We start from the raw sequence: 57,671 nt of genomic DNA on the forward strand, positions 1-57,671 counted from the left end.
GGATTCATGGCATCACTTCCTATTTTAACAGCCGTTTTTGCATTTAAATTGTTAGCCGTGTAATCTGTAGTTTCGTCTAATGTTACTGCTGGTAATCCGGTAATTTTACTGGCCGGAATAGCAGCTGGCAAACGATCTACAGAAAGTGTCCCTGTGGTAACACCTGAAATATCAAAATCTAACCCGGTTACCGTAGCACCGGTAAAATCAACCGTGGTTCCTGAAGCAAAATCCGCTCCAGTACTGGAAAGCGTTATATTCGGATTCATGGCATCACTTCCTATTTTAACAGCCGTTTTTGCATTTAAATTGTTAGCCGTGTAATCTGTAGTTTCGTCCAATGTTACCACTGGTAATCCGGTAATTTTACTGGCCGGAATAGCAGCTGGCAAACGATCTACTGAAAGTGTCCCTGTGGTAACACCTGAAATATCAAAATCTAACCCGGTTACCGTAGCACCGGTAAAATCAACCGTGGTTCCTGAAGCAAAATCCGCTCCAGTACTGGAAAGCGTTATATTCGGATTCATGGCATCACTTCCTATTTTAACAGCCGTTTTTGCATTTAAATTGTTAGCCGTGTAATCTGTAGTTTCGTCTAATGTTACTGCTGGTAATCCCGTTACGTTAGCACCTGTAAAGTCAACTGTTGTGCCAGATGCAAAGTTTGCGCCGGCTTTAAAGGAAGCCAAACCAGCACTACTAAAATCTACATTTTTATTAGCAAAATAAGCTGAGCCATCAGTATCCAAAACAGATAGTTTACTATTGTTTAAAGTTATTTTACCATCTGTTATTTTAATTTCAGCTTTAGTACCGTTATTTAAAAGGACAATTTTTGAATTTGCAAAAGTACCAGAACCATATTGGTTAATACTCCAACTATAATTAGTCCCTCTAACTTCATTGTTAAATAATATTTTTTTATTAAAAATTGAAGTCCCTGGTCCTGTGAGGATTATATCGGGATTGTTTGGATCATTCCCTATGATTTTTAGAGAATCATTTACTTTTACTTTGTCGTAGGTAACCTGTTGAGCGTTAAGATTAACGCCCACAAATAGAGCAAATACTAGCCCCAGAAACAGGTTTTTTTTAAACTGTGTTGTTCTTAGCCGTGCGCCATGACACAGCATTAAATTAATTTTTTTCATGATTTGTTGTTTAGGTTATTTTTAGTTAGATTTTCGAGCTCCGGTTTTAACTCTTTTTTTGGTTTAAACAGGGTCTCATTTAATTAATTAAAAATGACGAGCAGAATAAAAAGGAATCCATATAATAAAAAGATTGTGAAACTATTTGGGTTTGTTTTTTTACGATCTCTTTAAGTAAGTAGGTCTTATTTTTTCGTTATATCATTTTATATCGATTACAACAAGGAATACTCAAATCCCTTTAATAATTCACTATTTTAAGTTTTGGAGGTTTTGAAAACACTTACTATGATTGCAAAAATCATAGTGTGTAAACATGGAGGTTAATAATTCAAAAGATTTGTTTTTTTCCGGCTTACTTCTTTAACAATTAAAACTTTTACATTTTGAAAGAAACAAGTCAGTTTGATTAAAAATAATTTCAATCATTAGATTATTCTTTTGAATGGAGTAAAACTATATCAGATTGCTTTATAAAAAAATTAAGATGTACTTTAAATTAGATATTTATTTTTTAATAAACTGATAATCAATATTTTAATTTGAAGAAAAATTGTTAATTTTTAAAAATGATGTAGTAATGATGTGGTAAAAAAAAGGTAATTTACTAACAAAATGGGTTAAAATAGCATAAGAAAGTTGTGTAATTTCACCTCGGTTTCGAGGTTTAACTTTTTTCTTAATCGATATCGATGTATCTCTACACCACGCGTTGTAATATTCATAAGTTGCGCTATTTCCTTAGAACATAATCCTGTTTTAATAAAGGCACATAGTTTTAAATCTTTTTTGGTAAGACATGGGTATGAAGCCAGTAGCTTGGAAAAGAATTCTTCATGCAACTCATTAAAGTTTCGTTCAAATATTAGCCAGTCCATTTCAGCAGCTTTTTTATTATTCGAAAAATCGATAAGCTTATTAGTTCTACTTTTATTTGGTGACACCTTTAGCAAACGTTTCAACTCGTTGCGCAATAGAATTATGGTTTCATTTTTTTTAATAAGTGTCGTAGCTGTTTGGTTTAATTCTTTTTTTCTGTATTCTATTTCCTTTTTTAAATTGTTCTTTTCCATGTGCTCAAGTTTGTTCATATTTTCTATTATTAAACTCTTTTTCTCCCTCAGTCGTTGCCTCCTCATTTTTAGTTTTAACATTCTATGATATACCTTAATGACAAAAACAATAAAAAATAAATAAAAAACAAGCATCAAGTTTGACAGATACCACGGCGGCAATACTCTTATTTTCAGTTTTTTATGATTACCCCTCGATGTTTTGGCAAAAGGATACAGAGTTAACTCGTAAGTTCCAGCATTTAAGTTATTAAGTTTTAAATTTCCATTTTCCAATTGACCCTTACGTTTCAGCTTGTTTTCGATGCTGTAAAAGATTTGTTCATTATATCCGAAAGGCAAATAAGCTTCAATAGATAAATGCCTAGATTCTTCAAAATGTAATTCAAGATTCATTTCCCCGGATATTGCGTAAGAACGTTTTGTTGTTTTGACTTTTACGATCTCAGGTTTTGGTGATTCGTCCTTTTTTGTTTTTGATTGGCGACGATTATAAAATGCAAAACCATCCTTAATCATAATTAAAAAGGTAGAATCCGAGACAGCCCTTACTTTTTTAAAATCAATTAAAGCTGTATTTTCAATACCAGGATCGGTTAAAGTATAGTCGTTAATTAAATTATGCTTCTTTCTATGAAAAATATTATCATGCCTTTCATCTAAAAACCATAGACCGTCGTTATCATTACCAACAATCATCTGTTTACCAAAATCCTTAAATGGCTGAAAAGCGCCTATGCTATCTTTATCATTATAATAAGTAAGCCATTCCCCCGAATTATATATTAGAATATTTTTATCCAAAGCATGTATGTAACTACGATACTCTGTCAGGTTTTTAATCCAGCTAAATGAAATTATTTTATTCACTTTATTTAGATGCTTATCGAAAAATATGCGATAAACTCCTTTATAAGGATTTGTAGCCCAGCAAACCGAATCTGATTCAAAAATGATATTATTAATTATGAGCGGGACATTTTTAATAGGTTTAGAGTTCCAAATGCCATCTTTAAACTGAAGCTTATTAATACCATAATAAGTCCCTTGGACATATAAATTATTTTTACCCGGTACTCTAACCGTTTTAAAAACGCCGTTATTCGATGTTTTTATTAAGACTCTTTCGCCTTCTATTATAAAGCAGCCATTGTTATGGCCAACGATTACTTGATTATTCATAACTTTTAAATCCCAGGCCTGTCCCTCTGTACCTTCAATTAAGGTTAACTCTTTTTTAGTACCAAGCACATAAACCCCTGTATTACTAGCTAAATAGTATTTAGACTTAAAATATAATATGTCATAAACAGTTCCCAACTTTCCTGTAATATCTCTGTAAAAACTTAAGGGCGAATCAATATTTATTTTGGTAATTCCGGTATCTAAAGCAGCCCAAAGATTTCCATGATTGAAATTAAGATCGTGAACAACGTTATTTTCTAAACCATAGGTTTTTATTATTTTTTTGAATGAATTATCCTTTAGATTATAGAGCACCACACCTTCTTTTAAGGTGCCAAAAGCCAAGCAGTTTTGATCTATAAATACTACCTTGTTCAATACCGCTGTCTTTAAGAGAGTATTTAAATCATCGCCAAGATTTCGTAGTGCTCCATCGGAATATATATAACCTCCAAATTGAGGTGAATAAAAAAACAAATTATTCTTTTTTGTGGCAACCAATTCGGCTTTGGTTGTTACTTTGGAAGTGTTGGATAACTCAAAATTAATAAGGTTTCCATCTTTTAGTTCTTGTAATCCTTCAAGTCTGTTTCCGAATATCAGCTTGTTTTTATATGTCGCTATTGAAGTTACACCAAAACTATTTTTTATATATTCAATAGGCTTACCCTCAGTGTATTTATAGACCCCCCTCGCAAAAGACATAAAATAAATTGCGCTGTTAAAACTTGTTATTTCCCAGAATTGCTCGTTTTGGAATTTTTGGATTTTTTCCTTAGGCCCGGATAAAGACGTATAATATAGTGCTCCAGTTGTATTTTTTTTCCAAACCCCAAACTCCTCATAAGAACCAGTAAATATCATGTTATTATAGCATAGAACAGACCGGACAATAGTTTTATCGGGTAGCTCATAAAGTTGCCAGGATTGCCCATTATATACTAATAATCCTTTATTATTTGCAATATAAACCACTCCCTTATTATCAATATCTATACCCCAATTTTGCCTATTCGCATTGTAGTCTTGCGGCGTAAAATTCTCCATCTTGGGCAAAATAGGTTGTGCTATTGCCGCCTTATTTAAGATTAAAAAAGCAACTGTAAAAACGATATTTAGAATGAAAAACTTCGCCGTTTGGGTTTCGCTATTTTGAATCACTTTTTAATTGGTTTTAGTTTCTCAAAGGTTTTTAAACCTTTAATCTTTCTTAATAACTATTTAAACCAAATGGATAGCTTCCTTTAATTCTACACTATAATAAAATGTTCATATATCATTTTAGCCTCGGAAAAGGGGTCTTTCCAAGGAGATTAGGTGAAACTTCCTAATATAAACCTCAACGGTCTTTAATGCACTTTTTGATTATGTTGATATAACTAAGAATTTAAAGCCACGGAAGATCCAACGCTAAGCCCCCTTTTTATGTCCTGTTGTGTGGTCCATAAAAATTGAGGGGTCTATAAACTGAAGCGCAACCAAATAAACACCATCCGTAAAACTTTCTGCGGTAAGAAGTATGCGTCTACCTTATATTATTAAAGCATAAAATACTTTAAATGACGTGTACATCAGTAAATGAGATTGCTTCCGAATAAAAAAGAACCTTACAATTAAAGTAGATCCTTGATGAGGGAAATTCTTAAGCTTTTTTCCATAATCAAATAGTAGGTCAATGAAATGTTTTTAGAACAATTTACAATTAATTAATTTTTAGTAGAACCAGGGCTATTAATACATTTTCGGAATAATTCATCCAAAAAAGATTAAAATGGTTTTTTAAATATAATAAAAATAAATTAAACCAAAATGCGCCAGAATTGAGCAACAAGAAAGGTTACAACAAAACCTAATATCACAGGCATTATGGAGGCGACTAGGGTCCACTTCACACTTTTGGTTTCCTTGTAAATTGTATAGATTGTTGTACTACAGGGATTATGGAGTAAGCTAAACAACATCAAATTGATTGCTGTTAATAAAGTCCAGCCTCCCGCGCGTAACAGATCGCCGGTCGCATTCATAGAATCCAGTTCAAACATTACTCCTGCACCATTTCCTACAGAGATTCCGGTAACTAAAACAGTAAGCATCATTATTGTTGGAATGACAATTTCATTAGCAGGAATGGCTACAATATAGGCTAATAAAATAACCCCATTCAAACCCAACAAATAACCAAACGGATTAAAAGAATCTATAAGAATAGCTGCAATGCTTTCACCTCCCAAATGGATGTTTGAGATCAACCAGATTACAGCACCTGCAGGGGCGGCAAATACTATGGCTCTCCAAAGCACGATTATAGTTCTATCGATCAAAGACGTATAAAGTGTCTTCCAAAATCGTGGCGGGCGATAGGGGGGTAATTCCAAATGAAATGTTGAAACTTCACCTTTTAAAACCGTTCGAGACAGAGTCCAGGATGTTCCAAACATAAAGGCCAAGCCTAAAACAGCAATACCAATCACCGCTAATAAAGAAACCAAACTTGACATCCCTTCAGGCGCCACAGCACCAATAAAAATAGTAGCAATCAGGATTTGGGTAGGCCATCGCCCATTACACAGGGAAAAGTTATTGGTGATAATAGCAATTAATCGTTCTCTGGGGCTATCAATAATTCGCGTTGCCACGACTCCGGCCGCATTACAACCAAAACCCATACTCATAGTTAAGGCTTGTTTGCCATGGGCTCCTGAACGTTTAAACAGACTATCTAAATTGAAAGCAACGCGAGGTAAGTATCCAAAATCTTCCAGTAAGGTGAACAAGGGAAAAAATATTGCCATAGGTGGAAGCATAACAGCAATAACCCAGGCCACTGCCAGATACACCCCATCAATTAAAAAACCATCTAGCCACCAGGGCATGTTAATACTCGCTGCTCCACTTTTAAGTATAGGGTGCAGCTTATCTAAAAGTAATTCCGCCAAAAGCGACGATGGATAATTAGCCCCAATGATAGTGATCCACAGCACTACGCCAAGGATCAGAAACATGATTGGGAATCCGAAGATTTTACTGGTTACAATTTTATCGATCTCGGCATCAAGCCGAAATCGTTTTTTAGATTGCTGATTGCTTACTGTGCCTTTTACAATATCGGCTGCATCTGCATAAATACTTTCGGTGAGCGTATCGTGAAAATCGTCACCAATTTGCCAGCGCAGTTCGTTGGACAGTTCAATTATATGATCTACGTTTTTATCACTCATTTTTTAGTTTTAAACAAATTCGCCTTTTTTCAAAGCATTAATAATTTGGGTGTCTCCTTCCAGTAATCGAAAGGCAATCCAACGACTGTTAGGAATATTCGGAAAGGATTCCTTTACCTTTTCAGCAAGTTTATTCACGGCCGACTCCACATTAGCTGGTACGTTTTTAATTCGGTGTGGCTTGCATTCGATCGTTCCATTGGCGATACCACTAATCGTTTGAATTAACTCAGAAATTCCCTTATTGTACCTCGCACTTGTTGGCACCACAGGGATCCCAAGATCACGGGCCAACGTACGTATATCAATTGAGATGTCATTACGCTCAGCTTCATCCATAAGATTAAGGCATAGTACCGCTTTATCTGTAATCTCGAGTATTTGTAGTACCAAATTAAGGTTACGCTCCAATCGGTTGGCATCCGCAACAATTACCGTAACATTTGGTTTTCCAAAAAGGATAAAATCACGTGCTGCCTGCTCATCTTCAGAGGTCGATAACAAGGAATAAGTTCCCGGGAGATCAACCAATTTATATTTCATGTTATTATATTGAAAACCACCTTCAGCCCGAGTCACTGTTTTACCGGGCCAGTTACCTGTATGTTGTCGCAGGCCGGTTAAGGCATTAAAAACGGTGCTTTTTCCGGTATTCGGATTACCGGCCAGTGCCACGACAAAATCGACATGGTCTGTTTGAACACCCATGCGTTTTAAGCCATTAGCATTAAAATGCTCACAGGTATCGCAAGCACTTTTTATTTTTGGGTCCATAATTAATACTTTTTAATTAAAATTTTTGCAGCCTGATCTTTCCGTAAAGCAATTGATGTCCCTTTAATCAGATAGGCATTCGGCTCACTAAGTGGATTCAAAAGATCTATCTTGATATCAGCACCCTTTACAAAGCCAAGATCAAGTAATCGACGACGCGCTTCTCCTCTGCTTTCCTTCGAAATACCAATAATTTTAGCCGTTTCATTTTCTTTTAAACTTGACAATCTAACAAGATTATCTTCAACTTCAAGAACCTTTTCTAAAGGTGCTACTGTAAGGTTAGCTGCTACTATGGGCGCCAACTTAAAAATCTCACCCTCTGATTCAAAAGAAATTCGCGTAGCGTTATTTTCGATCACTTTTAAAATAGAGCCGATATGAATATTTTCCGCTAGGATTTGTTTATAAATCACATCAGGTTCATCTTCAATATGCGTGATCCTACCTATGGTATTCACAGATAAAAGTGGTAATTCCTCACCCTTTATTTCAGCCATTCTTCCAGTTTGTGTGGGAATAGGGTCGCCATGTGGATCGAATTTTGGATGTCCCAAATGCGCTGCTAAAATATTAGTTTCATCATAACTTAACTGATGCTCCATGGCCTCAGCGCGATCATGCCATTCGGATTTACTGAAACCCGTTTTATCGGCTAAATATCTTTCCCACAAACGGTGCACTCTTACAATTCTTAAAGCATATTCCCTACCTTTTTCTGAGAGTTTCAAAATATCCTTTTCAAAAAAGATCAGATCACTTACTGTCATTTTTTTTATAACCTCTACCACGCGATGATGGTTATAATTTATCATTTGAACCAGAGTTTTCATATCCACTTTGTTTCCTGAATTCTCAAAATGATACAATTGTTTAAGGATGTCTTCAATAATAATCTTTTCGTTATTTTTAAAATTCTTTTTCAAGACCCAAAACCAACCATGGACCGGACGGAATAGCACAAACAACACCACCACGATGGCGAAAAACAATAAAAGCGCTGTAAGAGGATTGTAGTTTTCCATCACATTTGTTTTAAGTATAAATTTTGAGCGACTTCTTTTGAGATCACCATTTTTTGCGAATTGGTCTCGATTGTAAGTGAATTGTCAAATGGTTCATAATCCAATACCGTTATTTTATCGCCTAAAGCCAGATCATTCTTGTTTAAATATTTTAAAAAGGCATCCGCAGAATCTTTTACAAAGCATAAAACGCCTGTCTTTCCGGTTTCAATATCAAAAATGTTAACACTCTTCATAGGCGCATAATTTCCATCCTTGTCTGGAATCGGATCCCCGTGAGGATCATGCGTTGGAAAGCCTAAAAAGGCATCCAGTTCATTCACCAGCTTTAAAGATTTTACATGTTCTAATTGCTCAGCTACATCATGAACCTCATCCCATGAAAAGTGCAATTTATCCACAAGAAAAACTTCCCAAAGACGATGTTTTCGGATTACTAAAGCTGCAGCTAAACGGCCTTTTTCTGTTAAACTAACCCCCTGATATCTCACATGATTTACAAGCTCTTTTTCTGCCAGTTTTTTAACCATATCCGTAACCGAAGACGCTTTCGAATCTACTTTATTCGCAATGGCGTTGGTGCTCACAGAAATAGTACCCTGTTTCCCTAACTGGTAAATGGCCTTTAAATAATTTTCCTCCGATAAGGTCGTCATAATACTTCTTTGTCGTACAAATGTACAAAGGTTTACAACTGTATAAAAATATTTTTAGGATAATCTAAAATTAATTTTTTGTTTATAGAATAAAGATAATGTTCAAAATAAAGTTGTACTTTAACACCTGATTAATACCACCTTAAAAAAACTCCATTAATTGCATTAAGAACAAGCATGCGTGAAAATAAACGCTGTTAATTTTAGTAATTTGGTATTGACTTTTAAGCCGTTATAAAAATAAAACCGTTTTGGCCCAACATAACCTACTTGGCAAAAAAGGCGAAGATCTCGCTGTAGACTTCCTTATTAATAAAGGCTATATTATTCTGGATCGCAATTATCGCTACGAAAGAGCGGAAGTAGATATTATAGCAAAAAAAGATCAAACACTGGCTGTGATCGAGGTAAAAACCCGTTCAACAACTGATTTTGGCAATCCACAAGATTTTGTAAAACCCAAGCAAATTGAACGTTTGGTGAATGCGGTAGACGCCTATATTACCTCTAACCTTTTAGATTTTGAGGTCCGTTTTGATATTATTGCTATCATAAGGTCCGGTGATCAATATGATATTGAGCATCTTGAGAACGCTTTTTATCATTTTTAAAAAACCCTTTTTGAAATCTATTCTGAGGGCATTCCTTGTAAATCAAAAAATTCTTCTAAATCTTCAAGTGTATTAGGCTTACTAATGATGTGCTTTCCCTTATCAAGTATAAAATAGGTTGGTGTTGCTCTAACGCCATAAATATTTCCAATTTCATTATCCCAATGGCCCGCACCGTATACATGAATAAAATCAGGGAATCGTTGTTTTACCTTTTCCCAATTCCCGGGCCCATCTTCCAGTCCGATAGCTATCACCTTTACATCAGGTCTGTTTTTGATATATCTGGCAAAATTAGGCAGCTCATTTAAACAGTGAGCACAAGTACTACTCCAAAAGACCACGACGTACTGTTTAGCCAAATTTAGGTCACTTAAATTCTTAGTTACTTTTTTGCCATTTTGAGTCATCTCAATAGAAAAATCAGGAGCTTTTTCACCAATACCAGTATTGATCAACACCATGAGATCACGGATTAATTGCTGATCATTAAGCTCTACAGCAATATCCATCAGGTAGGTTTCAGCAATGTAATTGGCTACCTTATCCTGACCTAAGTCCTTAAATTGCTCCCACAAATCCACCAATAAAATACGTTTAGCCTTAATAGGTAAATCGGTTTTCATGGCCGCATAAAATCTATCAATATTCTTTTTGTAATTAGCGACTTCATCAATGCCATCAGGACGCATACCGAAAACGTAATTCAACATACGCTCTTGCAGAAAACTAGAGCTCTGTAAAATAGGATTTTTGAAGTTTACGTGATCAAAATAATGGGTTTTCAAATTACTCACGTAGGTTGAAATATTCTCGTACTTTTTAGGGATATAAGGTTTATTGGCTTTTATAAAATGCGATACGATCATACCATTCGCTTTTTTTTCATAGGCCTCTTGCATCTCGCGCTGATTTTTAAAAATAGCTCTGATTGCCATAGTATCTTTTCGTTGTTCACGGTAATAATTACTAATACTTTGTGTTACGGAATACAGGCTATTCGTGTATGCGCTAAGAAGTTTATTTTCTTCAGATTTAATAAATTTTAACCCCGTTTCGGAATTGAAGGTAAGTTCGATATCTTCTTTGCCGTTGTAGATCACATCAAAATTGTAATCTTCTTGCGGTACGGCATAAACAATTCGGTAAATTCCTGCTGTGGCAGTCGAATCCAAAGCAAATTGGAAAACACCATTTTTATCTACTTTAGTATTATTGAGGTAATTCGATAAGGTTGGTGTCACTTTGTAAAGTAACACGACCTTATAATCCTGAGGCGGGGAAAAGGTGCCTTTAATGGTATGCTGGGCAAATAACATACCGGGTAATAAAAGGAGGTTGATAATAAATTTATGTAACATAAGTATGAGGGTTTTATACATTAGGTCATTATGGGGTTTAAGACCTTAAGCACTTGTTTTACAGAGTTTATAGATTCAAAAGTAAGCAATAATCGCAAACCTTTACGTGTTTGTTTCTCTTTCATTTTACAAACCGACGGATTTGTTTGCACGTATTGCAATACTCTGGTGAAATTACTACTTTGATAAAACCTACTTTGTTGATCATGAATAAAATACCCCACCAATTTCCGGTGCTTCATTACGACTTTTTCAAAGCCTATTTTTGTGGCCAGCCACTTGATTTTAACACTATCAAGTAAATCTTCCACCTGAGTTGGTAACGGGCCAAAACGGTCTATGAGTTCCTTTTCAAAGGCTTCCAGCTCCTGTTCGGTTTTCACATTATTCAGCTGCGTATATAAATTCAAACGCTCTGCAATGTTGTTCACATAATCATCTGGGAACAACAATTCGAAGTCGCTATCAATAGTAACGTCTTTTACATACACTTTATTAGTTTCATCCTCATTATAAAGATCTTTGAATTCATTTTCTTTAAGCTCTTCAATAGCCTCATTAAGAATCTTTTGATAGGTATCGAACCCAATTTCGTTAATGAATCCACTTTGCTCTCCACCCAGCAAATCACCGGCTCCACGAATTTCTAAATCTTTCATGGCGATGTTAAAACCACTGCCTAAAGCGGTAAATTGTTCCAATGCGGTGATGCGTTTTCGGGCATCGTCCGTCATGGCTGAATATTCCGGAGTAATAAAATAGCAAAAGGCTTTTTTATTGCTTCGCCCTACACGACCGCGCATTTGATGCAGATCGCTCAAGCCAAAATTATTAGCATTATTTATAAAAATGGTGTTGGCGTTGGGTACATCCAAACCACTTTCTACAATGGTTGTACTCACTAATACGTCAAACTCTCCATTGATAAAGGCCAACATAAGTTGCTCCAGCTTTTTCCCCTCCATTTGACCATGACCAATACCAATTTTGGCATCGGGCACCAAACGCTGTAACATCCCGGCAACTTCTTTGATATTTTCAATCCGGTTATGGATGAAGAAAATTTGACCGCCACGCTGGATCTCATAACTAATGGCATCACGAATGGTAGCTTCGTTAAACCGGATCACATGACTTTCAATAGGATATCGGTTCGGTGGTGGCGTGGTGATAACCGAAAGATCCCGAGCCGCCATTAAACTGAATTGCAGGGTACGCGGAATAGGGGTTGCGGTTAAGGTCAACACATCCACATTTTCTTTTATGGTCTTTAATTTTTCTTTCACGGCCACACCAAACTTTTGTTCTTCATCAACAATAAGTAGGCCTAAGTCTTTAAATTTTACATTTTTATTCACCAATTGATGCGTCCCGATAATTATATCTACAGAACCCTGCTCTAAACCTTCCAGGGTTTCTCGTTTTTCTTTAGCCGTTCGAAAGCGATTCACATACTCTACCGTTACGGGAAACTCTTTAAGACGCTCTTTGAAGGTTCGGGAATGTTGGTACGCTAAAATGGTCGTTGGTACTAAAACAGCTACTTGTTTTCCATTGTCTACAGCTTTAAACGCAGCGCGAATAGCTACCTCAGTCTTTCCAAACCCAACATCACCACACACCAGGCGATCCATAGGACGTTCACTTTCCATATCGGCTTTAATATCGGCTGTGGCCGTACTTTGGTCCGGCGTATCTTCATAAATAAAGGAGGCTTCCAACTCGTGTTGCATATAGCTGTCGGGGTTATACTGGTAGCCTTTTTTAGTTTTTCGTTTGGCGTACAATTTAATCAGGTTGAAGGCCACATTTTTTACCCGCGCTTTAGTTTTTTGTTTCAGCGTTTTCCATGCGTTGCTACCTAGTTTGTAAATTTTAGGTGGCTTGCCATCTTTGCCATTGAACTTGGTGATCTTATGCAGCGAGTGAATACTGAGATACAACACATCCCGTTCGCCATAAATGAGTTTTATAGCTTCTTGCTTCTTGCCTTCAACATCAATTTTTTTAAGTCCGCCAAATCGACCAATACCATGATCGATATGCGTTACATAATCGCCAATATCCAGATTGGTAAGTTCTTTAAGGGTAATGGCCTGTTTTTTTGCATAGCCATTCTTGATATGGAACTTATGGTAGCGTTCAAAGATTTGATGATCGGTGTAGCAGACCATTTTGTTATCATGGTCCACAAAACCCTGATGCAAGGATAAAATAACGGTCTTATATTCTTTGACATCCAGATGGGCATCGTCAAAAATATCATGAAACCGTTTGGCCTGCTGTTCGCTTATACAGGCAATATAATTGGTATAACCTTTTTCGTGGTTGGCGTTCAAATCTTCAATAAGTAAATTGAACTGTTTATTGAAAGCCGGTTGTGGCGTGGTATTAAACGCGATCTTTTTTGTTATATCGCCTATGGCGGAATTATTTTTTGAGGATCCAAAATTAACAAGCGTGAACCCTTCAAGTTGTTCCCTTAACAATTCAGAATTACAGAAAAGCGCTGAAGGTTTTGAATGTTTGATGTCGCCGGAAAGGTTTTTATAGGCCTCTTCGGCTTTGGTATAAAATTCATCGATACGTGCAAAAAGAAGATTGGGATTCTTCAAACAGACCACCGTTTTTTGAGCAATGTATTTTAAAAAACTTTGCCGACTTTCCTGAACCATTTTATTGGCCACATTGGGGATGATATTGATCTTTTTGATCTGGTCTATCGATAGCTGCGTTTCCACATCGAAGGTTCGAATACTATCAACCTCATCACCAAAAAACTCAATACGGTAAGGCTCATCGTGTGAAAATGAGAACACATCTACAATACCACCACGCACGGAAAACTCGCCAGGCTCGGTAACGAAATCGACACGTTTGAATTTATATTCGAAAAGCACCTCATTCACAAAATCGATAGATAACTGATCGTTCACCGAAATTTTCAGGGTGTTACGCTCCAATTCCTTACGCGTCACCACCTGCTCGAACAAGGCATCGGGATAGGTAACAATTATTGCCGGTTTTCTTTGCGAATTGATACGGTTAAGGACCTCGGCGCGAAGTAGCACATTGGCATTATCGGTTTCCTCGATCTCATAAGGGCGGCGGTAACTGCCCGGATAGAACAGGACATTGTTTTCGTTACATAGCTGTTCAAGATCGTTCAGGTAAAAGGCGGCTTCTTCCTTATCATCAAACACCATCAAAAAAGGCTTGTCTGTTTGTTTAAAAACGTTGGAGATAACAAAGGATAATGCAGAGCCTGTTAGACCGGTAAGCGCTAATTTTGGTGTGGTTTTTTGGGATTGGGCAATAGCCATCTGCAGATTTTGCAATTGCAAAGCCTGTTGATAGGTTTGAGAGATCAGGGTTTTACTCACCTATGCTTTTTTTAGTGCTGCAAATATACGGTTTGCTTACTGGGTTTTAAAAGGTTTTATAAGAGTTTTTTTGAGATTCTTCGCTGCATTTCATTTCGCTCTGAATGACAAATGAAATTTCGTCATTACAAGGAAGAATAAAGACGTAATCTCTTCATTTGAAATCCTGTTTGAAAGATTGCTTCATTTCACTCGCAATGACGAATGGTATGTCATTCAGAAGGTACGCAGTGACTGAAGAATCTCTATGTACGTCATTTCGAGGAGCAAGGCGACGTGGTAATCTCTTGAAACAAATTCCTATTAGCAGATTGCTTCGCTTTGCTCGCAATGACGGTATCACATTAGGATTATGGCCTCGGCAAGATTGATTTCCGTTTTGAAATAACCCGAAACTAGCAAAAAAGCTCGCGTTAGGGATAGTAGCGGAAAGCCCGCAGCGAGGCACGAGCGAGGACTTGCAGCGAATAGCGCGACCCGAAGGGAAACGCCAAAAAAACTGAATTATATCAGTTTAAAATTTTAAAAATTTATGTAGGTTTGTAGCAAATTAAAACAAGTTTATGTCGTTTTCAGATTTATTTGATGGTGGGTTTAAAGAGCGTAATAAGGATCATTTTGCAGCGATCGTTCGTGTTGCTATGGATGATGGCATTATTACTCCTGATGAGCAGGCTTTTTTGGACCGTTTGGCTCGTAATTTAGAAATTAACGAGTCTGAGTATAAGGAAATTTTAAAGGATTATAATTCGCACCCAATTAATCCACCGGTGTCTTACGATAACCGTTTAGAGCGCTTATACGATTTGGTGCGTATGGTACATGTTGACCAAATTAATGGTGATCCGGAACACCGGCTTTTAAATAAAATTGGGGTTGGCTTAGGGTTTCATGCGGTTAATGTGAAATACATTATGGATAAAGCTTTAACCTTGGTTGGCAATGGTGCTGATCTGGATACCTTTATGCAGCAAATTAAGAATATGAACAGGTAATAGCTCTGTTGCGAATACATATTGAAGGCGCCTTTTTTGGCGCTTTTTTTATTTAAAAGAAGAGGTTTTGAGCCAGTCGAAAAGTATTGGCGTGAGCTTCGATAATGACTTTGATATCTTTGGAATATCCACCACCCATGGAGCACATTACCGGAATATTTTTGGTTTTGCAAGTTTGAAGCACATAACGGTCGCGCTCTTTACATCCTTCGGGCGTGAGAGCGAGTTTGCCCAGTTTATCGGATGCTAAAACATCGACACCGGAAAGGTAATAGATGAAATCGGGTTGTTGGGTTTCGATCAATTCGGGTAAGGTGCTTTTTAGGATTTGCAGATAGGTATGGTCATCTGTTTCGTTTTCCAACGGAATATCAAGATCGCTTTGTTCTTTTTTAAACGGATAGTTCCCTTTTCCATGCATGGAAAAGGTAAATACGCGCGGCTCGTTTTGAAAGATCTCAGCCGTGCCGTTGCCCTGATGCACATCCAGATCAACAATAAGGATTTTTTTGGCTTTTCCGGTATCGAGTAGATATCGGGCGCCAATGGCCTGATCGTTGAGTAGACAAAACGCTTCACCCCTATCAGAATAAGCATGATGTGTGCCTCCCGCGATATTCATGGCAATACCATATTGAAGCGCATAATCACTGGCTTTTATGGTGCCATCGGCAATGATGATCTCGCGTTTTACTAGTGCTTCGCTTAAGGGGAACCCGATTTTTCGAGCAGCCCTTTTGTTTAAACTTAGGTCTTGTAAATGGCGGTAATAATCCTCGGTATGAACCTTTAATATGTGTTGGTCTTCAGGAATTTCGGGAGTGAAAAAATGGTCTTTATTACAAGTGCCTTCATGTAAAAGCTGCTGTGGCAAAAGTTCATATTTTACCATAGGAAAACGATGCCCTTCCGGAAGTGGATGTTTATAAATAGGATGATAAGCAATTTTTAGCATGGAAAATACCAACCAATTTTGGATAACACTTTTTTTGCGAAATTACTAAAAAGAAAAAGGGTCGCATCAAAAAGATGCAACCCCAAGTAAATTTATTTAAAAAAATCAGTTTCTATTACTCGCCAGCTTCTTGCTTGGCTTCTTCAATCATTTTTTCGTTTGGTAAAATAGCGATATTCACCCGACGGTTTTTTGCACGACCTTCAACAGTATTATTGTCGTGCATTGGTTGCGTTTCTCCAAACCAGTTAGTAGTAAATCGTCCCGAACTTAAGCCTGTACCAATCAAATAATTCGTTACAGCATAGGCCCTGTTTTTAGAAAGCTCCATATTATATGCAGCATCACCGGTACTATCCGTATGTCCTACCACAAGAATATTCGTGTCCGGATATTCTTTGAATACGCCAACTAATTTATTTAAGGTTGTTTGTGAAGCTGTATTAATATTGTATCTATTAGTTGCGAAATACACACCACTGCCCTCATCGAAAGTAACTACAATACCATTATCAACGCGTTCTACCTCGGCACCGGGAATCTCCTCTTCGATTTTTTGGGCTTGCTTGTCCATTTTATTACCAATGAGCACCCCGGCTGTTCCACCAACAACGCCGCCAATTACAGCACCGAGTTCACCGTTTCCACCTTTACCGACATTGTTTCCAATGATAGCTCCAATAACAGCGCCACCAGCAGCACCGATAACACCGCCTTTTTGTTTATTATTAGCATTTTGAATGGCTTTACATTGCGTAAGACTGAGCACCAAAATAAGGCTCAATGCCAGAATACTTCCTTTTTTTATATACTTTATCATGATTTGAATTTTTGAATTAATAACTTAAAATTATTTGAATTTAACTTTTAATAAAATTCATGCTTATGGTAAACGGACTTCCGTCAACCATAACGGTTTGTTGCCATTGCATGCTGGTTTCCGTCAGGGAACTCAATTTAATACGGAAGCCTTCATTGGTTTCAGACCTTCCTTTAGCATTGGTAGGCTTTAACAAGAAATCATAAAGTCCGGTTTGTGCATCCACTTCATCAATAGTGAAGATAAAATAGCGTTCACCAGACGTACAACTTGAATCGCTTATGGTATAGATTCCTGTATTATTATTAGGAATAAACTGCCAATCACTGCCTTCGAAACAGGTTTTAGAGGCGTCATCCAATAGTTTAATATTATAGGTTCCGGCGCGGTCGTAGGTAATATTACTCAAGTTCCAGGTGCCTTTTATTGTTTTCTTTGCTGTTCTTACCGTTTTTGAGGCGCCACAAGCCACTAGGCTAAGCGTCAATAGGATCATCATTAGTTTTTTCATATGTATTGTTTTTTTAAAGTTTTATTAATTTATAACGTTGAATACAAACACAAGGTAAGTACTCGCTTTTAATAAGATACGATAATTTTGTAAGGTTTAGACTATAACTCCCTTTGATTCATTAAAAACTGAAGATTGGTTATTTCTAATGAAGGTTTTTCTACTCTGCGGTTAAAGGTAATCAATTGATTTGATAAAATGCTATACTAAATTAACTGATTTGCAATCCGTTTGGTGTTACATCATCATCAGGGTTTACAAATACCAACTGACCTTCAGCCGTTTCCGTCATGAGAATCATCCCCTGACTTTCCACACCGCGAAGAGCACGAGGAGCCAAATTTACCAAAACAGTAACGCGTTTACCTATAACTTCTTCTACAGAAAAACTTTCTGCAATTCCTGAAACTATGGTGCGCACATCCAAACCGGTATCTACTTTAAGCTTTAAAAGCTTTTTAGTTTTTGGCATTTTTTCGGCTTCCAGAATAGTCCCTACACGAAGATCTAATTTGCTGAAATCTTCAAATGAGATCGTATCTTTTTGGGGCGTTCCTTGCTTATTAGCTGCCTCATTGGCTTTTTTGTTAGCTTCCAGTTTATCGAGTTGCTCCTGAATAGATTTATCTTCTATTTTAGAAAATAGTAAAGTGGCTTTTCCGATGGTATGCCCTGTCGGCAATAAAATGTCTTCTTTAGAAATTGCCTCCCAGTCCAATGCCGATGGTAAAGATTCAAAATTTAATATGTCTTTAAGCTTCGCTGAAGTAAAAGGTAAAAATGGTTCGCTCAAAGTTCCTAAAGCCGCGGCAATTTGAAGGGCGACATACATAATAGTCTGGGTGCGAACCTCATCCTCTTTGATGATTTTCCAAGGTTCCGCATCAGCCAGATATTTATTTCCCAATCGGGCCAAATTCATAAGTTCTTGTTGCGCTTCGCGGAAACGATAACGTTCAATAGAACTGGCTATCACATCCGGATAGGCCTTTATAGCCGCCAAGGTTTGTTCATCGACTTCTGTAAATTCTGAAGCTTCCGGAATAACACCATTATAATACTTGTGCGTTAATACCGCGACACGGTTAATGAAGTTCCCGAAAATAGCCACCAATTCACTGTTATTTCGTGCCTGAAAATCCTTCCAGGTGAAATCGTTATCTTTAGTTTCCGGCGCATTTGCCGTAAGTGCATACCGCAGCACATCCTGTTGATCGGGGAATTCTTCCAGATATTCGTGAAGCCAAACCGCCCAGTTCTTCGAGGTGGATAATTTGTTGCCCTCAAGGTTCAAAAACTCATTGGCCGGCACATTATCCGGTAAAATAAAAGAGCCCTCTGCGCGCAACATCGCCGGAAAAATGATACAGTGAAAAACAATATTATCTTTTCCTATAAAATGAACCAGTTTCGTGTCTTCCGATTTCCAATATGGCTCCCAGTCTTTCCCGGTTTTTTCGGCCCACTCTTTCGTAGACGAAATATAACCAATAGGGGCATCGAACCAAACATAAAGAACTTTGCCTTCACCACCTTCTACCGGTACCGGAATTCCCCAATCTAAATCACGGGTTACTGCTCGTGGTCTTAAACCATCGTCGATCCAGGATTTACATTGGCCATATACGTTGGGTTTCCAATCTTTTTTATGACCTTTTAAGATCCATTCTTTTAAAAATCCTTCATGCTGATCTAAAGGCAGGAACCAATGTTTGGTTTCCTTTAGGGTTGGGACATTACCGGTTAAAGCTGATTTCGGATTGATAAGATCGGTAGCATTTAAACTGGTACCGCAATTTTCACACTGATCGCCATAAGCTTCTTCATTACCACATTTTGGGCAAGTGCCCACCACAAAACGATCGGCCAAAAACTGATGCACTTTTTCATCGTAAAGTTGTTCGGTAGTTTCTTCAATAAAAGCATCCTTTTGATAAAGGGTTTTAAAAAATTCAGAGGCCGTTTCGTGATGAATTTTAGCCGTGGTTCGCGAATAATTATCAAACGAGATCCCAAAGTCCTCAAAAGATTTTTTTATGATACTATGATATTTATCCACGATGTCCTTTGGCGTTACCCCTTCATTCTTAGCTTTAATGGTTATCGGCACTCCGTGTTCATCACTACCACCAATTAAAACAACATCTTTCCCAATAAGTCGCAGGTATCTGGCATAGATATCGGCAGGCACATAAACACCGGCTAAATGACCAATATGAATGGGTCCATTGGTATATGGTAAAGCGGTAGTAATGGTGTATCGTTTAGGATTATTCATCAGTATTTTTTAATTTCATCATAATGCACTGTGGTTTTTGCTTAAAAAAGCGATAATCTCACACTGCATTTATTTTTGTAACAAGCCGTAAAAGTACGCAATTTGCAAGCGAATTAGAAAAAAAATGTACATTTACCATATGTCTAAAACCCCACAAATATTTTGGCTCATTTTTGCGCTTTTTTTAATGGGAAATACATTGAGTTTTGCACAATACAATGACCCACAAAATACAGATACCTTAATGCAACCACCTTACTTAAAACAAGGCGATAGTGTGGCTATTGTAGCCCCTTCAGGAATTTTAAAGAACAAGGAACATGATATTGATCTGGCCGAGCGCCTTCTTCGAAGCTGGGGCTTGCACCCTGTTTTAGGAGCTCATTTGTTTAGTAAAGACAATCATTTTGCAGGAACGGATGAAGAACGTATTGCCGATTTTCAAAAAGCTTTGGACGATCCTTCTATTAAAGCTATTTGGTGTGCCCGAGGTGGTTATGGTAGTGTTAGAATTCTAGATAAGCTAGATTGGACCAATTTTAAAAAACACCCCAAGTGGGTTATTGGTTACTCTGATATTACGGCAATTCATAGTCAAATACACATTGAAGGATTTGAAAGTATTCACGCCCTAATGTGTTCCAGTTTACAGGACGACAAGACTCCGATAGCGATGTCGATCGAGACTTTTAAAGATGCGATTTCAGGACAACCTTTAAACTATGAGCTAAAAGCCTCAAAATACAACAAACCGGGTAGCGCAACCGGATTGCTTGTAGGAGGTAATCTTACCTTATTACACACCTTGTTAGGTTCGAAAACCAGTATTGATGTTGCAGGGAAAATTCTTTTTATTGAAGAAATAGGTGAATACAAATACCATATTGACCGAATGCTGCAAAGTTTGAAACGCGCAGGCTATTTTGAGCATTGTAAAGGATTGATCGTGGGTGATATGACCAAGTTGAGAAAGAATACGACCAAATGGGGTGTTTCTTTTGAACAACTGATCTTAGACGCTTTAAAGGATTACGATTTCCCAATTGCTTTTAAAATGCCGGCCGGCCATGAAGATGATAATCGTGCTATGATCCTAGGACGCACCATAGACCTTACGGTAACTAAACAAGGTTCAAGCATCCATTTTCATAAATAATAAAGTTCGCCTTAAAACCCTCGCTCCTTTTGGATGTGCTCGTAGGCTTCCTGAACTTGCCGGAATTTTTCTTCGGCACCCTTTTTATGCGCATCCCCTAAATGAATCACTTTATCAGGATGGTATTTTTTAGCCATTTTTCGGTAGGCCGTTTTAATCTCATCCACAGAAGCCGATGGTTCAATTTCGAGTATCTTATAGGCGTTATCACTACTCTTATAAAACATGGCTTTAATGCTTTCGTAATCCATGGAACTTATCCCCAGATATCCTGCCATCAAGCTGATTTGTTGTTCTTCATCAGAAGTAACCAAACCATCCGCCTGAGCAATGCCAAATAAGAAATGAATGAGCTGTAAGCGCGACGGGTGATCCATCATTTGCCGGATCTGTAAACATACCTGTCGGGTTGAAATATTTTTTTGCTTCGCGATATTTTTAAATAATCGAAACGCCTGATTAGCACGTTCTTTTCCATACATGCTCACAAACTGCTTCCGAACAAAATCCAATTCACGTTGATCTTGCTTTCCATCCGCTTTAATAACGATCGAAGCCAATACAAGTAAGCTCACCTCAAAATCGCCGGGTCGTGTATTGTAAACCGACTGTCCATACGGTTTTTGTCGTTTATGCTGCCCTGAAAACGTATCAACTTGACCGTTCGACATAGAATCGATCATACTACCTATAGCCACGCCAATAATAGCACCAATAGGACCACCAAACGACCATCCTAAGGCACCTCCTATCCATTTTGAATAACCCATGTAAGTATTAATTAAAAGTTACGTCAAACCTACACATAAAATCTCGCTATTAAAAGGAGAACTCGTCTTAGAATAGGCGACATAAAAAAAATATTATAAAATCGTAAATGTTAGTTGATTACTTAATGGAATTGTTACACAATTGGTATCTTTGCAAACATTTACATCTTAATTATTAAAAATTTAAAATATGTATCCAGCAGAATTAGTAAAACCAATGCGCGAAGACCTTACAAAGGTAGGTTTTGAAGAATTACATACACCGGAAGACGTTGATGCCGCAATCGCTAAAGAAGGGACTACCCTTGTGGTTGTTAATTCGGTTTGTGGTTGTGCCGCTGCCAATGCACGTCCAGGAGCTCGCATGAGCTTACAAAATGCCAAACGCCCTGACCATATTGTTACCGTTTTTGCAGGTGTTGATAAAGAGGCTGTAGACCGTGCTCGTGGTTATATGGTACCCTTTCCTCCAAGCTCTCCGAGTATGGCCTTATTCAAGGACGGCGAATTGGTTCATATGTTAGAGCGTCATCATATTGAAGGACGTCCTGCCGAGTTGATCGCAGACAACCTTGTTGATGCCTACAATACCCATTGCTAAAAAAGTTTAGCACTCCTGTTTAGTAAAAGAGTTGCTAATTATTAATATAAGAGGACCACGATTTATTCGTGGTTTTTTTATGCATTTATTTGGCTTTAAGTTACCTTTGTTTCATGGTTAAAATGCTAGCTTATCCCTTAACGGTTGTTTATTACATCTGTTTCTATATTACCCTTTTGGTGTTTCATCCGATACAGTGGGTTAGTTTCAATGTATTTGGTTATCAAACACATAAAATTAGTGTGGATTGGTTGCAGTTTTTTATCATGCGGAGTCTAAATATTTTAGGTACACGTTTCAGCTTTAGTAATGATTACAATATACCACACGGTCAGCCCGTTATCGTTGTAGCAAACCATCAAAGCATGTACGATATTCCGCCCTTGATGTGGTACCTGCGAAAACACCACCCCAAGTTTATAAGTAAAATTGAATTGGGTAAAGGTATTCCTAGTGTATCCTATAATTTACGCCATGGCGGTTCGGTATTAATTGATAGAAAAAACCCCAGACAATCGTTACCTGCCATTTTAAATTTTGGAGAATACATTGAACGCACCAAACGCTGCGCTATTATTTTCCCAGAAGGAACCCGAAGTAAAAACGGAGCACCAAAACCCTTTCAAACTAAAGGGCTACAGTTATTGTTTAAAAAAATACCATCGGCTGTTATCGTACCTTTGACGATAAATAATTCGTGGAAAATGTTTCGCTATGGCAAATTTCCGATGGGAATTGGAAATCATATAACCTTTAAAGTTCAGAAACCTCTGTATTTGAGTGACTTTGAAGATACAACCGAATTAATACAGCAAATTGAAAAAGTAATAAAAAAAGATATTCAACCTTAAAAAAATAAATTATGTCTAATAAGAATGTTCGTTTAGAAGTCATGCAGTTTTTGGAAAAAGACGTAGAGTCCTTAATAGAAAAGTACCTCATACCAATAGATTCCATTTGGCAACCCAGCGATTTTTTACCCAATTCAGAAGCAGATAGTTTCTTTGATGAGGTTACTGAGATCCGTGAACTTTCCAAAGAACTTCCCTATGATTTTTGGGTTGTTTTGGTGGGCGATATGATCACAGAAGAAGCCCTTCCCACTTATGAATCCTGGTTGATGGATGTTGAAGGTGTAGACCAAGTAGAAAACGGTGGAAACGCCTGGTCGAAATGGGTTAAACATTGGACAGGTGAAGAAAACCGTCATGGTGATGTTTTAAATAAATACCTTTATTTATCGGGCAGAGTTAATATGCGCGAAATTGAAAGAACCACCCAGCATCTCATTGCAGATGGTTTTGATATAGGTACCGACCGCGATCCCTACAAGAACTTTGTGTATACGAGCTTTCAGGAATTAGCTACTTATATTTCTCACAACCGTGTTGCAAAGATCGCCAAGAAAAATAATAACAAACAATTGGGTAAAATGTGCCAGATCATTTCCGGTGATGAAATGCGCCATCATAATGCTTATTCGGAGTTTGTTGAACGCATATTTAAAGTCGACCCGAGCCAGATGATGCTTGCTTTTTACGATATGATGAAACAAAAAATTACCATGCCGGCCCACTTTTTGCGTGAATCGGGTGGAAAAATCGGTACCGCATTTGAAGAATTCTCAAATACAGCCCAACGTATTGGAGTATATACTTCCAAGGATTACGTTGATATTTTGGCTAAACTATTGAGCCGCTGGGAGATCGACAAAATATCAAACCTAACAGACGAAGCTGAAAAAGCTCGTGATTACCTGATGCGTCTTCCTGATAGAATGTATCGTTTGTCAGATCGTATAAAAATACCTGAAAACTCCTATGAATTCAAGTGGGTTGAACCCCCTGTTGTGAAATAAAAGATGATCACAACTATGACACAACAAGAGATTATAAATAAAACTATCGTATTTGTAAAACAATCTTTGGCTAATGCCGAAGGTGGGCATGACTGGTTTCATATTGAACGTGTTTATAATAACAGCTTGCTGATTGCGAGATCCGAACCTGTGGATATTTTTGTGGTTTCACTCGGTGCGCTGCTCCACGACATTGCCGATAGTAAGTTTCACAACGGAGATGAATCTGTTGGTCCTCAAATGGCTCGTGAGTTCTTATTTAAACATGATGTAGATTCTGCAGTAATTGAACACGTTGTGAATATCATCAAACACATCTCCTTTAAAGGCGGTAATGAAGAGCAAAAATTTAGCTCTCCGGAATTAGAGGTCGTTCAGGACGCCGATCGCCTGGATGCTTTGGGTGCTATTGGTATTGCCCGTTGTTTTAATTATGGTGGTTTTAAAAACCGCCCTTTATTCGATCCGGCGGTTAAACCAAACTTGAATATGACGAAAGAGGAATATAAAGCCTCGAAAGCACCTACGATCAATCATTTTTATGAAAAATTGTTATTGTTGAAGGATCGCATGAATACACCTACCGGCAAAAGGATAGCCCAAAAACGTCATGCCTTTATGGAACTCTATCTGGATCAATTTTATGCGGAATGGGATGGAAAAAAGTAAATTCTAGTTTTCTTTAGCAACTTCCAAAGCAGTTAGTTTGCTTTCCAAAACGGCAAGTTCTTCCCCCTTTTGGATAATATCTTCAGCCGATAAACCAGAACTACCATTTATAAAACTTAAAATTTCTTCACGCTTCACAGTATAATACCTTATGGCTTCTGCAATTTTATCAGAATCGGACATGTTAAAATTTATTTATTGAATAATATGTTTGATCTCCTTACGATATTGGGAGGCACTTTTCCCAGTGACTTCATTAAACTGTTTGTTAAAATGCGAGAAATTATTAAACCCACATTCAAAACAAATATCGGCAATACTCATCTGACTTTCATTGAGCAGCTTGGTGGCGTGAACCACTCGATATTCATTAACTAACTGGGTGAACGTTTTCCCTGTGGTTTTCTTAAAGTATCTACAAAAGGCAGGAACCGTCATGCTCACCACATCGGCAATTTCATCTAACGGGATCTGGTCCTGAAAATTCTTATTAACATATTTGTAGATCATACTGATCTTATCACTATCCTGCGGGTTGGTTTCCAGTGCTATACCATCAGCGTTTAATAAGGTATAGCCATCTGTGGTGGCAAGGTAATTCAAAATCTCTAAAAACTTTAAAACACGTTCCAAACCACCAAACTCCATCAAATTATTGATCTTAGGTCCAACAACCTTTTTGGTTTCTATATTAAATCGAATTCCCTTTTTCGCGCGATCGAACAAGGCTGCCACACTTTGCATTTCAGGGATTTTTATAAAGTCGTTTCCTAGAAAATCCTGTTTAAACTGTACCGTAGTCTCACTTCCGTTGGCTGTTAGCCTATCGGCAAAACCATTATGAGGTAAATTGGCTCCAATTAAAATCAACTGACTATTATTAAAATAGGAAAGGTGGTTACCTATGTGAGTTTTCCCCTGGCCCTTATCAACATAAACCAACTCCAATTCCGGATGAAAATGCCAATAAGCATTATTCTTGTCCAGTTGATCCACATGTTGTTTTACTAATATGGAACTACCAAAACTCGGGGAAAGTTTTTCTAAAGTAGGTTTCTTGGTTATCATAACTCAATTTTAAACAAAAATACGACATATTAGATATACATTATATATATTTTTACCTTAAATGTGTGTTATTTTAACTTAACATTGTGTTAACATTGAATTAACAGATAAAATAGCATATAAATTCATCAAATTTGATGTTTTCTACGGCGTATTCCTCTCATATCTTTGTACCGTTGAACGTTATTAAATCCAAATCATGAAAAATCTATTAACCAAAAGTATTTTGATAGCAACATTGTTTGCTACGATACACAGTAATGCAGCCACCGAGCCTAACTATGGAGTTATACCATATGATACAGGAAAAATGGCGCTGACTTTAGAAAATGTAAGCTCAGGAAACTCCTTAACGATAAAAGATAGTAATGGCATCATTTTATATAAAGAATTAATTAAAACGTCCGGTACGTACAAAAAAGGATTCGATCTGACAGCCTTACCTGATGGAAACTATGTTTTCGAATTGAATAAAGATCTTGAAATTAAACTTATTCCATTCACAGTAGCAGCTCAAAAGGTAGAATTTAACAAAGCTGAGGCGAAATCTATTTTCAAGCCTTACATAAGACAAAAAGATAATAAGGTTTTAATTTCAAAATTAGCATTGAATGGCGAACCTGTAACGATAAATATTTACGCGAATTCTGATGACACCTATAAACTTTCATATTCTGAAACAATTAAAGGTATTAAAGCCATTGGAAAAGTATACGAATTAAAACGAGGTGCGAGTTACAGAATAACTCTAACATCGAATAACAAGGAATTTACAACATTCATTAATAATTAGTTTAATGTCTTATTTAGTTTAGTTGGTAAGAGTGGGCTGTGGTGGCCCACTTTTTTTTGTCCAATTTTAAAACAATTTTAACTGGCCATCCTTGTGAACATCGTGTAACTCTTTGTTCAGGGTTGGTTTTTCGTTTTCCCTAAAGTATTTGTGCTTCGCTAAACGCATCAAATCATTAATTTGCTGAGCTATTTTACCACTGCCGCGCATTCGTCTTCCAAATTCGCTGTCATTTAAATGTCCTTCATGGCAAGCTTCAATTTGATGCAAAACTTTTTCCGCACGTTCGGGCATAGTCTTTTCGATCCAATCTTTGAACAACAAGCCAACCGCACCATTTAATCGTACCACAATATGTCCGATAGATGATGCGCCGTGTTCAGAAGCAGCCTTCGCTAACGGCAGAATTTCATGACTGTTTATGGAAGGAATGATTGGAGCCAACATCACATTCACAGGGATTCCGTTTTCACTCAAGACTTTAACGGTCTCCAAGCGCTTTTTTATGCTTACCGTTCGGGGTTCTAGAATTCTACGGGTATCTTCCGATAACGAGGTAATTGAAATACTAACGGTAACCAGTTTATCTTTAGCCAGGGCTTCCAACAGGTCGAGATCACGAAGAATAAGCGCATTTTTAGTAATAATTCCCACAGGATGTTTGTATTTTAAAAATACCTCGAGGCATTGTCGGGTTATTTCAAATTGTTGTTCTGCAGGTTGATAGCAATCGGTGTTCCCGGACATCACTATGGTTTCGGCTTTCCAGCTTTTCTTTTTCAGAACATCCTCTAAAAGTTTTGGTGCATTCTTTTTGATCAAAATACGGCGTTCAAAATCCAATCCCGAACCAAAACCCCAATATTCATGGGAGTTTCTGGCATAACAATAAATACAGCCGTGCTCACATCCCTGATAGGGATTCATGGAATACATCATCCCGACATCCGGACTAGTAACTTTGTTTACAATCGTTTTTGGAAATACCTCAGAATAAATTGTTTTATTCGAATCACTCGCTTCACCCTCGAGTCGGCAATATTCTAAAAAATCATCACGAAGTTCATGCGACAACTCAAAAAACCGGTTGTTCAATTGGCGTTGTGCACCACGACCTTTTATGGGTGATTTGAAACTCATGCCGTTTATTCCCCTTTGAAATCTGCCTTGCGCTTTTCAAGGAAAGCACTTGTTCCCTCTTCAAAATCATCGGTACCGAAACAATATCCAAAGGCATTGATCTCAACCTCAAAACCATCAACACCATCCTGGTAATTCGCATTAATCGCTTGTATCGCCTGAGCGATAGCGACCATGGAATTCCTGGATATTTTAAGAGCTAAATTTTTACAGAATGGTAATAGTTCTTCCTGTGAGGTCACATGATTCACCAAGCCATAATTAAGCGCCTGATTTGCGTCGATCATACCGGCAGTCATAATGAGTTCCATGGCCCGCCCTTTGCCTATCAATTGTGGTAAACGTTGGGTTCCGCCATAGCCCGGGATAACACCCAGGGACACTTCCGGCAGCCCCATTTTGGCATTATTACTGGCCACCCTGAAATGACAGGCCATTGCCAACTCCAAACCACCACCGAGCGCAAAGCCATTTACTGCGGCAATAACGGGGGTTTCTAAATTTTGCACAAAATCGAACAGTAATTCCTGTCCTTTAGCTGCAAGATCCCGACCCTCTTCAACACTAAAATCTGCAAATTCGCTGATATCTGCCCCGGCAACAAAGGCTTTTTCACCGCTTCCGGTTATCAGGATTACCTTAGTTTCTTTGGCTTCATTGGCGGCTTTAAAGGCCTTGTGTAATTCTTTTATCGTTTCCTGGTTTAAGGCATTCAGTTTTTTAGGCCGGTTAATAGTAATTGTGGTAATGCCGTTTTCAGTTTCTGATAAAATGTTGTTAAATGTCATGATCTATTCTTTTGGAAATGTAACTTTAAATGTAGTGCCTATATCTTTTTCCGACACGAATGAAATATCCCCTTTATAGGTTTCAACAATATTCTTAACCATAGCTAAACCTAAGCCCATACCACTTGTTTTTGTCGTGAATTTTGGTTCGAATACTTTATTTTTATTTTCTTCTTCTACTCCGGAGCCATTATCGGAAACAGTAATTACAACCTTATCCCCTTCTGTACCAACATGGATCACAATTTTAGGCTCCGGTTGATCCACAAGTGCCTGAATACCGTTTTTAACCAAATTGGTTACTACTCTAATAAGCTGCGTACGGTCGAACTTCGCAATTATTTCATCCTGTTCCGCTTTAAAAAAGATGTAATCTTCACTAAAGATATCCATAGCAAGCCGAACAATATTTACCACATTCAGGGTTTCATTCTGCTGAGCGGGCATTTCCGCAAAATTTGAAAATGCAGAGGCTATCGAGCTCATGGTATCTATTTGCTGAATCAGTGTTTTACTATACTCGTCTAATTTTGAGTGAATATTTTCATCATTTGGATCGAATTTGCGTTGAAAATTCTGAACTGTTAAACGCATCGGCGTTAAGGGATTTTTTATTTCGTGGGCGACCTGCTTGGCCATTTCACGCCAGGCTTGTTCCCGCTCACTACGTGCCAACTTTACAGCACTTTCCCGAAGTTCATCGATCATGCTATTATATGAGTTTACCAAAGTTGAAATTTCCTCACTGGTATCCTTAACCTCGATCTTTTCATTCGTTCTTTCTAATCGTGTGGTATTAATTTTATCGCTTATCTTTTTGAGGGATTTGGTGATGTACTTCGATAATAAAAACGCCATAGCAATGGCCATCGCCAATACAAACAAATAAGCATAACTGATACGCTCTAAGAATGCGTTAAGTTCTTTGGCTAAAAAATCATCATTCTCTAAATAAGGAATATTGAGAATCGCTAAATCTTTTGATTTATTATCGGTAATGTAGGTGAACGAGGATTGAAAGGTTTCTCCATTCAACTTGAGCTTATCCACATACCGGTGTTGCGGTGTATTGGAAAGTTGGTTCAAAATTTTGGCATCTAAACAATTGTCCAGAGTATCATTTTTTATCCCTGTTTTAGATGAAATAAGCAAGCCACCATCCATATCATACAAGTTAATCTGGAGCTTATGAATATTGGCAATGTTATAGATCTCTTCTTTAAAAATTAAAGGAATATTTTCCGTTTTCACCTCCCAGGTATTTTGCCGACTGTTTAAAACACTTTTTATATGACTATGAATATTGAGTTCTTTTGTCGCTAATCGATCTTTATGATAGTCTCTGGTTTCTTGTTTATACTGAAAAACCACCACAAAGGTTATGGTAATAGAGGCCATCAGAACCAAAATGATCATTGCTATAAAGATGCGATTCCTTAAAGAGAGTTTTTTAATTTTCATCTGAAAAATTATTGCTATAAATATAGCAATAATCACACCAAAGCGATGCCCAATCGAATGACAATACCTTAAAAATTATCCAATTTATGAACTAAACCTTTTATGCTTCAGGGTTTTTTTCGCGAACGCGCTTGTATAATCTAAAGCCTAGCATGATAAGCACGCCCAGAATAATAAGCCCGATCAAGCCCCAGATCCAGTTGATGGCACTTTTCAAGATTACTAAAAAAACAACGACAAAAAGAATAAATGTCGCGCCTTCATTCCAAATACGCATAAAATTAGATGACTTCTTAACCACGTTATTTTGTAGTTGTATAAAGTATTGATGGGTTTTAAGATGGTATAAAATAAGCAAAACCACAAATACCAGTTTCAGTTGCATCCAGACCTGTATCAACCAAAAAGGCTGTAAAATGAGTAACCAAATCGCAAAAAAAGTAGCTAAAATAGCCGACGGCCAGGTGATAATATACCAAAGCCGTTTGGCCATAAGCTTGAGTTGTTTTCCTAAAATTTCACGATCTGGAGAAGGCTTGTAATGGGCTTCAATTTGATACACGAATAAACGCGGAATATAAAAAAGCCCCGCAAACCAGGTAATCACGAAAATGAGGTGAAATGCTTTAATGTACGGATAGTAATCCATGATTTGTAGTTTACAGCTAAGTTAAAACTTCCTCCTTTAAATTCTTAACAATTTCTCTATAAAGAAACCATCCGGTAACAAGAGTTGATAAAACATCCGATATTGGAAAAGCAACCCAGACCCCAAGTTCTCCCATGAATATGGGCAAAATAAAAATCAGCGGAATAAAGAAAAATCCCTGTCGGGAGAGTGTCAACCACAATGCTTGACGTGCCTTTCCAATAGCTTGAAAAAAGGCAGCACCAATCAACTGTATCCCAATAATTGGGGTGGCAGCAAATACCCAACGCATGTTCGATGGTGTTTGGGCCAATACCTCAGCATCCGTAGTAAACAGTCTTGTAATAGCCTCAGGAAACAGCATGAGCAAAATGAATACCAGAGTAGCTAATCCGGCAGCGTATTTTATAGCCGTGTAAATACTTTCTTTAACCCGATCGTATTTATGTGCGCCGTAATTAAAGCCTGCAATGGGCAAAAACCCTTGGGTGATACCAAAAATGGGGAAAAGGGCAAACATTAACATTCGGGCCACAATGGCATATGATGTTACCGAGGTTTCACCCCCAAAATGGTATAAAATATTATTCATAAAAAGATAGGTTACACTAACCACTGCCTGGCGCGAAAGCGTTACAAAACCTAGAGAGGCTATTTCAGACACAATGGGCTTATCCAATCGGAAGTGTGAACCCGTAATTTTGATTTCAGAATTTTTCGAAAGAAAAAACCAAAAAATAAATATAAAACACAGGATATAAGAGCCTGAAGTTGCCCAAGCAGCACCTGCCATACCCCAATCTAAAACATTTATGAATAGATAGTCAAGAATTAGGTTTCCCACAGAGGGGATCATCATGGCGTACATGGCAAATTTAGGTTTGCCTTCTGCACGGATTACCGTATTACCCATCATACAGAGCGCCAGAAAGGGAACTCCATAAAGAACGATAATATAATAAGTTTTAGCAGGTTCGAAAATAGCGCCCTTTCCTCCAAAAGTTGGTATAATGGAATCCACGAAAATAAGCCCGAGGATCGCCATAGAAACGCTCAACAGCAAGGTAAGGGTTAACTGATTCCCAAAGGTTTTCAGGGCTTTTTTAGTATCGTCTGCACCCAAAGCCCGCGAGATTATCGATGAACCTCCGATACCAATAGACATCCCAAGCGCTGCTATAAAGAATGATACCGGCAACACCACATTAATAGCGGCAATTGCCGTTGGCCCGATCCAGTTCCCCACAAAAATAGTATCAACCAGGATGTTAAGCGACATCACCAAAATACCTATAGATGCCGGAACGGCCTGCTTTACCAGAAGTTTACTAATGGGTAATTTTCCTAAATCTTCAGAAGATACTTTTGCCATTATGCGGTAACCATTTCAGAACTTACCCATTCATTTATCCAATTAGAAAGTAAGCTTACAAAGGCCTTATCATCATTCAAACAAGGTACGGTTGTAAAGTTTTCACCTCCTACCTCATGGAAAATCTCTTCGCCTTCCATGGCAATTTCTTCAAGGGTTTCCAGACAGTCGCTCACAAAAGCTGGTGTTACTATGGCCATGTTCTTAATGCCTTGTTTTCCTAAACGCTCAATGGTTCTATCCGTATACGGTTGCAACCACGGATCAAACCCTAAGCGAGATTGGAATGATGTAGAAAAAGTCCCGGGCTCCAGACCTAATTTTTCACCCACTAAACGCGTTACTTCGTAACATTGATGGCGATAACAAAATTCGTGGGCAGCACTTTGCGTTCTACAACAGCTGCCATCAATTTGACAATGCGATTTGGTAATATCGCTTTTTCGGATATGACGTTCCGGTACACCATGGTAAGAGAACAATAAATGTTCATAGGTTTTTCCCTCTAAATGGTTTTTTATAGAATTCGCCAATACCTCAATATAATCCGGTTTATTGTAGAAAGCTGGAACGGATTCCATTTTTAATTGTGGGAAAAATTCCTGACGCAGTTCTTCGGCCAAAACCGTAATAGTTTCTGTTGTGGCCATGGCAAACTGAGGATATAAAGGAAATAATAAAACCTCTTCAACACCTTTATCAACCAATTCCTGCAGACCTTTTTTGATGCTCATACTACCATAACGCATCGCTAAAGCTACCGGTTGCTCAACTTGTTCCTGTATTTTTTGTTGAAGTCTTTCAGATATAACGATTAATGGCGAACCTTCATCCCACCAGATCTTTTGATAGGCTTTGGCCGAAGCTTTCGGTCGCGTGTTTAAAATAATACCTTTTACCAATAAGATTCTCGCCCATTTTGGTACATCTATAACCCTTTCATCCATTAAAAATTCGCCTAAATACCTTTTAACGTCTTTGGGTTTTGGCGTGTCGGGTGAACCCAAATTCACTAATAATATTCCTTTTTTCATTTTTTAATTTTAACTGTTTTTTTAGTGGTAATATGTCATACCCATTATCTTTTTAGGTGGTTAAAAAAGGTACCTTAATGGGTAATACATTCTCTTTTTTTTTATGATTTAGCTATTTTTTTTGATTTTAGTTGTTGATACAACTCAGGACGCTCTTCGTTGTAATCGAGATCCTGAAAAATACCGCAAGACACATTAGGTCGCACCAACGATTTTGAATGATGGTGTTTTAACAAAGCTTCAATTTCGGGGGTTAAATACTTCATGATACAATCAATTTAAGGACATCACATATTTTTTTGGCGTGGTGCCGTATTTCTTTTTAAAGGCCGCAATAAAATGGCTTGAGGTACTGTAACCTACCTTCAACCCTACTTCATTAACATTATTATCGCCGGATTCTAACAGTTTTCTGGCAAATTCCATTTTATAATCAAATAAAAAACTAAAAACAGAATCGCCGTAGATCTGTTTAAAACCTTCTTTTAATTTTTTAATATTCAGCCCTATTTCTTCAGCTAACTCCTGAAGCGTTGGCGGTTCTGCCATTCGAGATATAATGATATCTTTAGCTTCTCTAATTTTGATCACATTGGCCTCATCCACCAAAAACGGGCATTGTTCTACATCGGCTTCCTCGCTTCGATTAAAATACAAACTCAGCAACTCATAAGCTTTCGCACGATAATACAAGCCTTTAATAGACGCATTCAAGTTGAAATTTATCAATTGATTAAGCACTATGGCCATAGACGGCGAGATCAAACCATCTTTATAATATTTTTTATCGCGATTTTCTTCACTTAAAAACGTAATATAACCCGCTTCCGTAGAAAACAAACCATGGAATTCTTTAATGGAAATTAAAATTGAAACCATCCATGAATTTGGCTCCAATGTAAGATCTATAGGAAGTTGACGCTGCGGATTATATAACAATAATGAATTTTCTTCATGAATATCCAATATATAGTTACCCTGATTAAAGCTGAATTTACCAGTTCCTTTCACGCAAAAATGAAATTGAATATAATCGCTATGAATCTCTTTTACAACATTTTGCGCTTCCGACGCATCATTTTTGTAGGTTAAAATTAAAAACCCGGTATCAATCGGTGTTTCTTCAAAAGAACTTTGAGCGTTATTTTTTTTCGACATATCGACGCTTTGCATATTCCTTTTATTTAGATTCGTTCTAAATTATTACAGCCAAAACGGCTGTTATTCCTGCAAAAATAAGACTTTTATAAATCATTTTATAAAAATCACTTTAAAAAACGTGAAACGACATTAATAGTTCCTTAAGCGTTATTTTTTTACATACCATCCCTATAATTTTGCTAGACGTTTTTAAAAACACCATGCAAAGTTACAACATGTCGCGTACTCAATCTTTTTACGCCATCGGCTTAAGTTATAAAAAAGCCGATGCGGACATTCGTGGGCACTTCAGTTTAGATGAAGCTTCTAAGCTGGCTTTACTCCAGCAAGCCAAGGAAAATGGTGTGGAAAGTTTGGTTGTTACATCAACCTGTAATCGTACCGAAATTTATGGTTTTGCCCAGCATCCTTTTCAGCTCATCCAGTTACTTTGCGATAATACCCGAGGCACCGTTGAAGAATTTCAGGACGTTGCTTACATCTATAAAAACAAAGAGGCTATTACCCATATGTTCCGCGTAGGTTCCGGGTTGGATAGTCAGATCCTTGGGGATTTTGAAATTATAAGTCAGTTAAAGGCCAGTGCCCGGCTTTCCAAAAAACATGGATTGCTGAACCCGTTTTCAGAACGCTTGGTAAATGCCGTGATCCAGGCCAGTAAGCGCATCAAAAATGAAACGGAGATTTCAACAGGCGCTACTTCCGTCTCGTTTGCCTCTGTACAATATATTTTCGATACCGTTGAAAACGTATCCGATAAAAATATTCTGCTTTTCGGAACCGGAAAAATTGGTAGAAATACCTGTGAAAATCTGGTAAAACATACCGAGAACAAACACATCACTTTAATAAATCGAACCAAAGATAAAGCCGAACAAATTGCTGGAAAATTCAATTTGGTGGTTAAGGATTATGCGAATTTGCAAGAAGAAATAACGCGTGCCGATATTTTGATCGTAGCTACGGGAGCTCAACGCCCAACGATCGATAAGCAAATAATTCAATCAAAAAAACCGCTTCTTATCCTAGATTTATCGATCCCGAAAAATGTCAATGAGAATGTTGAAGAATTAGACCGGGTGACTTTGGTGCATTTAGACTTTTTATCTCAGATCACAGATGAAACACTCGAAGCGCGTAAAAAACATATCCCTGCAGCCGAGGCCATTATTGAGGAGGTAAAAGCCGATTTCAATAGCTGGTTGGAAACCCGAAAGTTTGCTCCAACTATTAAAGCCTTAAAAATAAAATTGAATGAGTTTGCGTCAGCCGAAGTTGATACACAACGAAAAAAGCTAAGCGATTTTAATGAGTCGCAGGCCGAGCTCATCAGCAAGAAGATCATTCAAAAAATTACAAATCACTTTGCACATCACCTTAAGGATGATGGTGTTTCCACAGATGAAAGTTTGGAACTTATTAAAAAAGTATTTCAGTTGGATCAAACCTCAACCAATGCTTAGAATAAGTTCATTCATTTATACTCACAGCCTTAGCTCTGTTTTTATTCCAAAATCAGCAACATTTTCCAAATCGATTTAACCCTAACAATTAAAAATGTCTAAAACCATCCGTATAGGAACCCGTGATAGTGAACTAGCCCTTTGGCAAGCCCATATTGTGCAAAGCCAATTAGAAGGCCTGGGCCATAAAACCACTTTAGTTCCTGTAAAATCGACGGGCGACATTGTTCTAGACAAGCCCCTTTATGAATTAGGTATCACTGGAATTTTTACGCGTACCTTGGATATCGCTATGTTGAATGATGATATCGACATCGCAGTGCATTCTTTAAAAGATGTTCCTACTGTTTTACCCAAAGGTATCGTACAGGCTGCTGTTATTAAACGAGGAAATGTTAATGACACCTTGGTTTACAAGAACAACGAAGAATTTTTAAGTGCCAAAAATGCTTTGGTGGCTACCGGAAGTTTACGCCGACGGGCACAATGGCTTAACCGCTATCCCACACATACGATGGTGGATCTGCGTGGTAATGTGAATTCCCGACTACAAAAACTACAGGACAACAAAGATTGGAATGGCGCCATTTTCGCTGCTGCCGGTATTGGGCGTATAGGTCTAAGACCCGAAAACGCAATAAATTTAGATTGGATGATCCCGGCACCAGCACAAGGAGCCATCATGATAACAGCTTTGGAGGAAGACGATTTTGTTCGCGAAGCCTGTGCCCAACTCAACCATGAAGAAACAGAAATTTGTACTACGATAGAACGTGAATTTCTAAATAGACTAGAAGGTGGTTGTACCGCACCTATTGGGGCTTTGGCCTACATCAAGGATGAAGAAGTTCATTTTAAAGGGGTATTACTAAGTGAGGACGGCACTAAACGCATCGAAGTTTCTAAGGTTAAAAAACTCGGACAGCATGATGATATTGCCGAGTTCGCTTCTACATATATTATCGAACGTGGTGGCAATCGCCTCATGGATGCCCTTAAAAGATCGAACAAAAAAACTACGGTGTATTCCACCAAAGGTTTAACCGAGGATCAGCGTTTATTATTTCATGATAATATTGTTGCGGATAGTAGCGATTTTATCAAAATAAGTCTCAATCGCATACCGCCTAGAATCCTCAGGAACCCTATAAAAAATGTCATTCTAACAAGTAAAAATGCCGTGGAGGCCTTAACCACAAACTTTGCAGCTACAGAATTACAATTTGAAAATATTTACTGCGTTGGTCGTCGCACCAAACGCCTCATTGAGAAAAAAATAGGACCGGTAAAACACGCCGAAAAAAATGCCAAAAGCCTGGCTAATTATTTAATTGAATATCTTGAAGGTACCGAAGTCACTTATTTTTGTAGTGATCTGCGCTTAGACACCCTGCCGGAGGTCCTGAAAAAAAATCACATTAAAGTGAACGAGGTTGAAGCGTACCAAACCAAATACGACGGGGTTAAGCTAGACACAACCGTGGAAGGCGTTATGTTTTACAGTCCGTCTACCGTAGAGAGTTTTGTACAAAGCAATAAGAAGGATATCATTGCCTTTTGTATTGGAGAAACTACTGCCAAAGAAGCCAAAAAACATTTCAGTGATGTACGCATTGCCAAAGTTCCCACCGTGGAAAGTGTGATCGAACTGGTGAACGCCCATTACGTATAAAAACGAAAAAAATAACTATGAGCATAAAGAACGATTTATTTTTAAGAGCACTAAAAGGTGAAACCGTAGAGCGCCCGCCAGTATGGATGATGCGTCAGGCAGGCCGCTACTTACCGGAATTTATGGCCATTCGCGAGAAATACGATTTTTTCACACGATGTCGCACCCCGGAGCTCGCTAGTGAGATCACCGTTCAGCCCATCCGTCGCTACGGTATGGACGCTGCCATCCTATTTTGCGATATTTTGGTGATCCCTCAGGCCATGAACATAGAAGTGCAAATGAAACCCAATTTCGGTCCGTACCTACCCAATCCGGTAAGAACGCAAAAGGATGTCGACAAAGTTATTGTTCCTGATGTTACAGTAGAATTAGATTACGTTTACGACGCCATAAAAGCTACAAAAGAATTACTGAACGACGAGATCCCGCTTATCGGATTTGCCGGGTCACCCTGGACCATTCTCTGCTATTGCGTGCAGGGTCAGGGCAGCAAAAACTTCGATAAGGCCAAGGCTTTTTGCTTCACCAATCCAGTGGCAGCACACGAATTATTGCAAAAAATAACCGATACGACCATCGAATATCTCAAGCAAAAAATAGAGGCCGGCGTTAATGCCGTTCAGATTTTCGATTCTTGGGGAGGCATGTTATCGCCCACCGATTATCAGGAATTTTCTTGGCAGTACATCAACCAGATCATCGAAGCCCTTAAAGATTACGCTCCGGTGATCGCCTTCGGAAAAGGCTGTTGGTTCGCCCTCGATACCATGGCAAAAAGTAATGCTTCGGCCCTTGGTGTCGACTGGACCTGCGCTCCTAAAGTGGCGCGCCAGCTTACGGGAGGCAACATCACCCTGCAAGGTAATTTCGATCCCGTACGCCTCTTATCGCCCCCATCCGATATTAAAAAAATGGTTCATAACATGATCAGCGAATTCGGTAAAGACAAATACATTGTTAACCTCGGGCACGGTATTTTACCCAACATACCGGTCGAAAATGCCAAAGCCTTTATCGATGCCGTAAAAGAGTATAAGTCTTAGTATTTGGGCGTTACCACAAGGGTCGCGCTTTCGGCAGTCGCGCTTTGCAAGGCGCTCCAACAAAGCCTCAATCGCTAACGCGGCGACCGAACAATTTTGAATCTGTAAGCATGAAAGATACATTTTATCAATACATACAAGATTTACAAGATCGCATCACAACAACCCTCGAAACCATCGACGGTAAAGCCAAATTTCAGGAAGACCTTTGGGAACGTCCGGAAGGCGGTGGTGGTCGTACTCGGGTTATCGAAAATGGAACCGTTTTCGAAAAAGGCGGTGTTAATATTTCAGCCGTTCACGGGCCCCTCCCTGAAACCATGCAAAATTATTTCAAGGTATCCGACTGCGATTTTTTTGCCTGTGGCCTCAGCTTAGTGCTTCACCCAAAAAACCCCATGGTCCCAACCGTGCATGCCAACTGGCGTTATTTCGAAATGTACGATAAGAAAGGAAACATTATCGATAGTTGGTTTGGTGGTGGACTAGACCTAACACCCTATTATCTTTTTGAAGAAGATGCCAAGCATTTTCATAAGGTATGCAAGGCAGCCTGCGATAAACACAACCCTGAATTTTATCCCGAGTATAAAGCGCGTTGCGACGACTATTTTTATAACAGTCACCGTAGTGAAGGCCGTGGTATAGGCGGTTTATTTTTCGATTATTGCAAAGAAACTGAGTCCATGAGTATGTCCCAATGGTACGATTTCGTAACCGAGGTAGGGAATAGTTTTTTGGAGGCTTATGTTCCTATCGTTGAAAAACGTAAGGATCTGAAGTACACTGAAGCCGAGCGGAATTGGCAGGAGATCCGCCGTGGCCGTTATGTGGAATTCAATCTCGTTCACGACAAAGGCACGCTGTTCGGTTTAAAAACCAATGGGCGTATCGAAAGTATATTAATGAGTTTACCACCAAAAGTACAGTGGGTTTACGACCATCATGCTGAACATGGAAGCCGCGAGGCGAAACTTGTAGCCGTATTAAAAAACCCGGTCGATTGGGTAAATAAAGAAATAAAATAACATTAAACCGCTTTATCATGTATCCATTACAACGAAACAGACGTTTAAGAGCAAGCGAAGCAATCCGTGCATTAGTGCGGGAAACAACCATTTCCCCGGACGATTTTTTAGTACCCCTATTTGTGGTGGAAGGAAAAGGCGTTAAAGACGAAATTGCCTCCATGCCCAATTACTATCGTTACAGTTTAGATCTTTTGGAAAAAGAGGTTAAAACCCTTTGGAGCCTCGGCCTGAAAGGCGTCTTACTATTTGTAAAAGTGCCTGACGATTTAAAGGATAACATCGGAAAAGAAGCTTTAAACCCCGACGGCTTAATGCAACGTGCAGTCAAAACAGTAAAAAACGCCTGTCCTGACATGCTCGTTATGACCGATGTGGCCTTAGACCCCTACTCCGTTTATGGCCATGATGGTATCGTGAGAGACGGGGTTATATTAAATGATGAGACCGCCAAAGTTCTAGGACAAATGAGTTTGTCACATGCCCAAGCCGGTGCCGATTTTGTGGCACCAAGTGATATGATGGATGGTCGGATTCTTACTATTCGAGAAGCATTGGATCATCAGGGATTTATAAATACCGGAATCATGAGCTATTCCGCAAAATATGCTTCGGCCTTTTACGGGCCCTTCCGTGATGCTTTGGACTCTGCTCCTGTAGATGTTAAAGACATTCCCAAAGACAAGAAAACATATCAAATGGATTTTGCCAACCGTTCAGAAGCTCTTAAAGAAACGAAAATGGACATCGAAGAAGGTGCTGATATTGTGATGGTAAAACCCGGATTGTGTTATCTTGATATTGTACGCGATATTAAAAACGCGGTAAACGTGCCTGTTGCTGTCTATCAGGTATCAGGAGAATATGCCATGATCAAGGCCGCCTCAGAAAAAGGTTGGCTGGATCACGATGCTGTCATCATGGAACAAACCATGGCCATCAAGCGTGCTGGAGCCGATATTATAGCTTCATACTTCGCTAAAGATATTGTTAAAATCCTAAATGCTTAAGGAAGTAAAAATCTCTTGTCGGCGTTCAATAAAAATCTTGTATATTAGGTTTCATAAATTAGCAATCTACAAACCCTGACCACATGAGCGCTTTACTATTTTGGGCCTTTATTTCCATATTCTTCTCTTTTCTATGCTCTATTTTAGAAGCGGTGCTGTTGAGTGTGACCCCAACATTCATTAACATTAAAAAAGAAGAAGGACATGCGTATGCATCAAAACTGGAAACCTTAAAAAAGGATGTAGATAAACCGCTCATTGCGATTCTCACCTTAAATACCATCGCGCATACAGTAGGAGCTATGATGGTAGGAATCCAAGCTGAGGAACTACCCTATAAGATTGAGCTTTTTGGAATTAATACCGTTGGTGTTGTTTCAGCCCTCATGACGCTTCTGATCCTAGTTGCTTCCGAGATCATACCAAAAACCATTGGGGCCAAGTACTGGAAGAGCCTAGCCAATTTTGCATCCGTAGCTATTAGTGCCCTTATTTTTCCTTTACGATGGACAGGAATTCTTTGGGTATTACAACTCACCACAAAATTAATTGGTGGTAAAGGTCATGGCAGCATATTGAGTAGAGAAAGTTTTATGGCCATGACAGATGCTGCTCATAAAGAAGGGGTTTTTAAGGATAATGAAAGTACCATCATTAAAAATCTACTCACCTTCAAAAAAGTATTCGCCAAGGATATCATGACTCCCAGACCCGTAATGAAAATTGAAGATGAACAAGCCACTGTAGCCGATTTTTTTGATAAAAATAGCGACTTAAGATTTTCGAGAATCCCTATTTATGCCGAAAATGAAGATGACATCTCCGGTTTGGTTTTAAAAGATGAGATTTTTAAAGAAATGGCTCTGGACCATGGCGATAAAATCCTAGCTGAGCTAAAACGACCCATCATTATTGTGGTGCGTGATTTGCCCATTCCAAAACTATTCGACAAACTGGTTGAAAGCAGAAATCACATGGCTCTGGTGGTTGATGAATATGGTTCGGTAAGCGGCCTTGTAACGATGGAGGATGTTATTGAAACCCTTCTTGGATTAGAGATCATGGATGAAAGCGACAATGTTTCCGACCTTCAACACCTGGCACGAAAAAGCTGGGAAAGCCGGGCTAAGAAGCTAGGTATTTACGACGATACCAATACTTAAAAGGTATGAGTTCCTGCATTATCAAAACGCCCTTGGGCTTCACAAAAATTGAAGGCGTTCAGGAAGGTATAACGTCCATAACCGTCCTAAATTCCGAGGAAAAAATTACAGACATTATCCCAGAGGAGCTTGAGGATTGCGCCATACAACTTCAAGAATATTTTGAAGGTAGCCGAACGGTATTCGATCTAAAACTAAATCCATCAGGAACCGATTTTCAAAAACGCGTTTGGGATAAATTATTAGAAATTCCCTTCGGAAAAACGATGTCCTATTTAGACCTTTCCAAGCAATTAGGCGATGTAAAAGCCATTCGCGCCGTAGCTTCCGCTAACGGAAAAAACCCGCTTTGGATTGTCGTGCCTTGCCATAGGGTTATTGGTAGCGATGGAAGTTTAACCGGATATGCGGGCGGCCTTCATCGTAAGAAATGGTTGTTGGAGCATGAGAGTCCGCACAAACAACAAAGCTTATTTTAAAATTTCGGATAATTAAGCGATTAAAACCATTCCTGAAAAAGGCAGGATTTTAAGGGATTATTTTCCTATATTTAGTTTCACAAAACGAAACATCCCTAATGAAATATTTCAAACTTATAGTAGCCCTGATTATCGCTTTCGGGGTTTTTTATGCTTTAAATACGCCTCTGGGTTCTGCCCCCAGTTTAGGCGCTTTTTTTAACCCGAATCAAGGGTTCTGGCAAAACGATAGAACCACAAAAGTCTCAGGAGATTTAGCATTAGATGGTTTGAAGGAACCCGTTACCGTATTTTACGACAATCATTTGATTCCTCATGTTTTTGCTCAGAATGATACCGATCTTTATAGATCACAAGGTTACATTACAGCACAGCATCGTTTGTGGCAAATGGAATTTCAAACCTTCGCTGCAGCAGGGCGAATGTCTGAAATTGTAGGTGAAAAAGCCCTGTCTTACGACCGTGAACAACGCCGTAAAGGTTTGGGTTATGGTGCGGAAAAAGCCCTTGAAAAAATTAAAAAGGACCCTGAAATATTGGGATATTTGGAAGCTTATCGAGATGGCGTGAACAGTTACATTAATTCATTACATCCCAAAGATTATCCTATTGAATACAAATTATTGGGCTATGCCCCGGAGCCATGGACACTCATAAAAACAACCTTGCTGTTCATGTACATGACAGACGATCTTTGTGGTTACAGCAATGACTTTGCGTACTCTCATTTGTTTAAAAAATTTGGTGAAGACCGATTCAATCTGATGTTTCCCGATTTCTTTGATATGAACGATCCAATAATTCCGGTAGGCACAGATTGGAGTTTTATTGACACCCCAATAACGGAAACTCCGCAATCTGAAATTCCAACGGATTCAATTTCAGAAACGATGGAAGATCCTAACCCTGCTAATGGAAGTAATAATTGGGCGGTTTCAGGTTCAAAATCGTATTCAGGTCATCCTATTTTAGCCAACGATCCGCATCTTAAACTTAACTTTCCCTCTATTTGGTTTGTGATGCAATTGGCAACCCCTGAACATAATGCCTTCGGGGCTACCTTACCGGGAGCAATGGGTGTGGTTTCCGGGTTTAATACACATATCGCCTGGGGAGAAACTAATGCCACTCGAGACGTTAAAGACTGGTATAAAACTATATTTAAAGATCCTTCAAGACAAGAATATAAATACGATAATGCTTGGCGGAAAACAGAAGTGCGCTTGGAGAACATTAAAATTAAAGGTAAAGAAACCTATGTTGATTCTGTGTTGTATACCCACCAAGGTCCGGTTAGTTATGATTATAATTACAAAGGAAAACAAAAAACAGTGGGCTACGCTATGAAATGGACGGGCCTTATGGGTGGCAATGAACAGCGCACTATTTTAGAGCTAAATAAGGCTAAGAACTATAACGATTATGTTAACGCCATAAAACATTGGGTCGCTCCAGCACAAAATTTTGTTTTCGCTTCTACTAAAGGTGATATCGCGCTTTGGATACAAGGATTATTTCCTAATAAATGGCCTGGACAAGGTAAGTTCTTGATGGATGCGAGTAATCCAGATATGGAATGGCAAAGCTTTATTCCACAGCCATACAACGCTAAAACTAAAAACCCGGAACGGGGCTTTGTGAGCTCGGCCAATCAGCACCCGGTGGATCAGCAGTATCCGTATTACGTATTTAACGATCATTACGAAACCTATCGAAATCGTGTGATCAATGATTTTTTTAGGTCAAAAGAAAAGTTCAATATCCAGGATATTAAAGATCTGCAGAATAACGTATTCAATTTAAAGGCTTCAGAGCTCTTACCTTACGCTTTTCAAAATTTGGATACATCGACATTGACGCCTGAAGAGATCGGGTATTACAACCAAATCAGAGACTGGGACTTTAATACAACGATTGATTCCAACGCCCCAACTATTTGGGCGGTTTGGTGGCCCATCTTATTCGACCTCACCTGGGATGATATCGATTGGGAAAATGCCTTGAAGAAAAAGTTAGAATCCAATGATAGGGACACCTTTAAGCGTACATTACATTATCAAACCATTTACCTGCTTAAAAATAACCCCGACAGCCCAATAATGGATCTTGTTGATACACCGGAAAAAGAAACCTCCAGCGATTTATTCTTAATGTCGTTCAAGGAGGCAGCAAGAAAACTTCAGGATTGGAAAAAGGAACATGGCGATATTAATTGGAGGAATTATAAAGGTGCTTATGTGGGCCATTTGTTGCAAGCCTTACCGGCCTTTTCCCGTTTCGATATCCCGATTGGAGGTGATAGAAATACCGTTAATGCTTCCGATACAAATCACGGACCTTCTTGGCGAATGATCGTTGAAATGACCTCGCCACCAACCGGATTAGGAATTTATCCCGGTGGCCAATCCGGGAATCCGGGAAGCCCCTACTACGATAATTTTATTGACGACTGGGCTGCAGGTAACTATTTGAACCTTGATTTTATGCAAAACCCAACGGTAAATGATAACACCATGAGCACACAAACCTTAAATCCGACACCATGAAAAGAAACCTAATACATTTTATATTGGTCATTATTACAGCGCTGATCCTTGCCCAGTTCTTCCCATGGTGGTCTGTTATGGTTGCAGGCTTTTTATTGGGTTTTCTCCAGCCTTTAAAAAAAGGTGCTGTATTCTTTATCCCGTTTTTAGCCATCATGCTCTTATGGATTGCTCAAGCTTTAGTGATAAGTAGTAAAAATGATTTTACCTTGGCCAGGAAAATTGCGGTGTTGTTTCCATTAGGTGGTAATCCTTATCTCTTAATTTTAGTTACCGGTATTGTTGGAGGTCTTGCCGCAGGTGTTGCCGGTATATTAGGTAAACAATTCCGAACGGTCATGACATCTAAAAAATAGTCCCATCTATGATAGCCAAACTTAACATTGAAAATATTTTATTTCTAGATATTGAAACCGTTCCGGAAACGGAACATTTCTCTGATCTGGACCACATAAAACAAATGCTTTGGGAGCATAAATCTCAGTACCAACGTAAAGACGATTTTACTGCGGAGGAGTTTTACGATCGTGCCGGCATTTGGGCGGAATTTGGAAAGATCATTTGTATCTCTGTAGGTTATTTCAATATCCTTAATGATAAAAAAACGTTTCGGGTTACCACGCTTCATGGCACCGAGGATAAGATTTTAAAAGAATTTAAGAACCTCTTGGATACGCATTTCTTTCAAGCGAAACATTTGCTCTGTGCCCATAATGGTAAGGAATTCGATTTTCCATATATTGCCCGGCGGATGATCATTCATAATATAGAATTACCGGACAAACTGAATTTATTTGGTAAAAAACCCTGGGAAGTACCGCATTTGGATACCTTGGAATTATGGAAATTTGGCGACTATAAAAACTATACGTCTTTAAAATTACTAACCCATATTTTAGGTGTGCCGTCCCCAAAAGATGATATTGACGGCAGTGAGGTTTACCGGGTGTATTACGAGGAAAAAGACATCGATCGCATTATAAATTATTGTGAAAAAGATACCATTGCTGTGGCACAGATATTTCTGAGACTACGCGGTGACGAACTTTTAAACGACGAAGACATCATTCATAAATAAATGGCAAAAAACCCCCTTTTACAGGTCAAGAATTTATCGGTGGCGTTCGGTAATAATACCGTGGTGACCAATATTTCCTTTGATTTGCATCAAAATGAGATATTAGGGATTGTAGGGGAATCCGGTTCGGGAAAATCAGTATCCTCCTTGGCCATTCTCAAATTATTACCCAAACGTATCTCAAAAATTACCTCGGGAAGTATTCTGTTCGATGAAGACGACCTCATCCTGATTCCGGAAAAAAACTTTCAACCCATTCGTGGCAAAAAGATCGCTATGATCTTTCAGGAACCCATGAGTTCTCTGAATCCTTCCATGACCTGTGGTAAACAGGTACAGGAAATGTTATTACAGCATACCGATTATACGAAGAAGGAAGCTGAAACGGAAACCTTGTCCTTGTTTGAAAAAGTGAAACTTCCTGACGTAAAGAACACATACAATAAATATCCTCACGAGATCTCAGGGGGCCAAAAACAACGGGTTATGATCGCTATGGCCATTGCCTGTAAACCGGATATTTTGATCGCTGATGAACCTACAACCGCTTTGGATGTTACGGTTCAAAATGAGATCATCCATTTACTGAAAAAGCTTCAGAGCGAAACCAAAATGAGTATCATTTTTATTACGCATGATCTGGCATTAATTTCAGAGATCGCACAACGTGTATTGGTAATGTACAAAGGAGCCATTGTAGAAGCCGGCTCTGTAGAAACAATTTTTAAATCGCCACAACATAATTATACAAAAGCCCTTATCAACTCGAGACCAGCTTTGGATGTTCGGTTAAAAACACTACCAACCATTCAGGACTATTTGAACGGTACGACTTCCAAGGCTGTTGTAACAAAAAAGGAACGCGAAAAGAACCATAAAGCGTTATATGGTAAGCCCCCTTTATTGGAACTTATTAATGTTGAGAAAACCTATTTTTCTAAATCCGGATGGTTTTCCAAACCTCACACATTCAAAGCTGTTGATCAGGTGAGTTTTAAATTATATGAAGGAGAGACCTTAGGATTGGTAGGTGAATCCGGTTGTGGAAAATCAACGCTTGGAAATGCCATTTTACAATTGGATAAAGCCACAAAAGGAGAGATCATCTATAAGGGTCAGGACATTACGAAACTAGGGAAAAAGGCCATCAGAGCTTTAAGAAAAGACATTCAAATTATATTTCAGGATCCTTATTCTTCTTTAAATCCGCGAATTCCTATTGGGAAAGCCATTATGGAACCTATGCAGGTTCATAAATTATTTGGTTCGGATACGGAGCGAAAAGAAAAAACCATTGAAATTCTCGAACGTGTAGGTCTTTCGGAGGCTTATTTTGATCGGTATCCGCATGAATTTTCGGGAGGTCAGCGTCAACGTATTGGCATCGCACGAACCATTGCCTTACAACCAAAGTTGATCGTTTGTGATGAATCCGTTTCTGCTTTAGATATATCCGTGCAAGCACAAGTACTTAACTTGCTGAATGAGTTAAAGGAAACCTTTGGTTTTACGTATATTTTTATTTCTCACGACCTGGCCGTTGTAAAATATATGAGCGACCAATTACTGGTTATGAATCAAGGGAAAATTGAAGAATTAGGTGATGCCGATGATATATATGCGGCACCCAAAAAGGACTATACCAAAAAATTAATTCATGCTATACCCAAAGGGCTATAGCATGAATATTTTCTTGGTCAAATAAATTAAACTTTTAAAAAACTGTATATTTTCATTTACAGTTTCTTTGAATTTACTCTCTTCTTTAGTAGGTCGTTCAGGTAGATTTGTGGCAAAATTCATAAGTTCAAAATTTATGGTAGATTTGAAACAATCTATATATTACTTGGTTAATTTGGGCACTGCTAATATCAAACATTTTTTCAATATATCAGATAAAAAACAAATAAAATCGATAAAATGCATTATTTTTTAACATTTTACCGATTTTACCCCTATGTAACTATACCGTTTATAGGATCATTTCAGGAATGTCGCCTTCCACAATCAAGGTTCCTTCGGTAGCTTTTACAATGGCTTCAACCGAAACACCAGGTGCACGTTCTAATAATTTAAAGCCCTTATCGGTGACTTCAAGAACCGCCATGTTAGTCACTACCTTTTTAACGCAGTGCACACCGGTTAACGGAAGGGTACACGATTTTAATAATTTAGAGTCGCCATATTTATTGGTATGCATCATGGCCACGATAATATTTTCTGCACTAGCTACGAGGTCCATGGCGCCACCCATACCTTTTACCATTTTACCGGGAATTTTCCAATTGGCGATATCTCCATTTTCGGCAACTTCCATAGCTCCTAGAATCGTAAGATCTACATGTTGCCCACGTATCATGGAAAAACTCATGGCGGAATCAAAAAAGCTAGCGCCGGGTAAGGTGGTAATAGTTTGTTTACCAGCATTAATAACATCGGCATCCTCCTCGCCTTCAAAAGGAAAAGGTCCCATACCTAATACACCATTTTCACTTTGGAATTCCACCTCAATATCGTCGCGCACATAATTGGCTACTAAGGTGGGAATGCCGATCCCTAAATTCACGTAAAAGCCATCTTGTACTTCACGGGCAATACGTTTTGCTATTCCGTTTTTATCTAACATGTTGTTTATTTTATTAGTTTTTCTGCTGCCCTAGCCCGGATTGAGGCTTTGTTGGAGCTCCTCGCAGAGAGCGACTGCCGAAAGCCGGAAACAGCTTCAAAAAATGATTATTCTCTAGGTCTGGTTGTGCGTTGTTCGATGCGTTTTTCGTAGGTTTCTCCTTTAAAGATACGCTGTACGAAAATGCCGGGAATGTGAATTTGATTCGGGTCTAAGGTACCGAGCGGTACCAACTCCTCCACCTCAGCGACCGTAATGGTGGCGGCACCACACATATTAGGGTTGAAATTTCTGGCGGTTCCTTTGAAAATTAAATTTCCGGCCTTATCTCCTTTCCAGGCTTTTACGAACGCAAAATCCGCTTTAAAGGCGTGTTCGAGAACATGCATTTTGCCATTGAACTCGCGGGTTTCTTTCCCTTCGGCAACTTCGGTTCCAAAACCTGCGGGGGTGTAAAAAGCAGGTATACCGGCCTGTGCCGCCCGACAGCGTTCTGCCAAGGTGCCTTGAGGAATGAGCTCAACATCCAATTCGCCGGATAGCATTTGGCGTTCAAACTCATCGTTTTCACCCACATATGAAGACACCATTTTGTTGATCTGCTTCTTTTTAAGCAGCAAACCCAAGCCAAAATCGTCTACTCCGGCATTATTTGAAATACAGGTTAGACCTTTTACGCCGAGTTTCACTAAGTGGGCGATAGCATTTTCGGGAATACCGCTGAGACCAAAACCACCAAGCATAAAGGTCATGTTATCCTTGACGCCTTTTAAGGCTTCTTCAACAGAAGCTACTTTTTTGTTTATCATTATTATTCAATTTTTCACTATAAAATTACGAATAATTGAAAGAAAAGTGGAATTAATTGAATATTAAAAAATGAAGATTTTTAATGCTAGGAGTTGTAACTGTAATTATAGTTTATAGGATAATTTAAACATGATGATTCGGAGCCTAATGAAAGTCTTGCTGTCGCTAATTACGAAACTATTGAAGGCGTTTTGTTGTTTTGAAGAAATTGTTGGGTCTACTTTAAATTTTGGTATGTGTTTTTGTCATATTTTTAATTCGGTTTATAAAATAATCTTTTTCATCACTGCTATAACCAGTAAAGTAATCTAACAATTTACCTTCTTTATTGAATAATAAAAATACGGGATAGGAATTCATTCTAGACGATTTGAAAAAAGATTGATTAAAGTCTATGATAATTTTATCTTTTTGCTTTATGTGTTTAAAATCAATAACCTCTCTAAAATTGTTCTTTTCCTGATAGTGGATTGACTCATATAAGTAATAATGTTCTAACTTGTTTTTTAAAGAATCAAAAGTGCTCTTTAAATCCTTAATTGATTCTATACAGGGAGGGCAGTTTTCATTCCAGGTTTCTATTAAAACAAGTTTTTGGCTTTTTATTTTAAGAGTGTCATTTTTATAATTTATAAATCTGTAGTCTTGTAAATTTATGTTCTCATTTATATATTTTTCTTCGACACTACTTTGGAATGTATCGCTGATTAATGTTGTATCCTCCCAATATTTGAAAAGAATAAAAGCATATATGTAAGCAAAAAATATGTAAAAAAAATAAACTTCTTTTAAGTTCAATTTTTTAAAAATAAAGATGGAACTGTATAAGAAAATATTCGCAATTAAGATTGGGTTTAAAAGAAAGTAAATATCAATCTCTTTTATAAAAGCTACCAATATTAAATATAAAGTGGGAAATAAGACAATTAAGGATTTCGTAAATCTTAAATTTTTGAACTTATATAAAACAAAATGGGCTGAGGTAAAGGTATAGACTAAACAAATGAAAATTGAAATATTACTTTTTGTAGAATTATCCAACATTAATAACCCATATATGGGTATAAATATTATAGAATAAATAGTTATTAAAAAGTACTTTTTGAAATTCATTTGTTTAAAGTGGAGGGTTTGTGTTCTCAAAAACCCTCCTTGATTTTATTAAATATTTTTTACGTTAATTGAAATAAATATATTTCAGTCTATAGCTTAAGAAACTAAGCTTTTAATTTTGGTGGAGACAAATAATTATAAGTGCTGATTCGTTGTAACATTTTGCCAAAAAACCGCTTTTTACATTGATTGAAATGAAAGTCAGTTATTTGACCTTTAAGGGTAGAAATTAAAACAATAAATAAAAAGTATTTCCAATAAAAAGATGTGATTTGCAAAAAACACTTAAAAATTTTATCGATAAACGGTGTTATTTATCTCAGATAAAAATATAATTAGAGAGTTTTCAATTGCTCGAAAAGTAACTGTAATTATAGTTTATACGATAATTTAAACATGATGATTCGGGGCATAATGAAAGTCTTGCTATCGCTTATCAAGAAACTGTTAAAGGCGTTTTGTTGTTTTTAAAGAAAGGTATTTACTTACCTTCATTAATTAGTTTCTTATAATTCTCTCTCAGCATCTCGAGATATTCTTGTTTTGATTTTTTAATACCGTCTTTTGGTCGAACGATATTGACTTCTTGATTAAATTGAATTTTAGAAGCGATAAAGTAAAAACTGCCAAGACTTTTTTCTAATACCAGACCAGGCAACCCATCAAAACCAGCAGGACCAAAAGGAAAATTAATTTCAGGTGTAAACCATACAATAATCTTGATTTGGTACGTTTTCATTTTTCCAGTTTGGTCAGGTGCCTTATACGAATCCTCATGATATGCTTTATAGCAAAGGTATCCGCCAATTGTTTTACTCTCCTCGGTGATAACCCAATTGTATTCTTTAAAAGAAGGCTTGACAAGGTATAGTTTACCATCAACAAAGGTTTCAAACTGATGCAATTTTAATTCCTCTTTAATGTTTTTATAAAAAACACCATTTCCCCCTCCCTTGGAATTAATGCGTTTATCTGATCCATCATGATCTAATTCCAAAAAAGGAATAAGTTCAAATCTGGATTCATTTCTATTACAAATCAGTTTATATTCTAAATTTTTCATTGGAATGGGAGCAGTATCTGAGGAGTCTTTATAATTTTTATATGCCTTAACATAGGTAACTTCTAAATTTTGAATCTCCCTCTGGGACCAGCAACTAATTGCTATGAACATGAATAAATAAAAATTAATAATACTTTTCATCAAAATGAGTTTTTGGGATTCTGCAATTTGTAATTTAAACAATACTTAGCAAATAATTCTTACAAAAGATGTTTTATTTATGTCTGAAACAAAAGTTAATCGACGAACGGTAAATCACTTAAACTCAACAAAAAAGCCATTCTAAAAAAGAATGGCTTTCAAATCATTTTAAAATAATGTTTTTATTCGTGTCTGAATTTAAAAATCAAGATCGTCGGGTAAGGCCTCTTCTATTTCAGTAGGACCTTCCGTAACTATAGAGCAATCCACATTAATAGAAAGTTGTTCCGGGGCTTCAAATTCTTCTTTAGAAACATTTAATTCTTCGTCGGCATAACAACTTTGCATATACAAGGCCCAGATGGGTAATGCCATGGAAGCTCCCTGACCATAGGTAATACTTTGAAAATGTACCGAGCGGTCTTCACCACCAACCCATACACCGGTTACTAAATTAGGTACCATCCCCATAAACCAACCGTCACTTTGATTTTGAGTGGTTCCGGTTTTACCGGCAATAGGGTTTTCAAATTTGTAAGGATATCCGGTAATAATTTCTTTGTACACCGCCTGATCTGCTGCTCCTGAATGACGCAATCGGGTACCTGAACCGCCTTCCGTTACACCTTCTAAAAGTTTCACCGTAACGTACGCCGTTTCTGCACCTAAGACGTCACGGGTTTCGGGTTTGAACTGGTATAAAATAGTACCATTCTTATCTTCAATACTGGTAACCATAACCGGCTTGGTATACACGCCTTTATTGGCAAAAGTGGAATACGCACCAACCATTTCATAAACACTCAGGTCAGCTGTACCTAAAGCGATGGACGGCACCGGAGGAATTTCCGATTCCACGCCCATTTTATGAGCCAGATCTACCACGGGTTGCGGACCTACCTTATCGATCAACCTGGCTGTAATGGTGTTTACTGAATTCGCTAACGCATTTTTTAAAGTACGTTTTCCGCCATAATCGTCATCACCACCAGAGTTCTTTGGGCACCATTGTTCCGGATTTCCAAATTTATTTTTCTCAATACAGAATGGGGTATCCGGGAATTGATCACAAGGTGATAAATGCAATTGGTCTATGGCCGTAGCATACACAAAGGGCTTAAAGGTGGAACCTACCTGGCGTCGTCCTTTTTCTACCATGTCGTATTGATAATGGCGATAATTGATACCGCCAACCCAAGCCTTGACATGGCCCGTTTGTGGATCCATGGACATCATTCCTGCTCGTAAAAAAGACTTATAGTAACGCATGGAGTCGATAGGCTTCATGATCGTATCGATCTCCGTGGCAACGCCATCCTTCCATGCGAATATGCCCATTTGAGTTGGCTTGTGAAACGATTCTTCAATTTCTTTGTTTTCCTTTTTAAGATCGTATTTCATTTTTCGCCAGCGTTCTGATTGGCGCATAGAGCGATTTAAAAGATCCTTAATTTCGGATTGATCCAATTCTGAAAATGGCGCTGTGGGATTACGTTGTGGTGTATTCTGATGATCGAACTCTTTCTGTAAACGCGGCATGTGCTTATGAACAGCATCTTCCGCATATTTTTGCATCCTTGAATCGATGGTGGTGTAGATTTTTAATCCATCGTTATACAAACTCCAGCGCGTACCATCAGGTTTTGGATTGTTCTTGATCCAGTCTTTCATAAAACCGTCCAGATAAGCTCTGAAATAGGTTGCGATCCCATCACGGTGTGATTGCGGCGTATATTTTAAGTCTAATGGTGTGGCTTGGAGCGAGTCTTTAACTTTTTCACTGAGGTAGCCATATTTGTACATCTGGCCTAAAACGACATTGCGACGATTTTTTACCCCTTCCGGATTCCTTCTTGGGTTATATAAAGCAGAATTTTTGAACATACCCACCAACATCGCCGACTCTTTGATGTTCAATTCCATAGGTTCTTTATCAAAATAAATACTGGCTGCACTTCGGATACCATCGGCATTATTTAAAAAATCGTAGATATTAAAATATTGCGAAATAATCTCATTTTTGGTGTACTGCCGTTCCAGTTTAGCAGCGATGATCCACTCCTTTACTTTTTGGAAAGCTCGTTGTAATTTACTATCTGATACCTGGATCGTGAACAATTGTTTAGCCAATTGTTGCGAAATAGTACTGGCTCCGCCACCGCTACCCAATTTAAAAATAGCGCGTAGTGTGCCTCGTGCATCAACCCCGGAATGACTTCTATAGCGGGCATCTTCAGTGGCAATTAAGGCGTCTACTAAATGCTGTGGTAATTCATTATAGGATACCGGTGTTCGGTTATCGTTCAAATAAAACTTCCCTAGGGTTTTTCCATCAGAGGAAATAATTTCGGTAGCTAAATTAGTCTTTGGATTTTCCAATACCGTGTAATCCGGCAATTCACCAAACCCCCCCCAGGAGGCTAATAAAAAAATGAGTATAATTGATAGGATTCCTCCGGAGAAAAGGATCCAAAACCAACGCACATAAATTGAGAAATCATCGGTTTTTTTGTTGCTTTTTTTTGTTTTTGCCATTGTTAAAGTCGCTTACATCTGGAGCAGCTTGCTATTTAAACAGGTTACTTTTTATTCTTTCTTTGCGGTTTCAATTCGGAATCCAACATCAGTAATACCTTCAAGGGTTTCAATACCTTCGACCATCCCAATCTCGCGCATGGCGTGTTGGATTTTAACGGTATAATCTCCGGATTCGGAGAACAAAACACCTTCTTTATACCATAACTTATTTTCTTTAACACTCGTCATACCCTCGCCCAATAATTTCCCTGAAGGATCGGCCATCCGGTATTCCAAGGTGTCTTTTATTATTTTTCCATGCGGAAAATCCATTTCCACGATCAAATACAAATTGCTGTATTTGTAATCTTGAGTATTCCGAAGGTTTATAAACAGGTTATACGGATTTATAGAATCCGGGGGCGTTATATTAAAACTCACAATGGAGTCTTTATGCCATTCGTTTGGAACCGATTTATAAACGTCGTAAACCCGTTTGGAATCACAAGAAACAATTAGCAAACCAAAAGCTAATAGCCATAACAAAATCCTATTTTGATGCATTTTTACTCTTTTGAGGTTTTCTATTACTGGATTTATTTCTGGTTTTGTTTCTGCCTCTATTCTTTTTACGTTTTTTATGACCCTTTGGACTATCGAAACGTGTTAAACTGTCTTGTCCAACAACGTTTTCAAAGTCGCTTTTAGTATTTTGAGCGAGGTCTAAAGCAAATTCTTCTAAACTCGTAATGGGTTTATTATTTTTGTTGGCGTCAATAATTTTATTGGCCTGATGAGCAGTAATTTTGTGCCAATTAGACCATTCACCCTCATAAGCATACCACATGAAACCACTAAAAATATCTGTTTTCTGACACACGGCGATGCCTTTTTCAGTTTTCAGCTTGATATCGGTTTTTGGAAAATCCTTTAAAGCATCCAGATACGCGTCTAACTCATAATTCAGACAGCATTTTAATTTACCGCATTGACCTGCCAATTTTTGAGGATTCAATGATAATTGTTGGTAGCGGGCTGCCGACGTACTTACCGAACGAAAATCAGTTAACCAGGTAGAACAACATAGCTCACGCCCACAAGAACCGATACCGCCAAGTCGCGCGGCTTCCTGACGAAACCCTACTTGTTTCATTTCAATTCGGGTTCTGAATTCGCGTGCAAAAACTTTAATAAGTTCCCTAAAATCTACACGGTCTTCAGCCGTATAATAAAAAGTCGCCTTACTGGCATCACCCTGAAATTCTATGTCTGAAATTTTCATTTCCAGTCTTAGGTCAATAGCAAACTGTCGTGCCTTCACCTTCATCGGTTCTTCGCGTTCGCGTGCTTGGGTCCAAATATCAATATCCTTTTGGGTGGCCTTTCGATATATTTTTAGGGTGTCTTCGGGTTTGGAAGAAATATTTTTACGCTTCATTTGAACGCGTACCAATTCCCCCGTAAGGGTAACCATACCAATATCATGCCCGGCAGGGGCTTGAGTTGCTACAACATCGCCTATGGATAAGGTGAGCTTCTCGATATTTTTATAATAGTGTTTTCTTCCGTTTTTATACCGTACTTCTACCCAATCAAAAGGCTGTTCTCCATTTGGCAGCGACATATTCGCCAGCCAGTCAAACACCGTTAGTTTATTACAACTATCTGTTCCGCAAGTGCCATTGTTCTTGCAGCCTTTTGGTTGGCCATTTTTTCCAGTTGAACAACTGTTACAAGCCATAAAGTGATTTATATTGAATTCGTTAATAATTACTTATCACGAATGAAAATTAAATTAATGAAGTAAAGATAAAAAGATAAGATTACTAAAGCGCCCTAAAATCTAAGTTTTTTAGGGCGCCATGATTCTAGGCTTGCGACTTGTTTTTTAAGACCTCAAAAATATTCCGTAAATCCTTTTTGTAAGGAAGATGATCGGCACGGCCTTTTTTGAAAATATCATTGCTATTCCCCTGACCTTTGCGTAATGCTTTTTGTTCCTCGTATGGTAAGGCATGGATCTCTTTACAGGTTTCGGAGCAGCAGTTATCCATAGCCTCTTTACAGGCATCGCATTGGATGAACAATAAATGACAGGCATCGTTAGCACAATTGGTATGGATATCGCAGGGCGCACCGCATTGATGACAATGCGCAATAATATCATCACTTATTTTTTCAGACCGGCGTTCATCAAACACAAAATTTTTCCCGATATATTTATTTTCCAGACCCTGTGCACTCACTTGTCGGGCGTATTCAATAATACCACCTTCCAACTGATATACCCTTTTAAAGCCTTTATGTTTAAAATAAGCACTGGCCTTTTCGCAGCGAATTCCGCCGGTGCAATACATTACCAGGTTTTTATCTTCCTTGTGCTCTTTAAGATCTTCCTCAATGATGTCCAACGATTCTCTAAACGTATCCACATCGGGAGTGACTGCATTTTTAAAATGACCGATCTCACTTTCATAATGGTTGCGCATATCCACCAAAACGGTGTTTTCATCATCGATAAGCTCGTTAAATTTTTGGGCGTCTACATGAACCCCTTTGTTAGTCACATCGAAAGTATCATCATTTAAACCATCAGCAACAATTTTCGGGCGCACTTTTATTTTCAATTTCAAGAACGACATGTTATCCTGTTCGATGGCGATGTTCAAACGCACACCGTTTAGAAAATCGATTGAATCCAGATGTTCTTTAAACGCTTCGAAATTATCAGCTGGTAGTGATAATTGGGCATTGATTCCTTCATAAGCCACATAGATACGACCTAGGACCTCAAGTTGGTCCCAAACAATGAAAATCTGGTCTCTAAATTCACGAGGATTTTGAATTTTCGCGTATTTGTAGAAAGACAGCGTTAATCGGTCCTTACCGGCTTCTTCAATTAATGCTGCTCTTTCTTTAGCGCTTAAGGTGTTGTACAGTTGCATGCTATACTAATTTTAAGGTTAAAGCTATTATTTTGAGAGGCAAAAATACGATTAATAAGCAAAAAAGTACTTAAAAATTTAAGTGCTTTGGTAGTCTGTGGCAAGGTAAATGAATTGACGACTAAATAAAAAGCACTGAACCACAGAAAAAATACGGGTTTTCATAACTATTTTCTTCCCATTATTAACAAGATGCAAATTGTTTATAAAGGTTGCGTTGTAGAGTTGTGTGCTGCAAAAAGTTGTAGTATTTTAGCTGAACAAATCTTAGAAAATTATTAGAATAATGAGCAGTGAAAAAGAAGCAAAATTAAAAGCGTTAAAACTTACTTTAGATAAATTAGATAAGGCTTACGGAAAGGGAACTGTAATGAGAATGAGTGATTCCGCGGTGGTGGATGTTGATGCTATTCCATCCGGTTCCCTCGGATTAGATATAGCTCTTGGTGTTG

49 protein-coding genes and 1 pseudogene (1 of these 50 running past the window's edge) are annotated in these 57,671 nt (G+C 38.2%); 20 read left to right on the forward strand and 30 right to left on the reverse strand.

Annotated elements, in window-relative coordinates:
• The 5 genes and pseudogenes from V8G61_RS13130 to V8G61_RS13150 all read right to left on the reverse strand — a co-directional run.
• Positions 1-1,154: hypothetical protein (locus tag V8G61_RS13130; RefSeq protein ID WP_394876301.1), on the reverse strand; the 1,154-nt coding region annotated here is incomplete at its 3' end.
• A gap of 620 nt (positions 1,155-1,774) precedes the next feature.
• A complete protein-coding gene (locus V8G61_RS13135) occupies positions 1,775-4,573 on the reverse strand; it encodes a LuxR C-terminal-related transcriptional regulator (RefSeq protein WP_394876302.1) in 2,799 nt (932 codons plus the stop codon).
• Between the two features lie 638 nt (positions 4,574-5,211).
• Positions 5,212-7,392: pseudogene (gene feoB / locus V8G61_RS13140) on the reverse strand (ferrous iron transport protein B).
• Positions 7,393-7,406: 14 nt separating this feature from the next.
• Positions 7,407-8,429, reverse strand: a complete 1,023-nt coding sequence (locus V8G61_RS13145) for a DtxR family transcriptional regulator (protein ID WP_394876303.1) — start codon at positions 8,427-8,429, stop codon at positions 7,407-7,409.
• A complete protein-coding gene (locus V8G61_RS13150) occupies positions 8,429-9,085 on the reverse strand; it encodes a metal-dependent transcriptional regulator (RefSeq protein WP_394876305.1) in 657 nt (218 codons plus the stop codon). Before V8G61_RS13150 ends, V8G61_RS13145 begins: the two co-directional genes overlap by 1 nt.
• 251 nt (positions 9,086-9,336) lie before the next feature.
• Between V8G61_RS13150 and V8G61_RS13155 the strand changes: the two genes are divergently transcribed.
• Complete coding sequence (locus V8G61_RS13155) at positions 9,337-9,696, forward strand: YraN family protein (RefSeq protein ID WP_394876306.1); 360 nt, start codon at positions 9,337-9,339, stop codon at positions 9,694-9,696.
• Between the two features lie 17 nt (positions 9,697-9,713).
• Here V8G61_RS13155 and V8G61_RS13160 read toward each other — a convergent pair whose 3' ends face one another.
• On the reverse strand, positions 9,714-11,057 hold the full coding sequence (locus tag V8G61_RS13160; RefSeq protein WP_394876308.1) for a TlpA family protein disulfide reductase: 1,344 nt from the start codon (positions 11,055-11,057) through the stop codon (positions 9,714-9,716).
• Between the two features lie 20 nt (positions 11,058-11,077).
• Positions 11,078-14,440 (reverse strand): transcription-repair coupling factor, encoded by a 3,363-nt coding sequence (mfd, locus tag V8G61_RS13165; protein WP_394876309.1) that lies wholly within the window; start codon positions 14,438-14,440, stop codon positions 11,078-11,080.
• 563 nt (positions 14,441-15,003) lie between these two features.
• On the opposite strand from mfd, the gene V8G61_RS13170 reads away from it, so the two are divergent.
• The gene (locus V8G61_RS13170; protein ID WP_394876311.1) at positions 15,004-15,435 is read left to right on the forward strand and encodes a TerB family tellurite resistance protein; all 432 of its coding nucleotides are present in this window, start codon (positions 15,004-15,006) and stop codon (positions 15,433-15,435) included.
• Between the two features lie 52 nt (positions 15,436-15,487).
• Here the strand turns inward: V8G61_RS13170 and V8G61_RS13175 are convergent, their stop codons facing one another.
• The 4 genes from V8G61_RS13175 to metG form a co-directional block, all read right to left on the reverse strand.
• Positions 15,488-16,390, reverse strand: a complete 903-nt coding sequence (locus tag V8G61_RS13175) for a histone deacetylase (protein ID WP_394876313.1) — start codon at positions 16,388-16,390, stop codon at positions 15,488-15,490.
• 115 nt (positions 16,391-16,505) lie between these two features.
• A complete protein-coding gene (locus V8G61_RS13180; protein ID WP_394876314.1) occupies positions 16,506-17,210 on the reverse strand; it encodes an OmpA family protein in 705 nt (234 codons plus the stop codon).
• 40 nt (positions 17,211-17,250) lie between these two features.
• Entirely contained in the window at positions 17,251-17,721 is a 471-nt protein-coding gene (locus V8G61_RS13185; RefSeq protein WP_394876316.1) for a lipocalin family protein, read from the reverse strand.
• A 211-nt stretch (positions 17,722-17,932) separates the two neighbouring features.
• A complete protein-coding gene (gene metG, locus V8G61_RS13190; protein ID WP_394876317.1) occupies positions 17,933-19,999 on the reverse strand; it encodes a methionine--tRNA ligase in 2,067 nt (688 codons plus the stop codon).
• A 139-nt stretch (positions 20,000-20,138) separates the two neighbouring features.
• Between metG and V8G61_RS13195 the strand changes: the two genes are divergently transcribed.
• Positions 20,139-21,155, forward strand: coding sequence for an LD-carboxypeptidase (locus V8G61_RS13195; RefSeq protein WP_394876319.1), 1,017 nt, complete (start codon positions 20,139-20,141; stop codon positions 21,153-21,155).
• Between the two features lie 11 nt (positions 21,156-21,166).
• Here the strand turns inward: V8G61_RS13195 and V8G61_RS13200 are convergent, their stop codons facing one another.
• Positions 21,167-21,925, reverse strand: a complete 759-nt coding sequence (locus V8G61_RS13200) for a TerB family tellurite resistance protein (protein ID WP_394876321.1) — start codon at positions 21,923-21,925, stop codon at positions 21,167-21,169.
• A 190-nt stretch (positions 21,926-22,115) separates the two neighbouring features.
• Here V8G61_RS13200 and V8G61_RS13205 point away from each other — a divergent pair, with 190 nt between their 5' ends.
• From V8G61_RS13205 to V8G61_RS13220, 4 genes are all read left to right on the forward strand, one after another.
• On the forward strand, positions 22,116-22,526 hold the full coding sequence (locus V8G61_RS13205) for a BrxA/BrxB family bacilliredoxin (RefSeq protein ID WP_394876323.1): 411 nt from the start codon (positions 22,116-22,118) through the stop codon (positions 22,524-22,526).
• Positions 22,527-22,639: 113 nt separating this feature from the next.
• Positions 22,640-23,377, forward strand: coding sequence for a lysophospholipid acyltransferase family protein (locus V8G61_RS13210; RefSeq protein WP_394876324.1), 738 nt, complete (start codon positions 22,640-22,642; stop codon positions 23,375-23,377).
• An 11-nt stretch (positions 23,378-23,388) separates the two neighbouring features.
• On the forward strand, positions 23,389-24,384 hold the full coding sequence (locus V8G61_RS13215) for an acyl-ACP desaturase (protein ID WP_394876325.1): 996 nt from the start codon (positions 23,389-23,391) through the stop codon (positions 24,382-24,384).
• A gap of 15 nt (positions 24,385-24,399) precedes the next feature.
• Positions 24,400-25,053 carry an HD domain-containing protein gene (locus V8G61_RS13220; protein WP_394876327.1) on the forward strand — a complete coding sequence of 218 codons (654 nt, stop codon included), beginning with the start codon at positions 24,400-24,402 and terminating at the stop codon, positions 25,051-25,053.
• A 3-nt stretch (positions 25,054-25,056) separates the two neighbouring features.
• Here V8G61_RS13220 and V8G61_RS13225 read toward each other — a convergent pair whose 3' ends face one another.
• Positions 25,057-25,236 carry a hypothetical protein gene (locus V8G61_RS13225; RefSeq protein ID WP_394876328.1) on the reverse strand — a complete coding sequence of 60 codons (180 nt, stop codon included), beginning with the start codon at positions 25,234-25,236 and terminating at the stop codon, positions 25,057-25,059.
• Between the two features lie 12 nt (positions 25,237-25,248).
• On the reverse strand, positions 25,249-26,121 hold the full coding sequence (locus V8G61_RS13230; protein WP_394876329.1) for an AraC family transcriptional regulator: 873 nt from the start codon (positions 26,119-26,121) through the stop codon (positions 25,249-25,251).
• Positions 26,122-26,320: 199 nt separating this feature from the next.
• Here V8G61_RS13230 and V8G61_RS13235 point away from each other — a divergent pair, with 199 nt between their 5' ends.
• Entirely contained in the window at positions 26,321-26,914 is a 594-nt protein-coding gene (locus tag V8G61_RS13235; protein ID WP_394876330.1) for a hypothetical protein, read from the forward strand.
• Between the two features lie 66 nt (positions 26,915-26,980).
• Here V8G61_RS13235 and V8G61_RS13240 read toward each other — a convergent pair whose 3' ends face one another.
• From V8G61_RS13240 to V8G61_RS13275, 8 genes are all read right to left on the reverse strand, one after another.
• A complete protein-coding gene (locus tag V8G61_RS13240; RefSeq protein ID WP_394876331.1) occupies positions 26,981-28,054 on the reverse strand; it encodes a PA0069 family radical SAM protein in 1,074 nt (357 codons plus the stop codon).
• A gap of 5 nt (positions 28,055-28,059) precedes the next feature.
• On the reverse strand, positions 28,060-28,842 hold the full coding sequence (locus tag V8G61_RS13245) for an enoyl-CoA hydratase/isomerase family protein (RefSeq protein ID WP_394876332.1): 783 nt from the start codon (positions 28,840-28,842) through the stop codon (positions 28,060-28,062).
• A gap of 3 nt (positions 28,843-28,845) precedes the next feature.
• Entirely contained in the window at positions 28,846-30,303 is a 1,458-nt protein-coding gene (locus V8G61_RS13250; RefSeq protein ID WP_394876333.1) for a sensor histidine kinase, read from the reverse strand.
• A gap of 100 nt (positions 30,304-30,403) precedes the next feature.
• Positions 30,404-30,952, reverse strand: a complete 549-nt coding sequence (locus V8G61_RS13255; protein WP_394876334.1) for a CopD family protein — start codon at positions 30,950-30,952, stop codon at positions 30,404-30,406.
• Positions 30,953-30,968: 16 nt separating this feature from the next.
• A complete protein-coding gene (locus V8G61_RS13260) occupies positions 30,969-32,324 on the reverse strand; it encodes an MATE family efflux transporter (protein ID WP_394876335.1) in 1,356 nt (451 codons plus the stop codon).
• On the reverse strand, positions 32,324-33,358 hold the full coding sequence (hemH, locus tag V8G61_RS13265; RefSeq protein ID WP_394876336.1) for a ferrochelatase: 1,035 nt from the start codon (positions 33,356-33,358) through the stop codon (positions 32,324-32,326). The genes V8G61_RS13260 and hemH overlap by 1 nt, the downstream gene beginning before the upstream one ends.
• A 101-nt stretch (positions 33,359-33,459) precedes the next feature.
• The gene (locus V8G61_RS13270) at positions 33,460-33,624 is read right to left on the reverse strand and encodes a hypothetical protein (RefSeq protein WP_394876337.1); all 165 of its coding nucleotides are present in this window, start codon (positions 33,622-33,624) and stop codon (positions 33,460-33,462) included.
• A 7-nt stretch (positions 33,625-33,631) separates the two neighbouring features.
• A complete protein-coding gene (locus V8G61_RS13275) occupies positions 33,632-34,516 on the reverse strand; it encodes a helix-turn-helix transcriptional regulator (RefSeq protein WP_394876338.1) in 885 nt (294 codons plus the stop codon).
• A 203-nt stretch (positions 34,517-34,719) separates the two neighbouring features.
• On the opposite strand from V8G61_RS13275, the gene hemA reads away from it, so the two are divergent.
• The 11 genes from hemA to V8G61_RS13330 all read left to right on the forward strand — a co-directional run bounded on the left by hemA (position 34,720) and on the right by V8G61_RS13330 (position 47,684).
• Positions 34,720-35,982, forward strand: coding sequence for a glutamyl-tRNA reductase (gene hemA / locus V8G61_RS13280; protein WP_394876340.1), 1,263 nt, complete (start codon positions 34,720-34,722; stop codon positions 35,980-35,982).
• Positions 35,983-36,076: 94 nt separating this feature from the next.
• A complete protein-coding gene (hemC, locus tag V8G61_RS13285; RefSeq protein WP_394876342.1) occupies positions 36,077-37,654 on the forward strand; it encodes a hydroxymethylbilane synthase in 1,578 nt (525 codons plus the stop codon).
• A gap of 17 nt (positions 37,655-37,671) precedes the next feature.
• Positions 37,672-38,700, forward strand: a complete 1,029-nt coding sequence (gene hemE / locus V8G61_RS13290; RefSeq protein WP_394876344.1) for a uroporphyrinogen decarboxylase — start codon at positions 37,672-37,674, stop codon at positions 38,698-38,700.
• A 110-nt stretch (positions 38,701-38,810) separates the two neighbouring features.
• Entirely contained in the window at positions 38,811-39,728 is a 918-nt protein-coding gene (gene hemF / locus V8G61_RS13295) for an oxygen-dependent coproporphyrinogen oxidase (protein WP_394876346.1), read from the forward strand.
• Between the two features lie 17 nt (positions 39,729-39,745).
• Positions 39,746-40,738: a porphobilinogen synthase gene (gene hemB / locus V8G61_RS13300; protein WP_394876347.1), complete on the forward strand. Its 993-nt coding sequence runs from the start codon at positions 39,746-39,748 to the stop codon at positions 40,736-40,738.
• A gap of 83 nt (positions 40,739-40,821) precedes the next feature.
• Positions 40,822-41,901 carry a CNNM domain-containing protein gene (locus V8G61_RS13305; RefSeq protein ID WP_394876348.1) on the forward strand — a complete coding sequence of 360 codons (1,080 nt, stop codon included), beginning with the start codon at positions 40,822-40,824 and terminating at the stop codon, positions 41,899-41,901.
• Positions 41,902-41,906: 5 nt separating this feature from the next.
• A complete protein-coding gene (locus V8G61_RS13310) occupies positions 41,907-42,380 on the forward strand; it encodes a methylated-DNA--[protein]-cysteine S-methyltransferase (RefSeq protein ID WP_394876350.1) in 474 nt (157 codons plus the stop codon).
• Positions 42,381-42,478: 98 nt separating this feature from the next.
• Positions 42,479-44,926: a penicillin acylase family protein gene (locus V8G61_RS13315; protein WP_394876352.1), complete on the forward strand. Its 2,448-nt coding sequence runs from the start codon at positions 42,479-42,481 to the stop codon at positions 44,924-44,926.
• The gene (locus V8G61_RS13320; RefSeq protein WP_394876354.1) at positions 44,923-45,282 is read left to right on the forward strand and encodes a hypothetical protein; all 360 of its coding nucleotides are present in this window, start codon (positions 44,923-44,925) and stop codon (positions 45,280-45,282) included. Before V8G61_RS13315 ends, V8G61_RS13320 begins: the two co-directional genes overlap by 4 nt.
• Positions 45,283-45,290: 8 nt before the next feature.
• Positions 45,291-46,004 (forward strand): 3'-5' exonuclease, encoded by a 714-nt coding sequence (locus V8G61_RS13325; protein WP_394876356.1) that lies wholly within the window; start codon positions 45,291-45,293, stop codon positions 46,002-46,004.
• On the forward strand, positions 46,005-47,684 hold the full coding sequence (locus tag V8G61_RS13330; protein WP_394876357.1) for an ABC transporter ATP-binding protein: 1,680 nt from the start codon (positions 46,005-46,007) through the stop codon (positions 47,682-47,684).
• A 292-nt stretch (positions 47,685-47,976) separates the two neighbouring features.
• Here the strand turns inward: V8G61_RS13330 and V8G61_RS13335 are convergent, their stop codons facing one another.
• From V8G61_RS13335 to V8G61_RS13370, 8 genes are all read right to left on the reverse strand, one after another.
• Positions 47,977-48,630, reverse strand: a complete 654-nt coding sequence (locus tag V8G61_RS13335; RefSeq protein WP_394876358.1) for a 3-oxoacid CoA-transferase subunit B — start codon at positions 48,628-48,630, stop codon at positions 47,977-47,979.
• A 107-nt stretch (positions 48,631-48,737) separates the two neighbouring features.
• Complete coding sequence (locus V8G61_RS13340) at positions 48,738-49,439, reverse strand: CoA transferase subunit A (RefSeq protein ID WP_394876359.1); 702 nt, start codon at positions 49,437-49,439, stop codon at positions 48,738-48,740.
• Between the two features lie 223 nt (positions 49,440-49,662).
• Positions 49,663-50,238 (reverse strand): TlpA family protein disulfide reductase, encoded by a 576-nt coding sequence (locus tag V8G61_RS13345; RefSeq protein WP_394876361.1) that lies wholly within the window; start codon positions 50,236-50,238, stop codon positions 49,663-49,665.
• A 796-nt stretch (positions 50,239-51,034) separates the two neighbouring features.
• Positions 51,035-51,757 (reverse strand): GLPGLI family protein, encoded by a 723-nt coding sequence (locus V8G61_RS13350; RefSeq protein ID WP_394876362.1) that lies wholly within the window; start codon positions 51,755-51,757, stop codon positions 51,035-51,037.
• Positions 51,758-51,955: 198 nt separating this feature from the next.
• Positions 51,956-54,292, reverse strand: coding sequence for a transglycosylase domain-containing protein (locus V8G61_RS13355; RefSeq protein ID WP_394876363.1), 2,337 nt, complete (start codon positions 54,290-54,292; stop codon positions 51,956-51,958).
• A gap of 51 nt (positions 54,293-54,343) precedes the next feature.
• Positions 54,344-54,838, reverse strand: coding sequence for a gliding motility lipoprotein GldH (locus V8G61_RS13360; protein ID WP_394876364.1), 495 nt, complete (start codon positions 54,836-54,838; stop codon positions 54,344-54,346).
• Entirely contained in the window at positions 54,825-56,015 is a 1,191-nt protein-coding gene (locus V8G61_RS13365; protein ID WP_394876365.1) for a stage 0 sporulation family protein, read from the reverse strand. The genes V8G61_RS13360 and V8G61_RS13365 overlap by 14 nt, the downstream gene beginning before the upstream one ends.
• 127 nt (positions 56,016-56,142) lie before the next feature.
• Positions 56,143-57,219 (reverse strand): rhodanese-related sulfurtransferase, encoded by a 1,077-nt coding sequence (locus V8G61_RS13370; protein ID WP_394876366.1) that lies wholly within the window; start codon positions 57,217-57,219, stop codon positions 56,143-56,145.
• A gap of 286 nt (positions 57,220-57,505) precedes the next feature.
• Here V8G61_RS13370 and recA point away from each other — a divergent pair, with 286 nt between their 5' ends.
• Positions 57,506-57,671, forward strand: the 5' end (the start) of a protein-coding gene (gene recA / locus V8G61_RS13375) for a recombinase RecA (RefSeq protein ID WP_394876367.1). Its footprint extends 842 nt past the window's final position; the window shows 166 of its 1,008 coding nt (coding positions 1-166); its start codon is at positions 57,506-57,508; its stop codon lies off the right edge, out of view.

Origin of the sequence: Gaetbulibacter sp. M240 (genome assembly GCF_043876815.1) — a bacterium.
Taxonomy (GTDB): domain Bacteria; phylum Bacteroidota; class Bacteroidia; order Flavobacteriales; family Flavobacteriaceae; genus Gaetbulibacter_A.

Bases quoted from the DNA above. Each gene is read 5' to 3' on its own strand.
- V8G61_RS13170 (WP_394876311.1), top strand. From the start codon at position 15,004: ATGTCGTTTTCAGATTTATTTGATGGTGGGTTTAAAGAGCGTAATAAG.
- V8G61_RS13305 (WP_394876348.1), top strand. From the start codon at position 40,822: ATGAGCGCTTTACTATTTTGGGCCTTTATTTCCATATTCTTCTCTTTT.
- V8G61_RS13275 (WP_394876338.1), bottom strand. From the start codon at position 34,516: ATGTCGAAAAAAAATAACGCTCAAAGTTCTTTTGAAGAAACACCGATT.
- V8G61_RS13220 (WP_394876327.1), top strand. From the start codon at position 24,400: ATGACACAACAAGAGATTATAAATAAAACTATCGTATTTGTAAAACAA.
- V8G61_RS13325 (WP_394876356.1), top strand. From the start codon at position 45,291: ATGATAGCCAAACTTAACATTGAAAATATTTTATTTCTAGATATTGAA.
- V8G61_RS13360 (WP_394876364.1), bottom strand. From the start codon at position 54,838: ATGCATCAAAATAGGATTTTGTTATGGCTATTAGCTTTTGGTTTGCTA.
- hemE (WP_394876344.1), top strand. From the start codon at position 37,672: ATGAGCATAAAGAACGATTTATTTTTAAGAGCACTAAAAGGTGAAACC.
- V8G61_RS13225 (WP_394876328.1), bottom strand. From the start codon at position 25,236: ATGTCCGATTCTGATAAAATTGCAGAAGCCATAAGGTATTATACTGTG.
- V8G61_RS13315 (WP_394876352.1), top strand. From the start codon at position 42,479: ATGAAATATTTCAAACTTATAGTAGCCCTGATTATCGCTTTCGGGGTT.
- V8G61_RS13340 (WP_394876359.1), bottom strand. From the start codon at position 49,439: ATGATAAACAAAAAAGTAGCTTCTGTTGAAGAAGCCTTAAAAGGCGTC.
- V8G61_RS13145 (WP_394876303.1), bottom strand. From the start codon at position 8,429: ATGGAAAACTACAATCCTCTTACAGCGCTTTTATTGTTTTTCGCCATC.
- hemA (WP_394876340.1), top strand. From the start codon at position 34,720: ATGCAAAGTTACAACATGTCGCGTACTCAATCTTTTTACGCCATCGGC.
- V8G61_RS13335 (WP_394876358.1), bottom strand. From the start codon at position 48,630: ATGTTAGATAAAAACGGAATAGCAAAACGTATTGCCCGTGAAGTACAA.
- V8G61_RS13195 (WP_394876319.1), top strand. From the start codon at position 20,139: ATGTCTAAAACCCCACAAATATTTTGGCTCATTTTTGCGCTTTTTTTA.
- V8G61_RS13255 (WP_394876334.1), bottom strand. From the start codon at position 30,952: ATGGATTACTATCCGTACATTAAAGCATTTCACCTCATTTTCGTGATT.
- V8G61_RS13350 (WP_394876362.1), bottom strand. From the start codon at position 51,757: ATGAAAAGTATTATTAATTTTTATTTATTCATGTTCATAGCAATTAGT.
- V8G61_RS13150 (WP_394876305.1), bottom strand. From the start codon at position 9,085: ATGACGACCTTATCGGAGGAAAATTATTTAAAGGCCATTTACCAGTTA.
- hemH (WP_394876336.1), bottom strand. From the start codon at position 33,358: ATGAAAAAAGGAATATTATTAGTGAATTTGGGTTCACCCGACACGCCA.
- V8G61_RS13205 (WP_394876323.1), top strand. From the start codon at position 22,116: ATGTATCCAGCAGAATTAGTAAAACCAATGCGCGAAGACCTTACAAAG.
- V8G61_RS13210 (WP_394876324.1), top strand. From the start codon at position 22,640: ATGGTTAAAATGCTAGCTTATCCCTTAACGGTTGTTTATTACATCTGT.
- V8G61_RS13160 (WP_394876308.1), bottom strand. From the start codon at position 11,057: ATGTTACATAAATTTATTATCAACCTCCTTTTATTACCCGGTATGTTA.
- V8G61_RS13245 (WP_394876332.1), bottom strand. From the start codon at position 28,842: ATGACATTTAACAACATTTTATCAGAAACTGAAAACGGCATTACCACA.
- V8G61_RS13180 (WP_394876314.1), bottom strand. From the start codon at position 17,210: ATGATAAAGTATATAAAAAAAGGAAGTATTCTGGCATTGAGCCTTATT.
- V8G61_RS13320 (WP_394876354.1), top strand. From the start codon at position 44,923: ATGAAAAGAAACCTAATACATTTTATATTGGTCATTATTACAGCGCTG.
- V8G61_RS13330 (WP_394876357.1), top strand. From the start codon at position 46,005: ATGGCAAAAAACCCCCTTTTACAGGTCAAGAATTTATCGGTGGCGTTC.
- V8G61_RS13365 (WP_394876365.1), bottom strand. From the start codon at position 56,015: ATGGCTTGTAACAGTTGTTCAACTGGAAAAAATGGCCAACCAAAAGGC.
- V8G61_RS13175 (WP_394876313.1), bottom strand. From the start codon at position 16,390: ATGCTAAAAATTGCTTATCATCCTATTTATAAACATCCACTTCCGGAA.
- V8G61_RS13230 (WP_394876329.1), bottom strand. From the start codon at position 26,121: ATGATAACCAAGAAACCTACTTTAGAAAAACTTTCCCCGAGTTTTGGT.
- V8G61_RS13240 (WP_394876331.1), bottom strand. From the start codon at position 28,054: ATGAGTTTCAAATCACCCATAAAAGGTCGTGGTGCACAACGCCAATTG.
- V8G61_RS13370 (WP_394876366.1), bottom strand. From the start codon at position 57,219: ATGCAACTGTACAACACCTTAAGCGCTAAAGAAAGAGCAGCATTAATT.
- V8G61_RS13260 (WP_394876335.1), bottom strand. From the start codon at position 32,324: ATGGCAAAAGTATCTTCTGAAGATTTAGGAAAATTACCCATTAGTAAA.
- V8G61_RS13235 (WP_394876330.1), top strand. From the start codon at position 26,321: ATGAAAAATCTATTAACCAAAAGTATTTTGATAGCAACATTGTTTGCT.
- V8G61_RS13310 (WP_394876350.1), top strand. From the start codon at position 41,907: ATGAGTTCCTGCATTATCAAAACGCCCTTGGGCTTCACAAAAATTGAA.
- V8G61_RS13185 (WP_394876316.1), bottom strand. From the start codon at position 17,721: ATGAAAAAACTAATGATGATCCTATTGACGCTTAGCCTAGTGGCTTGT.
- V8G61_RS13200 (WP_394876321.1), bottom strand. From the start codon at position 21,925: ATGGGTTATTCAAAATGGATAGGAGGTGCCTTAGGATGGTCGTTTGGT.
- V8G61_RS13215 (WP_394876325.1), top strand. From the start codon at position 23,389: ATGTCTAATAAGAATGTTCGTTTAGAAGTCATGCAGTTTTTGGAAAAA.
- V8G61_RS13355 (WP_394876363.1), bottom strand. From the start codon at position 54,292: ATGGCAAAAACAAAAAAAAGCAACAAAAAAACCGATGATTTCTCAATT.
- V8G61_RS13250 (WP_394876333.1), bottom strand. From the start codon at position 30,303: ATGAAAATTAAAAAACTCTCTTTAAGGAATCGCATCTTTATAGCAATG.
- hemB (WP_394876347.1), top strand. From the start codon at position 39,746: ATGTATCCATTACAACGAAACAGACGTTTAAGAGCAAGCGAAGCAATC.
- hemF (WP_394876346.1), top strand. From the start codon at position 38,811: ATGAAAGATACATTTTATCAATACATACAAGATTTACAAGATCGCATC.
- metG (WP_394876317.1), bottom strand. From the start codon at position 19,999: ATGAATAATCCTAAACGATACACCATTACTACCGCTTTACCATATACC.
- V8G61_RS13270 (WP_394876337.1), bottom strand. From the start codon at position 33,624: ATGAAGTATTTAACCCCCGAAATTGAAGCTTTGTTAAAACACCATCAT.
- hemC (WP_394876342.1), top strand. From the start codon at position 36,077: ATGTCTAAAACCATCCGTATAGGAACCCGTGATAGTGAACTAGCCCTT.